Genomic DNA, 55,385 nt, shown 5'->3' with positions numbered 1-55,385 from the left:
CCGCCGCGACACGGTCCCCGGCGCCCTGCGCGGCCGCGCCGCCCGGCTCCTCCTGGACGACGGGCGGCTCGCCGAGGACGAGGCCGCCCGCCTGATGGGCCTCGCCCTGTCCCCCGGCACGGCACCGGCCGAGGCCGCCGCCTGGATCGAGGGGTTCGTCGGCGGGACGGGCGGCCCCGGCCGGGACGGCTCGGGCGGCATGCTCCTCGTCCACGACGAGCGACTGCTCGCCCTGGTCGACGCGTGGCTGACGGCCGTGCCCGCCGAGGCGTTCACGGACGTGCTGCCGCTGCTGCGCCGCACGTTCTCCGCGTACGAGCCGGGGGTGCGCCGCACGCTCGGCGAACTCGTCCGGCGCGGCCCCTCCGGGGGCGGCGGCGCGACGCTGACCGAGGCGGGCGCGCCCGGTTTCGGCCCCGGCCTCGACGAGGCCCGCGCCGACGGGGTGCTGCCCCTGCTGGACCTGCTGCTGGGCCACCGGCGGCCGAACGACGACGAACTCGCGGGGGTGGGCCGATGACCGGCGACGAGGAGCGGCTGCGGCGCTGGCGCATGGTGCTCGGCGGGGGAGCGGCGGACGGCACGGGCTGTGTCCTCACCGGCACGGACGCCGCCATGGACGGCGCGCTGAGCGCCCTGTACGGCGGGGCCCCCGGCGACGCCGGGCGGCAGGGGCGCCGGGACCGGTCGGCGGGGCTCGGCGGGTCGGCGCCGTCCGTGGCGCGCTGGCTCGGCGACATCCGCACGTACTTCCCCAGCTCCGTCGTGCAGGTCATGCAGCGCGACGCGATCGATCGGCTCGGCCTGTCCGCGCTGTTGATGGAGCCGGAGATGCTGGAGGCCGTCGAGGCGGACGTCCACCTCGTCGGCACGCTGCTCTCCCTCAACAAGGCCATGCCCGAGACGACGAAGGAGACGGCGCGGGCCGTCGTCCGCAAGGTCGTCGACGACCTGGAGAAGCGCCTCGCCACGCGCACCCGGGCCACCCTCACCGGAGCCCTCGACCGCAGTGCCCGCATCAGCCGGCCCCGGCACCGGGACATCGACTGGGACCGCACGATCCGCGCCAACCTGAAGAACTACCTGCCCGAGTACCGCACGGTCGTCCCCGAGCGGCTGGTCGGCTACGGACGCGCCTCACAGGCCGTCAAGAAGGAGGTCGTGCTCTGCATCGACCAGTCCGGGTCGATGGCGGCGTCCGTCGTGTACGCCTCGGTGTTCGGCGCGGTCCTGGCGTCGATGCGGTCGATCGCGACCCGGCTCGTCGTCTTCGACACGGCCGTCGTCGACCTGACGGACCAGCTCGACGACCCGGTGGACGTGCTGTTCGGCACGCAACTGGGTGGCGGCACGGACATCAACCGGGCGCTCGCGTACTGCCAGTCGCAGATCTCTCGGCCGGCCGACACGGTCGTGGTGCTGATCAGCGACCTCTACGAGGGCGGCATCCGCAACGAGATGCTGAGGAGGGTCGCGGCGATGAAGGCGGCCGGGGTGCAGTTCGTGACGCTGCTCGCCCTGTCCGACGAGGGCGCCCCCGCGTACGACCGGGAGCACGCCGCCGCGCTGGCGGCGCTGGGGGCGCCGGCGTTCGCGTGCACCCCCGACCTCTTCCCGGAGGTGATGGCGGCGGCCCTGGAGAAGCGCCCGATACCGGTCCCCGAGCGGATGTGACCCACGCGGACGGCCGGGCCCCACGGCGGGGCCGGGCGGTCGACGTGGCCACCGGCAAGGTGCTCGACACCACGCGGAGCTGGGCCCCACGGCGGGGCCGGTCTCACGACGGGGCCGGGCACGTGCCGGGAGCGGACCTGATGGCGGGGCGGGCGTCGCGGCGGGGCGGGCGTCGCGGCGGGGCGAGGGTCGCGGCGGGGCCGGGCCTCATGGCGGGCCGGGCACATGCCGGGGCGGGCCTGATGGCGGGGCGGGCCCTGCGGCGGGGCGGACCGCTGTGGGGGTGCCGGGGACCCGGTGTCGCCGGTCGGGAACGAGCCGGTTGTCGACCGTGAGGCGCGCACCCACCTGGTGGTGCGCTGCGGTGCCGGGACGGCCGGCTCCACGGGCGGCCCGGTCGCCGGTGCCACCGAGGGCGCCCGGCCGCCGACGACGGGCGTGGCGGCTGAGGTGGACCCGTTCGCCCACGGGGGTGACCGGTGCCGTCGCCCGTACCGTGCGGAGGCTCGTGGAGACCTTCGTCGCCCTGGTCGAGCCCGTCGCGACGAGCGTCACCACCAGCGCCACCCTCGCGGACGGCGCCGCGCCGTTCGCCCACGACGGGACCACCGCGACGACGAGCGACGCCCGTCCGCACGCCGGGACCACCCTCCAGGGCGTCCGGACGGCGGACAGCCCCATCGCCCCGGACTGCTCCTGCGGATTCTCCGCCGAGCTTCCGTCGCGTCTCCGTCGAGGCCCCGCCGAGCTTCCGTCGCGTCCCCGTCGAACCCCTGCCGGGTCTCTGCCGAGAGTCCGTCGAGCCGTCCGCCGGGGCTCTGCCGAGCCGCCCACTGAGGCTCCCGCCGAGCTTCTGTCGAGCCCCTGCCGAGTCCTCGTCGAGCCCCTGCCGGGACTCCGTCGAGCCGTCCGCCGGGGCTCGGCCGGGCCTCCACCGGGCCTCCACCGGGGCTCCGTCGGTCCCCGCCGGGGCTCCCAGCGAGCCTCTACCGAGCTCCGCCGAGCTCCCGCCACGCCCCGGCGGGAGCGCCTGCCACGGCCCGGCGGGAGCGTTCGGTCCGTGCGTCTGGTCTGCCACGAAATCCGTAGTCACGGGCGGTCTCACAGCCGGTGGGGCCGCCCGTTTGAGGTTCCTGTCTGTGACAGGTATCACCGTTCGGGTGTGATCTGCGATTTAGGGCGGCACCCCCTCCGGGGATAACCTGCGAGACGGACATGCCGCGTCCACGGACACCGTGTACGCCTCCCTTGTGACAGAGCAGTCACGTTGCCCTCCGCCCGTGTGACGGGCGCGCGGCACGCCCACGCATGACAACGAACCGCGATCACCAGAAAAGGGACGGACGCGCGTGGACCTGTTCGAGTACCAGGCGAGGGACCTCTTCGCCAAGCACGGTGTACCGGTGCTGGCCGGTGAAGTCATCGACACGCCTGAGGCGGCGCGCGAGGCGACGGAGCGGCTGGGCGGCAAGTCGGTCGTCAAGGCGCAGGTCAAGGTCGGCGGCCGTGGCAAGGCCGGCGGCGTCAAGCTGGCCTCGGACCCGCAGGACGCGGTCGAGAAGGCCCAGCAGATCCTCGGCATGGACATCAAGGGCCACACGGTCCACAAGGTCATGATCGCCGAGACGGCCCCGGAGATCGTCGAGGAGTACTACGTCTCGTACCTCCTCGACCGTACGAACCGCACCTTCCTGGCCATGGCGTCCGTCGAGGGCGGCATGGACATCGAGGAGGTCGCGGCCACCAAGCCCGAGGCCCTCGCGAAGGTCCCGGTCGACGCCAACGAGGGCGTCACGATCGAGAAGGCCCGCGAGATCGTCGCGCAGGCGAAGTTCCCGGCCGAGGTCGCCGAGAAGGTCGCCGAGGTCCTCGTGACCCTGTGGAAGACGTTCGTCGCGGAGGACGCCCTCCTCGTCGAGGTGAACCCGCTCGCCAAGGTCGCCTCCGGCGACATCCTGGCCCTCGACGGCAAGGTCTCCCTGGACGCCAACGCCGACTTCCGCCAGCCCGAGCACGAGGCGCTGGAGGACAAGGCCGCCGCCAACCCGCTCGAGGCCGCCGCCAAGGCGAAGGGCCTCAACTACGTCAAGCTCGACGGCGAGGTCGGCATCATCGGCAACGGCGCGGGTCTGGTCATGTCCACCCTGGACGTCGTCGCGTACGCCGGTGAGGCGCACGGCGGCGTGAAGCCGGCCAACTTCCTGGACATCGGCGGCGGCGCCTCCGCCGAGGTCATGGCGAACGGCCTGGAGATCATCCTCGGCGACCCGGACGTCAAGTCCGTGTTCGTCAACGTCTTCGGCGGCATCACCGCCTGCGACGAGGTCGCCAACGGTATCGTCCAGGCCCTGGAGCTCCTCAAGTCCAAGGGCGAGGAAGTCACCAAGCCGCTGGTCGTGCGCCTCGACGGCAACAACGCGGAGCTGGGTCGCAAGATCCTGTCGGACGCCAACCACCCGCTGGTGCAGCGCGTGGACACCATGGACGGCGCGGCCGACAAGGCCGCCGAGCTCGCGGCTGCGAAGTAAAAGGGACGAGGTCACAGACACACCATGGCTATCTTCCTCACCAAGGACAGCAAGGTCATCGTCCAGGGCATGACCGGCGCCACGGGCATGAAGCACACCAAGCTCATGCTCGGTGACGGCACCAACATCGTCGGTGGCGTGAACCCGCGCAAGGCCGGTACGACCGTCGACTTCGACGGCACCGAGGTACCGGTCTTCGGCACGGTCGCCGAGGCGATGGAGAAGACGGGCGCCGACGTCTCCGTCCTCTTCGTGCCGCCGGCCTTCGCGAAGGCCGCCGTCGTCGAGGCCATCGACGCCGAGATCCCCCTCGCGGTCGTCATCACCGAGGGCATCGCCGTCCACGACTCCGCCGCCTTCTGGGCGTACGCGAAGTCGAAGGGCAACAAGACCCGCATCATCGGCCCGAACTGCCCCGGCCTGATCACGCCCGGCCAGTCCAACGCGGGCATCATCCCCGGCGACATCACCAAGCCGGGCAAGATCGGCCTCGTGTCGAAGTCCGGCACGCTGACCTACCAGATGATGTACGAGCTGCGCGACATCGGCTTCTCGTCGTGCGTCGGCATCGGTGGCGACCCGGTCATCGGCACCACCCACATCGACGCGCTCGCGGCCTTCGAGGCCGACCCGGAGACCGAGCTGATCGTCATGATCGGTGAGATCGGCGGTGACGCGGAGGAGCGCGCGGCCGACTTCATCAAGGCGAACGTGACGAAGCCGGTCGTCGGCTACGTCGCGGGCTTCACCGCGCCCGAGGGCAAGACGATGGGCCACGCCGGCGCGATCGTCTCCGGCTCGTCCGGTACGGCGCAGGCGAAGAAGGAGGCCCTTGAGGCCGCCGGCGTCAAGGTCGGCAAGACGCCGACCGAGACGGCCAAGCTGGCTCGCGAGATCCTGAACGCCCAGGCGTGACACCCGTGTGAGCACGCTCCGAAGCGGGCCCGCCCCCGGTACTCCGGGAGGCGGGCCCGCTTCGCGTACGGGGTCTGGTCGCGGGGGCCTAGTACGGTGACGGGACCAGCCGGACCGGGCCCTTCACCGGTTCCCGTTCCAGGTGGGACCGGAGCTCCTCGTCCTGCCGCGTCAGCCGCTCCGGCCCGCTCAGCACCGGCACCCCCGCCACCGCCTCGCCCGGCGCCAGCGGCGGCTCGTACCGGGTGGGCGCCGTCGCCAGCGTGAACGCCGTCGCCGTGACGATCAGCGCCGACAGCGCCGCCGTCCCGCGCGTCCACAGCCACACCCGCCGCTCCCCGCCCGCGCGCACCGTCCTCGGTGTGGCCAGCGTCGTCGCCGCGCCCTGCTCCAGCAGCTCCGCCAGCCGCTCCCGCAGCGCCTCCGGTTCCGCCAGGGCCGGCACCCGCTCCGCGACCGCCTCGCGCGCGTGCAGCAGCCGCTGCGCGGCGGCCGGACTGCTGGCCTCCGTCTCGGCGGCCACCTCCGGAAGGCCCACGCCCAGCCCGTCGTAGAGGAGGAGCGTCCGCCGGTACGGGGCGGGCAGCTCCAGCAGGGCGTCGCGCAGCGCCCGCGTCGTGGCGCCCCCGGCGGGCGGGTCGGGGCGCCGGTGCGCGCGCCGCAGCCGGTGCCAGGGGGAGAGGGCGTAGTCGTGCGCGGCGGCCCGCACCCACCCCCCGGGGTCCCGGTCGACGGCGACCTCGGGCCAGCGGTCCCAGGCCCGGTGGAAGGCGTACTCGACGGCCTCCCGCGCCAGCCCCCGCCGTCCGGTGAGGACGTACGCCTGCCGTACGAGGCCGGGCGCGGCGTACGCGTACAGCGCGTCGAACGCCTCGACGGGGGTCGCGGGCGGCGCGGTCGCCGTCCCCGGTCCGGGCGCGTCCACCCCTCCGGGTGGCGGGTCCGGCGCCGTGGCCGCCCGCGCCCCGCCGATCGTGCCCTGCGTCATCGCCTGCCTCCGCGAACACTCTGCGTAGCGGAAAAGTACATAAACGTATATTGAGCGACACAGCGGATATCCGCCTGTTGCACGGCTACAGCGCGTGTCGTTGGCAGCATGTTCGTGTGACCGCTCCCGTGTCCGATTCCGCTTCGTCCCCCTCCGCCTCCCCCTCCCCTTCTGCCTCGGCCTCTGCCCCCGCCTCCGCGCTCGGCCCCGGGCCCGGGGCGGTGGTCCCCGTCGAGTCGCAGCCCGTCGTGTACGGCGTCCGACCCGCCGCCGTGGCGGGGATGGCCCTCGCGCGCGGGGTGATCGCGGCGGGGCTGGGCCTCGCCGCGTTCGCCGTCCTCGTCACCGCCGCGTGGATCGGCTCCCCGTACCCCGACAGGGGCCCCGACGTGGCCCTGCACGTCGCGGCGGGGCTGTGGCTGCTGGCGCACGGCGTGGAACTGGTCCGCCCGGAGACGCTCTCCGGCACCCCGGCCCCGGTGGGCGTCGTCCCGCTGCTGCCGGCCGTGCTGCCGGTGTGGCTGGCGTACCGGACCGCGCGCGACGCCCTGGAGCCGGGCGGTACGCGGCCGAGGACGACGCCGACCGGGACGGTGTGCGCGGTGACCGCCGGATACACCGTGGTCGCCCTGGGGGCCTTCCTGTACGCGACGGGCGGGCCCCTGGAGGCGGATCCGCTGAGCGCGGCCGGGCACGTTCCGCCAGTCGTGGCGCTGGCGGCGGCGGCCGGGGCGTGGAGCGCGTACGGGCGACCGCTCGGGCCGCTGCCGGAGTGGCTGCCCGTGCGGGTGCGGCGGGCACCGGCGCGGACCCGGTCCCTGGCCGCGGCGCGGGCGGCGGGCGGGGCGCTGCTGGTGCTGCTGGTGGGGGGCGCGCTGCTGGTGGCGGGGTCGCTGGTGGGGCACTGGGGGGCGACCCGCGGTTCGCTGCTCGGCCTGACGGGTGACTGGGGCGGGCGGGCGGCGGTCCTGGCGCTGGCGCTGGCGCTGCTGCCGAACGCGGCGGTGTGGGGCGCGGCGTACGGCCTGGGGCCCGGGTTCGCGCTGGGCACGGGCGCGGTGGTGACGCCGCTGGGGGTGGTGGGGGTGCCGGCCGTCCCGGACTTCCCGCTGCTGGCGGCCGTGCCGGTCGGCACGCGGGGCGGCTGGGTGACGTGGGCGGCGGCCGTGGTGCCGCTGGTGGCCGGGGCGGTCGCGGGGTGGTGTACGGCGGGGGAGGCGGCGCCGCCGCTGGTCCGCCGCGACGAGGCGTGGAGCGCGCGCCGTACGGCGGGGGCCGCGGGGTTGGCGGCGGTGGTGTGCGGCGGGGCGACGGCGGTGCTCGCGGCGGCGGCGTCGGGGCCGCTGGGAAGGGGCCGGCTGTCGGCCTTCGGGCCGGTGTGGTGGCAGGCGGGGGCGGCGGCCCTGGCATGGACGGCGCTGGTGGCCGTACCGACGGCGTTGGCGCTGCGCGCCTGGCGCGTCCGGACGACGGAGGCCCGCCTGGCGGAGGCCCCGCCGCTCTCCCCGCTGTCCCCGTTGCCCCCCTTGCCCCCGCTGTCCCGGGTGTCCCCGCTCCCCCTGCCGGAGGACCCGAGGCAGCGACCGCCGACCGCCGCCCGGCCGGGGCCCGAGGCGCCGCGGGCCGACGGGCCGCAGGCCGAGGGGCCGCGAGCCGTCGAGCCACGGGTCGACGGGCCACAGGTCGACGAGCCGAGGGCCGACGAACCGCGGACCGTCGAGCCGCAGGCCGAGGCGCCGCGAGCCGTCGAACCGCGGGCCGACGGGCCACAGGTCGACAAGCCGGGGGCCGAGGAATCACGGACCGTCGAGCAGCGGGCCGACGAGCCACCGGGCAGGCCGTAGGTCCCGGGGCGCCGGCGCCGGCCCGGCTGGAGCCGACCCGCGCGGCCCGCCCCGGTGAGGCCGCGGATCCGCCCCGGTGAGCCCGCGGACCCGCCCAGGTGAGGCCGGAGGCCCGCCCCGGTGAGCCCGCGGACCCGCCCCGGTGAGGCCGCCATCACGTCCCCGCGGCCCTCCGCGAAACGCGCCCAGCCGCCTTGTGGGGCCGGGCCGCCCACCGACCGCCCCACCCCCGCGTACCGCGCGCGTACGTCCGTTGGTCGCCTCACCGCCCGGGCCCACCCGCGCGCACGCCCACCGGGCGGTCGGCGCCGCCCGCGCGGGGCCCCGGACGGTCGCCGGCGCCCGGACGGTAGGGCTCGCGCCACCGCCGGAGCGGCCGGGCGGAGGCCCCGGTGCGCGAGGACGAAGGGGGGAGGGGGATAGGGGGAAGGGGGGGTAGGGCCGGTCCTACTGCTTGACGCCGACGAGGTCGCGCAGCGGGTCGGGGAGCCGCTCGTTGCAGGAAAGCTGGCCGTCCTTGGTCAGGGCGTCGTCCACGCAGGTGTAGAAGTCCCGGTACACCAGTTGGAAGGTGAACATCGTCGCCACGATGACCAACGCCAGCGCACCCGTGATCAGACCGCTCACCGCCGCCGTCGTCTGCGACTTCACCGCTTGCGACTTCACCGCCGTCGCGGCCGTCTCGCCGCGGTTCCGCTCGCGCAGCGAGCTGATGCCCCAGTACAGGGCCAGCGCGCCCAGCAGCAGGGCCAGCTCCGGGAAGTCGAAGACCGCGAAGAAGAAGCCCCACATGCCCGACAGCAGTGCGTACCGCGCACGCCGCTGCGACGGGTCGGTCGGGTCCCAGCGCAACTGCGGCCCGTCCTGCTGAGGGCGCCCCTGCCGGGACGGCTCGCCGCCGAAGTCGTCCGAGGAGCGGCCCGGCTGGCGCGGGCTCCAGCGGCTGCCCCAGCGCCCCTCGCGGCCGTCCCGGCCTCCTTCGCCGCCCCCGCCCTCCCCGGAGGTGCCGGACCCGTCGCCCCCGTCCGCCGGGCGGCGCGGCTGCCAGGGCTGGTCGGGGCTCCCCTCCGGCGGCGGCGCGAACGGGTTGCTGTCGTCGGTGGACTGGCGGCCTCGGTCCGGCATGTGGTGAACGTCTTCCCCTGTTGTCGTGATCCGTCCGCTCCCCGTCGGCCTGCTCTGTCGGCGGCGCGGGGAACGGTTCCGCACCAGACGCTACCGCTCGTCCCGGCCCCCGTCCCGTGGGGGAGGTGTGGTGTGCCGGTATCGTTGCTGACGGTCGGCGCGTTCGTAGAGTTCCCCGTATCGGAGTACACGACGCGTTCGTACGACCGTACAAAGCCGCACATCGCACGTACTGCTCACGCGAAAAGAGTCCCCCCGTGGCCCCCGCCGCCCCCGCCGCCCGCATCGTCGTCCTGGTCTCCGGCTCCGGAACGAACCTCCAGGCGCTCCTCGACGCGATCGCCGCCGACCCCGAGGGGTACGGCTCCCGGGTCCGCGTCGTCGCCGTCGGCGCCGACCGCACCGGCATCGCGGGCCTGGAGCGGGCGGAGCGCGCCGGGGTGCCGACGTTCGTCCGCCGGGTGAAGGACTACGTGACGCGTGACGAGTGGGACCGCGCGCTGGCCGAGGCCACGGCCGCGTACGAGCCGGACCTCGTCGTCTCGGCCGGCTTCATGAAGATCGTCGGGAAGGAGTTCCTGGCGCGCTTCGGCGGGCGGACCGTCAACACCCACCCCGCGCTGCTGCCCAGTTTCCCCGGTGCCCACGGAGTGCGGGACGCGCTCGCGTACGGCGCGAAGGTCACCGGATGCACCGTCCACTTCGTCGACGACGGCGTCGACACCGGCCCGATCATCGCCCAGGGCGTGGTCGAGGTGCGGGACACGGACGACGAAGCCGCTCTCCACGAGCGCATCAAGGAAGTCGAGCGCACGCTGCTCGTCGAGGTCGTGGGGCGTCTCGCCCGGCACGGCTACCGCATTGAGGGACGAAAGGTTCATGTCGGTGAATAAGCCCATCCGTCGCGCGTTGATCAGTGTCTACGACAAGACGGGGCTGGAGGAGCTGGCCCGCGGTCTGCACGAGGCGGGCGTCGAGCTGGTCTCCACGGGCTCCACGGCCGCGAAGATCGCCGCCGCCGGCGTCCCGGTCACCAAGGTCGAGGAGCTGACCGGCTTCCCCGAGTGCCTGGACGGCCGCGTCAAGACGCTCCACCCGCGCGTGCACGCCGGGATCCTCGCCGACCTGCGCCTCGACGCGCACCGCGAGCAGCTCGCCGAGCTGGGCGTGGAGCCGTTCGACCTGGTCGTCGTGAACCTGTACCCGTTCGAGGCGACCGTCGCGTCCGGCGCCGCCCCCGACGAGTGCGTCGAGCAGATCGACATCGGCGGCCCCTCCATGGTCCGCGCCGCCGCGAAGAACCACCCGTCCGTCGCGGTCGTCACCTCCCCGGCCCGGTACGGCGACGTCCTCGCCGCCGCCGCGGCCGGCGGCTTCGACCTGGCGGCCCGCAAGCGGCTCGCCGCCGAGGCGTTCCAGCACACCGCCGCGTACGACGTGGCCGTCGCCTCCTGGTTCGCGTCCTCGTACGCCCCGGCCGACGAGTCGGCGTTCCCCGACTTCATGGGCGCCACGTACGCCCGCCAGAGCGTCCTGCGGTACGGCGAGAACCCCCACCAGGGCGCCGCGCTCTACGTCGACGGCAAGGGCGGCCTGGCCGAGGCGGAGCAACTGCACGGCAAGGAGATGTCCTACAACAACTACACGGACACCGACGCCGCCCGCCGCGCCGCCTACGACCACGCCGAGCCGTGCGTCGCGATCATCAAGCACGCCAACCCGTGCGGCATCGCCGTCGGCGCGGACGTCGCGGAGGCCCACCGCAAGGCCCACGCCTGCGACCCGCTGTCCGCGTTCGGCGGCGTCATCGCCGTCAACCGCCCGGTGTCCGTCGCCATGGCCGAGCAGGTCGCGGAGATCTTCACCGAGGTCATCGTCGCCCCCGACTACGAGGACGGCGCGGTCGAGGTCCTCGCCCGCAAGAAGAACATCCGCGTCCTGCGCTGCCCGGAGGCGCCGTCCGCGCCCGTCGAGGTCAAGCCGATCGACGGCGGCGCGCTCCTCCAGGTCACCGACCGCCTCCAGGCGGAGGGCGACGACCCGGCCGCGTGGACCCTCGCCACCGGCGAGGCCCTGTCCGAGGCGGAGCTGGCCGAGCTGGCCTTCGCCTGGCGCGCCTGCCGCGCCGTCAAGTCGAACGCGATCCTCCTCGCCAAGGACGGCGCCAGCGTCGGCGTCGGCATGGGCCAGGTCAACCGCGTCGACTCCGCCAAGCTGGCCGTCGAGCGGGCCGGCGAGGAGCGGGCGCGCGGCTCGTACGCCGCGTCCGACGCGTTCTTCCCCTTCCCGGACGGCCTGGAGATCCTCACCGCCGCCGGCGTGAAGGCCGTCGTCCAGCCGGGCGGCTCCGTCCGCGACGAACTGGTCGTGGAGGCCGCGAAGAAGGCGGGCGTGACCATGTACTTCACGGGCACGCGCCACTTCTTCCACTGACCGTCCCGTCACCGACGCACTGGGGCCGCCCGGCACTCACCGGGCGGCCCCGGCCGCGTCGGTACGGCGGCTACGCGAGCGAGTCGACGAACGCGCCCCAGGCGCCGTCCGAGACGACCAGCCCGGGCCGGGCGGGGTCCTTGCTGTCCCGTACGGGAACGAGGCCGGGGAGGCCGAACCCGACCTCCACGCACTCGCCGCCCTGCGCGTTGCTGTGGCTGGACTTGCGCCACTGCACGAAGGCACCCCACGCCCGGTCGGTGACGACGAGGGCGGGGTGGTGCGGCTTCTTGCTGTCGCGTACGGGGACGACGCCGGTGTAGCCGTCAGCGACTTCGACGCAGTTTCCACCCTGGGTGTTGCTGTGGCTGGACTTGCGCCAGGCGGCGGCGTCGAGGTCGGGTCGGGGGTCGTGGGTCATGGTGGTTCTCCTCCCTCGCGGGACGGATGAAGCCGGGCCGTTGGTTACGCGAGCGAGCCGATGAACGCTCCCCAGGCGCCGTCAGAGACGATCAGTCCGGGTCGGGCGGGGTTCTTGCTGTCGCGGACCGGTACGAGCCCGGGGAGGCCGTCAGCGACCTCGATGCAGTCCCCGCCCTGCGTGTTGCTGTAGCTGGACTTGCGCCACTCGATGAACGCCCCCCAGGCGCCGTCAGTGACGACCAGGGCGGGGTGGTGGGGGCTCTTGCTGTCGCGTACGGGAACGACGCCGGTGTAGCCGTCAGCGACCTCGACGCACTCGCCGCCCTGCGTGTTGCTGTAGCTGGACTTGCGCCAGGCGGCGGCGCTGAGATCGGGTCGGGAGACGTGGGTCACGGAAGTCCTCCATTACGGTTCGGATCAGGCGGGCTGAAGCTTGCGGAGACAGCGCCTGAGCCAGCAAGTGATCGAATGCTAGGGCGCATTGAGCTACCTTCCCAGCGTGCTCGATCAGCTCTCCGGAGTGTGAGTTCTCTCGATACGCGACGCCTGATCGGTTGTAGAACGACAACACTGTGAGCGAGCCGCCCAGGACGGGGTGAGCGCCCCGGTCGTAGGGGAGCACTTGCAGCGTAACGTTGGCCAACGCTTCGGATACAGACAGCAGATGGCCAAGCTGCTCTTGCATCACCGCTCTGCCGCCGATGGGACGCCGGATCACGGACTCGTCGAGGATGACCCACAGTACTGGTGCCTCGTCGTGGTACAGCGTGGCCTGACGGTCCAGTCGTGCTTCCAGTAAGTCCTCCAGCCGGTTGCCCACTGACGGTACGGCCGCAGTCAGCAGCGCCCGCGCATAGGCCCGAGTCTGGAGCAAGCCATGCACGCTGTGTGCCGAATACGTCTGGATCTTGTACGCCTGCCGTTCCAGGAGCATGTACTTCCGCGCCCAGTCCGGGATCGGTGTGCGCACCACGTGGAGCCACAGGTCCACGAGGTCGCCGTCCGCGTGCAGGAGGCGGTCCAGGGCCTCGACGACCTGCTGCGTCGGGGTCTCCGTACCCAGTTCGAATCGCGCGATCATGCTGTGGGCGATCGGGATCATCGCCCCGAGCTGCCGCTGCGTCAGGCCGGCGCGCGTGCGCAGTTTTCGCAACCTCGCGCCGAAGAGGGCCGAAAGGGACTCGCTCGGATCGAGTGCTTTGGCTGTGGGCATGCCTGTTCCCCGGTTTCCGCTCACCGCGTCGAAAGTCGTTACCCCTGGTGAACGTAGCGCTACCTGCCGATGCTGAGAGTGCGGAAGAGAGAAGTGAACCGGAAAGGGGCAACACGCATGGGAATCGCCGAACGGGAGGCGTCGGCCGAGCGGGTCAGGGAGGCGGAGGAGGCGTGCGACGAACTGCGCGCCGCACTGTCCGAGGCGGGGATCACGCTGCCGTCGCTGGGCCTGGACTGCGTCTCGCTGGCCGCCGAACCGCCGTACCCGCTCGTGGAGTTGGGGCGGTGCGCGCCGAAGACGGCCCGCCGGCTGGCGGAGGCGCTGTCGGGTGCGGGCCGTACGGCCGCGGGCGGTGGCCGCTGATGCCCGGGCTCATGGTGCGGACCCTGGAGGTCACGGGGGACCAGGTGCGGGTGGGGGACGTGATCACGGTGGGCGGGCTGCCGCACACGGTGAGCGGCGTACGGCAGGTGCGGCCGGACCGGAGGCGGCTGGAGTTCGAGGACGGCAACGCGTACGTGCTGGGGCGGGGCCGGGCGATCCGGGTGGTGCGGACGTACGCGGAGCGGGGACGCTGACGCGGGACCGCGGCAGTACGAGCGGTACGGCGGTACGGCGACAGTACGGGCGGTACAGGCGGCGCGGGGGCACAGCGGTACGGCGGTGCGGGCGGTGCAGCAGTACGGGCGGTACGGCGGCACAGCGATACGGGCAGCACGGCGGCACGGCGAAGGCCGTGGCCCACGCGAGCGGAGCTCGGGGCCACGGCCTTCGTGCGGGACCGGCGGGATCAGTGGCGCGGGCGCTTGAACCAGGCCGCGGTGTCGCCCTTGGCGGCGAACACGATCAGCAGGATCGCGAAGACGATCGTCGCTATGCCGATCGGCATCTGGAAGATGCCGCCGACGATGGCGAACGAACCCCAGACGATCGCGCAGGTGCGGACGGAGCTGCCGCCCTTCGCCCACTTGAGCGCGATGATCAGGCCGAGGGCGGCGAAGATCAGGGCGAAGACGGCGAAGACGGCGACGATGCCCTTGCCGATGTCCGAGGCGATCTCGGTCTCGGTGCTCGACAGGCCCGTGCCGCTCTGGTTCACGGCCTCCTCGACGGCGCCCATCTGGGTGAACGCGTAGACGGCGAAGACGAGCTGGAGGGCGATGACCACCCACACGAAGATGCGGCCCGCCTTGGCGCCGCCGGGCATCTCCATCGGCGGGGCCGGGTAGCCGGCGCCCGCGCCGTACGGCTGGACCGGCGGGGCCTGCGGGTAGCCGTAGCCGGGCTGAGGGGGCTGCTGCTGGCCGTAGGGGTTGTTGGGGTCGCCGAAACTCATGGCGGGGTTCCTCCGTGGGTCGTGCGGGGACGCGCGGTCCGCGCGGAGGAACTGACCGCACCCAAGTACGCGCCGCATCGTCCCCCCGGCACTGCCCGCGGCATTGCGCCGTCATCGTGGTATTGACATCCGCTTCTTGTCCAGTCGATAAGGGAGACCGTTGTGCAGACGCAACCTCTCCCACCTGGGCCGGGGACCCGGAATTGGAAGAGGGCGGGGGTCATCCGCGAGTATGGGCACATGAGCGCCCAGATTCTCGACGGCAAGGCAACGGCCGCAGCGATCAAGTCCGACCTGACCGCCCGGGTGGCGGACCTGAAGGCCAGGGGCATCACGCCGGGGCTCGGAACGCTGCTGGTGGGCGACGACGTCGGCAGCCAGAAGTACGTGGCCGGCAAGCACCGCGACTGCGCCCAGGTGGGCATCGCGTCGATCCAGCGGGAGCTGCCCGCGACGGCGACGCAGGAGGACATCGAGGCGGTGGTCCGCGAGCTGAACGAGGACCCCGCGTGCACCGGCTACATCGTGCAGCTCCCGCTGCCGAAGGGCGTGGACACCAACCGGGTGCTGGAGCTGATGGACCCGGAGAAGGACGCGGACGGCCTGCACCCCATGAACCTGGGGCGGCTGGTGCTCGGCGAGCCCGCGCCGCTGCCCTGCACGCCGGCGGGCATCGTGACGCTGTTGCGGCGGCACGGAGTGGAGATCGCCGGGGCGCACGTGGTGGTCGTGGGGCGCGGCGTGACGATCGGGCGCCCGATGCCGCTGCTGCTGACCCGGCGCTCGGAGAACGCGACGGTGACGCAGTGCCACACGGGTACGCGGGACCTGTCCGCGTACCTGCGGCAGGCCGACATCGTGGTCGCCGCGGCGGGCGTGCCGCACCTGATCAAGCCGGAGGACATCAAGCCGGGCGCGGCCGTGCTGGACGTGGGCGTGAGCCGGGACGAGAGCGGCAGGATCATGGGCGATGTGCACCCGGGCGTGCGCGAGGTGGCCGGCTGGGTCGCCCCGAACCCGGGCGGTGTCGGCCCGATGACGCGCGCGCAGTTGCTGGTGAACGTCGTCGAGGCGGCCGAGCGCGCGGCGCTCTGACACCCGGAGAGGCCCACCCCATGCCGAACGACGGATCCGCCACCGAGGACTCCGCCCCTCCGGGTACGCCCCCTCCCGCCCCGGAGGCGGGCGCCGGGGCGGGCACGGCCGCCGAGCCGGGTGCCGCGGACGCGGCGGCCGAGCCTGCGGCGGCGGTCACCGCTGCCGCGGGCGCCGGTGCCGGGTCCGCCGAGTCCGGTACCGCCGGGTCCGCCGGTACCGGAGCTGAGTCCGCCGGGGCCGGGTCCACCGGTACCGGGGCCGGGTCCGGTGAGGGCGACGGCGTGCCGGCTGCCGCTTCGCGCGAGGTCGATGCCGCCACCGCCGTCGAGGCGCTCGCGACGGCCGGTGCCGCCGTGGCGGGGGCCGTGGCGGTGTCGGGACGTCCGGGGGACGGGCCGGCGAGGGCCAGGGCGTCGTCGGGACGCGGTTCCGCCGAGGGCGGGGCGCCCGGTTCGGTGAACCCCCCTCAGGGAGGCGACGGCGGAGGCGCCGCCCGCAGAAGCACGGCCCGGTCCGGCGCACCCGCCGGCGCAGTGCCGGACACCGGCCCGCAGGACGGCGCGTCCGCGCCGGGCGCCTCGCGGCGTCCGCCCACCGTGACCGAGGGAACCGTCCGGCCCGAAGGGGGCGGGCGGGCCGCCCCCGGCGACGCTCCCGCGCCCGCGCGCCAGTGGCCGCTGCTCACCGTGCTCGGGCTCACCGCGCTCGGGCTGCTGGTCATCGGTACCGACCTGTTCCCGCACGCGCCGCGGATCGGGGCGCTGCTGATCGGCGCCGCGCTGCTGACGGGCGCCGGGCTGCGGCGTGCGCTGCCGTCCGTCGGGATGCTCGCCGTACGGTCCCGGTTCACCGACATGATCACGTACGGGGTGCTGGGCGGCGGCATCGTCCTCTTCGCCCTGATGACCCAGCCCAAACCGTGGCTGGAGATCCCGTTCCTGAAGGAAGTGGTCCGCTTCACCGTGCGGTAGGGGCCGCCGGCCGTCACCGCGTCGGCAGCGGCCTGACCCGCGGTGCCCGGCACGGCGGCCCGGGTGGCGGCACCCGTCCCCTCCCCCGAGTACAGGACGGGCGCCGCACACCAACAGGGTCATGGACGCGCCAAACCCGATCAAGGGGTGCTTTGCCTCTGTGGCACGGAAGTGACCATTCCGGAACTGTGTGAGCACCGGGCCACAACTGGGAAACCGGTTGCCGGAACTGTCATCCTGGGCCCGCGCGTCCCCACGGGCGCGCCGGACGGTCCGGGTGGTCCGGGGCGTTCGGGAACAAGAGGGGGGAGCATGCCTCGCTGGAAGGCGCTGCCGGAGGAACTGGACCCGCGAATAAGGGAGTTCGCCGACACGCTGCGCAGGCTGGTGGACCGGGGCGGGCTGGGGCCCGGCGCGCTCGCGGACCGCACGGGGTACGCCGCGGCCTCGTGGGAGCGGTACCTGGACGGGCGGTCGCCCGCCCCCAAGGGCGCCGTCCTGGCCCTGGCCGAGGCGACCGGCACGGACCCGGTGCACCTGACCACCCTGTGGGAGCTGGCCGAACGCGCCTGGAGCCGCGCGGAGAAGCACCGCGACCGGACCGCGGAGGCCGTCCGCGCCGACCGGACCCGCGCCGTCCCCGGCGCTCCGGCCGCCCCGCGCGCGGCGGCCCCGCACGCCCCCGGCGCTCCGGCCGCCCCGCGCGCGGCGGCCCCGCACGCCCCCGGCGCGAAGGCCGGCGGTCCGCACACCCCCGCGCACGGCGCCCCCGCGCCCGCGCGCACCGACCCCTGGGCCGTCCGCGCCCCCTCGCCCGCGTACGGCGATCCCGCGCCCGCGTACGGCGACCCCAAGCCCGCGCACGGCGATCCCGCGCCCGCGTACGGCGATCCCGGGCCCGTTCGCGCCCCCGTGCCCGCGCACGACACCCCCGCCCGGCGGGCCGGCCGTACCGTCGTCATGTTCTTCGCCGGCGCCCTCGGCACCCTCCTCGTGTTCGCCGCGGCCCTCTTCCTCTCGGGCCTCGGCGAGGAGCGGGTGCCCGAGCCCGCCGCCGGTGCGGCCACCGACCCCGAGCCCGCCGCCACGCCGAGCCTCCCCGTCGGCGTCGGCTGCCACCGCGGGGCCTGCGACGGGCAGGACCCGCACGCCATGGGCTGCGGCGGGTCGTACGGCTCCACCGTCGCGTCCACCATCGTCGGCTCCGCCCTCGTCGAGGTCCGCTACAGCAGCGCGTGCGGCGCCGCCTGGGCCCGCATCAGCCGGGCCGTCCCCGGTGACACCGTCGTGGTCACCGCCGCGGGCGCCACCCGGAGCGCCGCGGCCGACGGCGACGGCGACGCGTACACCCCGATGGTCGTCGTCCCGGCGGGTACCGACGCGGGCGCCTGCGCCACGCTCCGCAGCGGCACGACGGGCTGCACGGCGGTCCCGTGACGGTACGACGGCCACCCGTTCGGGTGAGCTGGACCACAAGGGGGCGGGGGTTCAAGGGGGGCCGGGTCGGATAGCCTGACCGCTGGATATCTCCACGTCGAGAGAGTGCGCGGCGACACCGGGCATCCTCGGCGCGGAAGACGTCCGCCACCCGGGGCAGGGACCCCCACCGCCAGCTGTCTTACGGAGATCGCACATGACCCGCACTCCCGTGAATGTCACCGTCACCGGCGCGGCCGGCCAGATCGGCTACGCGCTGCTGTTCCGCATCGCCTCCGGTCACCTGCTCGGCGCCGACGTGCCGGTCAAGCTGCGCCTCCTGGAGATCCCGCAGGGCCTGAAGGCCGCCGAGGGCACCGCCATGGAGCTCGACGACTGCGCCTTCCCGCTGCTGCGCGGCATCGACATCACCGACGACCCGAACGTCGCCTTCGACGGCGCGAACGTCGCCCTCCTCGTCGGTGCCCGCCCCCGCACCAAGGGCATGGAGCGCGGCGACCTGCTGGAGGCCAACGGCGGCATCTTCAAGCCGCAGGGCAAGGCCATCAACGACCACGCCGCGGACGACATCCGGGTCCTCGTCGTCGGCAACCCGGCCAACACCAACGCCCTCATCGCCCAGGCCGCCGCCCCGGACGTACCGGCCGAGCGCTTCACCGCGATGACCCGCCTCGACCACAACCGCGCGATCTCGCAGCTCGCCGCCAAGACCGGCGCCGCCGTCTCCGACATCAAGCGGCTGACGATCTGGGGCAACCACTCCGCCACGCAGTACCCGGACATCTTCCACGCCACCGTCGGCGGCAAGAACGCCGCCGAGGTCGTCAACGACGAGAAGTGGCTGGCCGACGAGTTCATCCCGACCGTCGCCAAGCGCGGCGCGGCCATCATCGAGGCCCGTGGCGCCTCCTCCGCCGCCTCCGCCGCGAACGCCGCCATCGACCACGTCCACACGTGGGTCAACGGCACCGCCGAGGGCGACTGGACCTCCATGGGCATCCCGTCCGACGGCTCGTACGGCGTGCCGGAGGGTCTGATCTCCTCCTTCCCGGTCACCTGCAAGGACGGCAAGTACGAGATCGTCCAGGGCCTCGACATCAACGAGTTCTCCCGCACCCGCATCGACGCGTCGGTGAAGGAGCTGGAGGAGGAGCGCGACGCCGTGCGCGGCCTCGGCCTCATCTGATCCACCCCGCACCACCCCGTACCACCAGGAAGCCCCCGGACGGCCACGACAGGCCGTCCGGGGGCTTCCTACGTACGGCTTACGAGTTGGTGCGGTTGGAGACGAGGCTGGTGATGGCGCGGTAGGTGTCGGGTAGGCGGTCGCGGCGACGGGTCCAGCGCATCAGTTGTTTCCAGCATTTGTGGTCGGCAAGGGCGTGTTCGACGGTGATGCGGTCCGAGGAGTGCCCGTGGCGGTCGCGTTCCCATTGCTGGACTCTGTCGGGCAGTGCTCCCGGCCTCGGTTTTCTGGGCGGTGTGATCGCTTGCCCGCGGTGGTCGCGGCTCCGACCGAGGTAGCCGTCGTCCAGGAGGATCTCGACGTCGGGGAAGTGCTGGAAGCAGACGGCGATGCCCTCGTTGCGTGCGGCCGTTCCGACATAGGCCGTAGGAGCGGTTCACGTGCTGCACCGGCTTCGATGGCAGCACAGCTGAGCCCGGCCGGGTGCCACCGGCCGGGCTCAGCTGCTGGTACTGCTAGATGAGTCGCCGAGGTGTCAGAGTATCTCCACGATCACCTTGTCGATACTGAAAGTGCAGTCAGGTACGTAGACGCGCACAGTGCCGCTCTTCTGGTTCACGCGCTGCGAAGCCTTGTCCGCTTCGAAGTCGCAGACTGCCAGTGCGCGCCACGTGCCGGAGCCGGTGCACTCTGCCCAGCCTCCTGTACTGCCAGCGCTTGTCTTACATGACAGCGCCAAAGCGCCTGCCTCACTCGCCATTGCTGGGGCTGCCCCCAGCACCAGTGCGGCGCCTGCTAGAACAGCCGTGATACGGCCCTTCATCGTTTCCCCTCTTCGATGGACGCATGCCGTGCGGATGCAATAAGCATCGCGCGACATATGTAAGATCTAGGCCCCCTTGACGGAAGCGTCTAGACCGGGTTAACATCTCGGTATGACGGATGAGTTCGTGAACAGCGGTATGCATCGCGTCCGCGCGAAACGCCAGCGAGATGGATGGGTTCTGCGGATCGCGGGCACCGATGAGGTGTGGACCCGTCGACTCACAGAAGCGGTCGCAGCCGCTCGGAGCTTGATTTCCGCAGCGACCGGCACCCCGGCAGGCGAAATCAACGTCCAGGTTGACGTCGAACTGGAGGAGCCTCTGCAAAGCAGAAAAAGGGAAGCGGTGCAAGCGATTTTGGATGCCCGCCGCGCTCAAGAAAAAGCATCCCAAGCCTACCGAGAGGTGGCCAGAAGCCTCCAGGAATCCGGAGTATCAGGAGCAGAGATTGCTTTGATCCTCAACGTGTCTCGGCAGCGCGTTTCACAGCTACTGTCCGAAAAGTAGGGTTCACTGGAGGCTCGGACCGTGAACTACTTCATTTCCACCTGAACGCGGTCAATATCGAACGAGCAGTCCACCGCGTACCGTCGCATCGTGCCACCGCTCTGCGTGGCCCAGGTCGTGTACTTGTCGATCCCAGGGCTACAGATGGAGACTACGCGCCACGTGCCGGAGCCAGTGCATTCGGCCCATCCCCCGGTGTTGCCGACGCTGGTTTTGCAGGACAGGGCCTGTGGTGCAGCCGTGGCAGTCGGAACGGTAAGCCCGAAAAGGGCTGTCGCACCGATAACGGCTGCAGCGATACCTCGTCTGTTCATTTTTTCCTCCCCTGTGTGTACCGCGGGAGCGCGGTACGGCCACAGCCTGCATGACAGCCATTCGACACTCAACGGCTTATCGAAAAAATGGCCAAGAACTACACGACTATCAGGCACCTGTATCCGGACTTCACTACCGCTTGGCCAACATCAATCAGCCGAATATTTGGCCGACATCCCGGCGAGTGCGAAGATCCAAGACTCCTCTTACCGGGTCAAAACTGGACAAAAGTGCGACCCGTAACGTAATCAATACCGCAAATATCAAAAATTGGACAAGGTCGACTCTGTGGACTTTTCGAGGTTGCTGCTTTTTGCGCCAACGTTTCCAACTCGGTTGATCGTCGGCGCTGCCGTGATGCAGGCTGTGGCCGTGCCGCGTTCCCGCGGTACACACAGGGGAGGAAAAAATGAACAGACGAGGCATCGCTGCAGCCGTTATCGGTGCGACAGCCCTTTTCGGGCTTACCGTTCCGACTGCCACGGCTGCACCACAGGCCCTGTCCTGCATAACCAGCGTTGGTGACACCGGGGGATGGGCCGAATGCACCGGCACGGGGACGTGGAGGGTCCGCTCTGTGTGCAGCTTCGCCGACTATGACCGGTACACCCAATGGGTAACCACGAACAGAAAGACCCGGGTATATGCATCGGACTGCACCTTCAGCATCGTCGATGTCGTGGTGCAGATGAAGTAAAGCTGCGGATGAGCATGTCGAGCTATCTAGATAGCCTGCGCGACGGTCGTAATGCTGACTGCGCGCGACGGTGTCACCGTCGGAAGCCGCTTCTGGTCGACTAACCAGATTTCGAGGCGTGAGGCGGAACTTGGCACGAGCATACGCTCGGCACATTGCTTAAGCGCAGGCGTGAGCCCCGAACAGGAGTGTGAGTACCGGTCCGGGGCTCACCCTCATGCGATAGCGCTTCGTCGAGGCCGGCGAAACCGTTGGATGGGTTCAGATGCCGGAAAGTTTGCCAGCGCCGCACCAAGGTGCACGGCTTTTTGATGCAATGGTGACATCGCACCGGCCCAATGTGGACATGGTGCGCTCAGCTAATACCCTCCGGGGCTCTTCTGGATTTAGCTGCTATTTGACTCGTAATGAACCCAATAGGGCTCAAAGGTGGTTGCGGCAGTCGAGACCACCCTTGCCGCCTGCAAGACTGCGGTCCGCGACGAACATGAATGCCGTGCGGCATGCAAAGTGAGTGAAGGATTTAATGAAGGTGTCGTCACAACTGCTCGAAAATAGGCGACATGCAGACTCCGTGCATGCTGACGGAAACCAAAGCCGCATGAAGCGGTACGCAACACCACTGTCGACAGTGCTGATCTTCGCCTCTATAAAAGCAGTTGGTTTGGCGGTCCTGGCGTTCTGGTCTCATGCCCAGGAGAAAAGCGCTCTGCACTTACTCGGCCGACGATGGGACTCGCTGTGGTACGCGCGAGTCGCCGAGCACGGTTATGACTTCACCCTGACAGCTCCGGACGGCCGAGAACTGTCGAGCATGGCCTTCTTCCCACTCTTGCCCTGGCTGGAGAGAGCGGTAAGCGTCACCGGCCTTACTCTCAATCAAGCAGGACTTTTCATCAGTGCGATGGCGTCGGTCGTCGCAGCTCTCGGACTGTTCCACCTGGGCCGACACGTCCACAGTCCAGAAGTCGGAACTCTCCTCGTCTGCCTGTGGGCCTCACTGCCCGTCGCCATCGTCCAATCCATGGCGTACAGCGAGTCCCTCTTCGTCGCACTCGCTGCATGGAGTCTCTACTTCCTTCTGCAGGATCGATGGGGCGTCGCCGCGTTGCTGGCCTGCGCCGCTGGCTTGACGAGGCCCGTCGGGGTCGCCATAGGCATAGCCATGTGCACCCACGCGCTCACCCGCCTGCGCCGTGCGGACAACAGGGCTCGGATCCTCGCATCGTGCGCCCTCTCCCTGTCGGGAACCGCTGCCTACGTACTGTGGGTAGGAGCCCAACGAGGTAACTTCTTCGGATATCTGGGCGTACAAGCGGCCTGGGGAAATGGATTCGACGGTGGATACTCATTCGCCCGCTTCCTCGGTGAATTCATCTCACCATCGCCAATCCTCACCGCAGTCCTACTGATCGCCATCATCGCCCTCTCCGTAACCCCACACGTCATGATGCGTCTGCGCGGATATCCTCCTGCCTTGATTGCCTACTCAACGGTGGTCACTGCCATGGCCATGGGAGCGTCCGGGTACTTCGGATCTAAGCCTCGACTCCTCGTACCCGCATTCCCGCTGCTTCTGCTCGTCGCGATCGCTCTGCAGCGCTCCGCAAAGCCCTACCTCTGCATCGCGTCCCTGGTGATGGCAAGCGCCCTCTATGGCGCCTTCTGGCTCAACGGTTCGGGACCGCCTTAGAACTCCTAATGAAATGATCTTCGGGGTGGTTGGATCGCTCCGGGACCGTTGATCCGGGGGTGCAAGGTGGTTCGACCGAAGCCGTGGGATGACGATGACGAACTGTGGGCGTTGATTGAACCGCTGCTGCCGAAGGTCGAGCGTCGGACTCGGCATCCTGGGCGGAAGCGGTATCCGGACCGGTTGGTGTTCAGGGGTATCCTTTTCGTGCTCCACACGGGGATCGCGTGGGAATACCTGCCGCAGGAGCTCGGCCTCGGCTCGGGCATGACCTGCTGGCGCCGCTTGGCCGAGTGGACCGAGGCTGGCGTGTGGCCCCGGCTGCACCAGGAGTTGCTGGCGAAGCTGCGCGGCGCGAACGTTCTGGACTTCTCCAGGGCGGCGGTCGACGGCTCTTACTTTCGGGTGCTAAAGGGGGCCCCAAGACGGGACGAAGTCCTGTTGACCGGGGCAGGACGGGCAGCAAGCACCATCTGATCACCGACGCCACCGGCATCCCGCTCGCCCTCACCCTGACCGGCGGTAATCGCAACGACGTCACCTAGCTCATTCCGCTGCTCGAAGCCGTTCCACCGGTGCGGGGCAAGCGCGGCCGACCCCGGCGCCGCCCGGGCATCGTGCTCGGTGACCGCGGCTACGACCACGACAAGTACCGCCGCCTCGTCTGGGCCCTCGGCGTGAAGCCGGTGATCGCCCAACGCGGCACCGAGCATGGCTCCGGACTGGGCACCCAACGCTGGGTCGTGGAGCGTGCGTTCGCCCACCTGTACTGGTTCCGCCGCCTGTGGATCCGCTGGGAGATCCGCGACGACATCCACGAAGCCTTCCTGACCCTCGGATGCGCCCTCATCTGCTGGCGGCGACTTGTCTCCCTACCCTGCCAGCATCGGGACCCAGTGATCCATCACCTGGCGCAGACGCTGGAGGTGGTCAGCAATCCAGTCGTCCGGCGGGACGAGCGGGACGCGCACGGTGACCATGGACCCGGACTCGTCCTCCACGACGACCTCCGGGCAGTCACGCTCGCCCGTGAGCTGGATGAAGATGGACGGCCCGCTGCACATTTCCATCCAGGCCACGTCGTCGCCGGCGTCAAGCCGGTCCAGTGCGTCGGCCCAGCTCTCCAACCTCGCAACGTACAGCGCCAGGTCGATACGGCCGGACACGAAGGGCGTCTTGACGACGATCTCCGCGTCGAGCCCCGCGGTCCACCTGGGGCTACGTCCCAGAACGTTGACCGAGACGCTGTTGCCCTCGTCATCAGCGAGCGAGATGAGCTCCCACGGGGGACTGTCGCCCATAGCTGCCCTTTCGTCGGCGAGTACCGAGTGATCCTCGCCCGACCTGAGGCCATCCTTCATCTCATTTTGTTAGGAGTTCTTAGAGCGCCTAACACAATGAGGTGGTGTCACCAGCAGGCGACGCAGTGGGTGAGGTCTTCCGACAGGAAGATCGTGAAACGTCTTTGTGATCCGGTGACCGTCGCCATGTAGACCCGGGCTGCTCCTGCGGCTTCGAGTCCGGCGATGACCTCGGCAAGTCCGGGCCGGGGTGTGACGCCCGTGTCGAGCATGACTTGGTGCCGCCAGGACCAGGTGGCCCAGAGCTGTCGTGCAGAAGCCGTTTGGTTCAGGAAGACCTGGAAGTCCGCGCCTGCCTCCAGTTCGGCCAGGGCTGCGCGTGCTGAGACGCTGTCGTCCTGGGTCAGTGCGGATTGCAGGGCGTCTCGGTTCATGCGATCAGTTTGCCGGGCCGGCCGATCGGCATGGGGACGAGTGCCGGTCAGGTCAAGGACAGCACCTGGCGGTGGGTTATCAGACAGCAGGCGAGCTTGAGGAAGGCTTCGTGGATGCCGGCTCGGCGTTCCCAGCGGACGCGGAGTCGTTTGAAGCCGTGAAGTCAGGTGAAGGCGCGCTCGACCACCCACCGGTAGGTACCCAGGCCGCTGCCGTGGGGCGTGCCGCGTCGGGCGATGACGGGGAGGATTCGGGGGCCCGGACCTGATCTCGGTAGACATCGTGGGCATAGCCGCGGTCAGCGAAAACCGATTCGGGCTTGCGGCGTGGCCGCCCGGGCCTGCTTCGGACTGGTGGGATGGCGTCGAGCAGGGGCACGGACCGGGTGACGTCGTTATCCCCTTGACGGATTCAAGGTATTCCATGGCCCGGAATACGTCCGCGCGGTGGTCGAGACCGGCGGATGTGACAATGATGTGCACGGCGGTGTTTCGGGGGCCGAAATGGGCGCCCCCGCGGCGGTGCACGTCCTGGTCGGCGGTGAAGCCGTCCAGCGTTTCGAGGGCCGCACGACAGCCGACGCTCTCCTGTCCCCCTTGCCGCTTCACGGCGGCCTGGCGGGCGACGATCGGTAGCCGAACAACGAGCCCCCGCGCCTTCCCAGGCGTAGGGGCCTTCCTGTGTTTACACAACTCCGTGGGTTGGGGGTGTCACTGCTGCCGCTTTCGAACCATGACCGTGAGCGCGGGTGACTGGGGGGAAGGCTGGCTGTTTCCGATGCTGCGGTAACCCCACCGTTCGTAGAGGCGGTGGACCTTCCCACCCCCTGCCTCCGGGTTCACCATGAGCGTCACATGGGTTTCCGTGCGGCCGAAGAGGAGAGTGTCGTGCAGCCTCAGAGCCGCGCCGGTACCGCGCCAAGGAACGCGAACGCCGATCTCTTTCAAGGCCAGGGCGGGGCGTTCGGTATACCCCTTGGAGGGCGGCGGAAACACACGTTGCCACCACCTGTCTCCGTCGAGGATCGTGTTTCCGTATGCGTACCCGATCGGTTCCCCGGCGTCGTAGCCGAGTACCGCTTCCCACCCCGCTTCGCCGGCGTGCCGGTCGAGCCGTTCGGCGAAGGCGTCAACGGCGTAGTTCGGGAGATGCAACAACGGGGCGCGAACGTCGGCGTACACGTCGAGGAGCGTGGTCCGCACGTCTCCTATCCGGTCGTAGCGCTGGAAGACGATCTTCGCGTTCATGCTCGGCCCTTCAGGGTGTCGTCGGCGTACTCCTGCCAGGTCTTCGCTGCCGTACTGGCGGGGGCACTCGCACACAGCCGCTCCCCGAGCCGGCGGAGCATGCCACCGACCCGCGGGTGCTGAAGCACGGCTTCGGCGGGGATGCGCATTGCAGTGTGGACGGCGGGTTCTAGGCCGCCGTGCCGTTCACCGCGTTCGCCGTGTACCGGCCGGTGCCGCCGCGGCGTGGGGCTGCGCGACGCGGACGACCCCGCACACGTGACGCCCACCACTTTCGCGCATGCTTCTCCCCGCCCCGGGCAGGGGGCCCGGTCGCCGGTCAGGGACGGTCCTGACCACATAGGGCAGGGAAGGCAGCACGCGAAGTGCCGGAGCACCAACAGAAGAGCATCCACGTGGCGGGGGAGCGGCGAGGAGCCGCTTCCGGAGCCACCCGTGAGGTCCTCGACCCCGCCGACGCCACGGTCCTCGCGGTCGTGGCGGGAGGCGGGGGCGCCGACGCCGAGACCGCCGCCGCAGGCGGGGCGTTCGACCGCGGCCGGGGTCCGTGGCCGGCCACTCCGGCCGTCGTACGGGCCGTGAGGGTGCGCGGGCTGGACGGGCTGCGCGTCGCCGACGCGTCCGTCTTCCCGACCATGACCGCCGTCAACCCGATGGTGGCGGTGCTCATGGTCGGGGAGAAGGCCGCCGAGCTGCTGGGCGGTGACGCCCGGTGAACACTTCCACCACGACACCCGTCTTCGGCGTCCGCGGCCTGTGGAAGGTCTACGGACCGAAGGCCGACCGCGTCCCCCGCGACCCCGAACTGGCCGGCCTGTCCCCGGCCGACCTGCGTGCCCGCACCGGCTGCACCGCCGCCGTCCGGGACGTGTCCTTCGACGTCCACCAGGGCGAGGTCTTCGTCGTCATGGGCCTGTCCGGCTCCGGCAAGTCCACCCTCGTCCGCTGCCTGACCCGGCTCGTCGAACCGACCTCCGGCACGCTGGAGATCGACGGCGACGACGTGCTCGCCATGGACGGCGGCCGGCTGCGCGAGCTGCGCCGTCGCCGCGCCGCCATGGTCTTCCAGCACTTCGGCCTGCTCCCGCACCGCTCCGTCCTCGACAACGTCGCGTACGGGTTGGAGATCCAGGGCGTCGGCCGCGCCGAACGGCGCGCCAGGGCCGCCGAGTTCGTCGCCAAGGTCGGTCTCGCCGGACTGGAGCACCGCAGGCCCGGTCAGTTGTCCGGCGGTCAGCAGCAGCGCGTCGGGCTCGCCCGCGCCCTCGCCGTCGACCCCCAGGTGCTGCTGTTCGACGAGCCGTTCAGCGCGCTCGACCCGCTGATCCGCCGCGACATGCAGGAGGAGGTCGTCCGGCTCCACCGCGAGGAGGGCCGCACGATGGTCTTCATCACCCACGACCTCGGCGAGGCGCTGCGCGTCGGCGACCGGATCGCCCTCATGCGCGACGGGCGGATCGTCCAGGTGGGCACACCGGAGGAGATCGTCGGCGCCCCCGCCGACGACTACGTACGGGACTTCGTCCGCGACGTGCCGCGCGAACAGGTCGTGACCGTCCGCACGGCCATGCGCCCGGTGCGCGCGGACGACGCGGGGAGCGGGCCGGCGCTGCCGCCCGCCGCGACCGTCTCCGAGGCCATCACGGCCGCCGCCCGCGGCGGTGGCGCCCCGGTCCGCGTCGTCGAGAACGGCCGCTGCCTGGGCGTCGTCGACCCCCAGACCCTGCTGGGCGTCGTCGCGGGGGTCACGCTCCCGGCCGGAAGGGCGGCCGCATGACCTCCACCGCCACCCCGAAACAGGGCCCGGGGAAGAAGCGCCCCACCACCCCCCGCATCCCCCACCCCACCGGCACCGCGACCCCGGGGGAAACCCCCGCCACCCCGGGTGGGACGTCCGCGCCCCTGCGGGAGACCCCCGCCGCCCTGCGGTCGGCGCCCCCGGCGCCCCCGGCCCGCGCGGTCGCCACCGCCGGGACGACGAACGACGGGCCCCCCACGACCGTCGTCCGTCCCCGGGCGCCGCACGGCACCGCCACCCCGCCGCCCATGCCGGGCGGCGGCACCGCGGCGGCCACGCCGGGCGGGGCGGCGCTGACGACCGCCCCGTCCGCATCGCGCTCCGGCCTCCCCGCGTCGGACGCCGCCGCCCCACCGCCCCCGCCGGACGCCGCCACCCCGTCGGACGGCGGCACCGCGGCGGCCGGGGGGCGCCGGGTTCCGCGGCGGACGGTGCGGACGCTCGGCGGGGTCGCGCTGGTCGCCGTGCTCGGGATCGCCGGAACCCTGGTGCTCGGGGGCGGCGGGTGGCCGGCGGGGCTGACCGTGGACCTCTCCGCGCCGCTCGACGGGGCCGGCCGGTGGGTCCTCGACAACCGGGACACCCACCCCCTCTTCCTGTACTTCCTCCTCCACCTCTCCAACACCGCCACCGACGCCGTCGACGCCGTGTACCAGGTGCTCGCCGCCATGGGCTGGCCCGGCGTCCTCGCCGCCGGGGTGCTGCTCGCCTGGCGCGCCGCCGGGTCCGGCCGGCGCGGCGCGCGGGTCGCCTGCGTGGCGTTCGGGGCGTTCGCCGCGTGCGGGCTGCTCGGCATGTGGGACGCCACGCTGCTCACCCTCGCCCTGATGGCCGTCGCCGTGGCCGTCGCCGCGCTGCTCGGTGCGCTCATCGGCCTCGCCGCCGGGCTGTCGGACCGCGTGGACCGCGTGGTGCGGCCGGTCCTCGACACGATGCAGGTGCTGCCCGCCTTCGCGTACCTGCTGCCCTTCGTGCTCGTCTTCGGCACGGGCACGCCCGCCGCGCTGTTCTGCACCGTCATCTACGCCGCCCCGCCCATGGCCCGGCTCACCGCGCTCGGCCTGCGCTCCGCCGACCAGGGCGTCCTGGAGGCGGCCGTGTCGCTCGGCGCGAACGGCCGCCAGCGGCTGTGGACCGCGCGACTGCCCCTGGCCCGCCGCCAGATGCTCCTCGGCCTCAACCAGACGATCATGATGGCGCTGTCCATGGTGGTCGTCGCCGCCCTCGTCGGCGCGGGCGGCCTCGGCGAGGAGGTCTACTCGGCGCTGTCCACCGTCGACGTGGGCAAGGCCCTCGCCGCGGGCGTCCCGATCGTGCTGATCGCCGTCTGGCTGGACCGCACGACCGCCGCCGCGGGCGACCACCTGGACGACGCCGCGCAGCGCCGCGGCCTCCTGCACGGCCGGTCCGCGTGGGCGCTCGCCGCCGGAGGCGTCCTGGCCGCCGTGCTCGTCGGCCGCGCGCTCGGCGGCGCCGCCTGGCCGCGCGGCTGGACGTACGACATCTCCACCCCGGTCAACCGGGCACAGGACTGGGTCGTCGACCACCTCTCCACCGGCGTGCCCCTCGTCGGCGGCACCCAGGTCTGGTCGGACGCGTTCACGCTGGGACTGCTCAACCCGCTGCGCGACGGCCTCCAGTGGCTCCCCTGGTGGGCGCTGCTGCTGGCCGTCGCCGTCCTGGCCCGGCTGGTCGGCACGTGGGCGACGGCGCTGACCGCGACGGCCGCGCTCGCCGCGACCGGTGTGCTCGGCGTGTGGACGAAGTCCCTCGACACGCTCTCCCAGGTCGTCGCCGCCCTCGCCGTCACCCTCGTCGTCGGCGTGCTCACCGGCGTGGCGTGCGCCCGGCTGCGGTGGGTCGAGCGCTGGCTGCGGCCGGTGCTGGACACGCTCCAGACGATGCCGCAGTTCGTGTACCTGATCCCGGTCGTCGCCCTGTTCGGCGTCAGCCGCGCGGCGGCGATCACCGCGGCGGTCGTGTACGCGCTGCCCGCCGTCGTCCGCATCACCGCGCAGGGCGTGCGCGAGGTCGACCCGGCGGCGCTGGAGGCAGCCCGTTCGATGGGCGCCTCCACCCGGCAGCAGCTCTTCCAGGTGCAGCTCCCGCTGGCCCGCCCGGCGCTCGGGCTCGCCGTCAACCAGGGCGTCGTGCTGGTCCTCGCCGTGGTCGTCGTCGGCGGCCTCGTCGGTGGCGGAGCGCTCGGCTACGACGTGGTGAAGGGCCTGTCACAGGGCGACATGGGCACCGGTGTGACCGCCGGTCTCGCGATCGTCTGCCTCGGCCTGGTCCTCGACCGGATCACGCAGCCCGCCGCGCGCGAGCCCCGGCCCTGACCGCCGCCCGCCTCCCCGCACCCCCCACCAGGAGCACCCCCATGCCCACCGCCGACCCCGCGCACCACACCCGCCCCGCCCGTACTGCCCGTGCCGTCCGTACTGCCGGACCCGCCCGCCCCGCCCGCGCCCGCCGTGCCGTCCGTACCGCGACCGCGGTCGCCGCCGCCCTCGGCGTCCTCGCGCTCAGCGCGTGCGGCGCCGCCGAGACCGGCAAGTCCCAGCGGGCGGGCACCACCGACAGGACCGTCGTCCTGACCGTCCCCTCCTGGGTCGGCGCCCAGGCCAACACGGCCGTCGCCGAGTACCTCCTGGAGAACGAGCTCGGCTACGACGTCAAGACGCAGCAACTGGGCGGGATCCTCGCCTGGGACGCCCTGTCCAGGGGCGACATCGACGCGGTCCTGGAGGACTGGGGCCACCCCGAGGAGGAGAAGCGGTACGTCGAGGAGAAGAAGACCGTCGCCAGGGGCGGAGACCTCGGCGTGACCGGGCACATCGGCTGGTACGTCCCGAAGTACTTCGCCGACGCCCACCCGGACGTGACGGACTGGAAGAACCTCGACGAGTACGCCGAGGAGCTCGCGACCGCCGAGAGCGGCGGCAAGGGCCAGATCCTGGAGGGCTCGCCCGACTACGTCACCCACGACGAGGCGATCATCAGGAACCTGGGGCTGGACCTCAAGCCCACCTACGCGGGCTCCGAGGCGGCGCAGATCACCGCCATCAGGAAGTACGCCGAGGAGAAGAAGCCGTTCCTCACCTACTGGTGGACCCCGCAGTGGCTGAACGAGCAGGTCGACCTCGTCGAGGTGAAGCTGCCCCCGCACGAGGAGGGCTGCGACGCCGACCCGGAGGAGGTCGCCTGCGGCTACCCGCGGACGCCGCTGCGGAAGTTCCTCAACGCCGACTTCGCGAAGAACGGCGGTGAGGCCGCCGAGTTCCTGAAGAACTTCACGTGGACCACCGAGCAGCAGAACGAGGTCGCCCAGATGATCGCCGACCGGAAGCTGACCCCGGAGGCGGCGGCCGAGAAGTGGGTCCGGGCCAACGAGGCCACCTGGAGGACCTGGCTCCCCGGGTGACCCGCGGGGCGGCCCCGGCGTCAGGCCGCCCACTCCTCCGCGAGCAGGCCGAGGACCACCTCGTCGACGAAGCGGCCGTGCACCCAGGCGGAGCGTCGCAGGGTCCCCTCGACGGTGAACCCGGCCCGCTTCGCGGCCGCGATCATCGGGACGTTGTCGGCGAGGGCCTCGATCTGGAGCCGCCACATCCCGCGCACGGCGAACCCGTACGTGCACAGCACGCGGACCGCGTCCGTCGCCAGCCCGCGGCCCCGGAAGGCGGGGCGGAGCGAGATCCCCAGGTGGGCGAGCCGGTTGTGGGGGTCGATGCCCCACAGCAGGGCCTCGCCCGCCAGCTCGCCCGACGCCAGCTCCACCACCGAGAAGGGCACCCGGGTCTCCCCGGTCCCCGGGCCCGCGTACGGGGAGTCCGCCGAGCCCACCGGGATCGGCACCCAGGGCTTGGAGCTGGCGCCGGACCGGGTCACCACGTCGTCGTACAACTCCGCGTGGAGCACCGGCCCGTCGTCGTCGTGCCGGGCCCGCAGCCCGGCCTTCTCGCCTCGCAGCACCCTCCCTTGCTACCCCACCCGGCCGCCCGCCCAACCGGTTTCGGCCCACAGGGCTCCGGCGATGCCGCGCAGGGCCGCCGCCGCGCGGTGCTGGAGGACCGGGCCGTACGTGATCCGGGCGGCGCCCAGCCGGCCCAGTTCGGCGGCCGACGGGCCGTCGGGTGCGGCGAACGCGTTGACCGGGACGTCCACCTCCGCGCGCAGCACCGGCAGCAGGTCCGGCGGCGCCAGCAGCGGGTACACGCCGTCCGCGCCCGCCTCCACGTACAGCCGCGCCCGCCGGACCGTCTCCTCCGGGTCCGGCACGCCCCGCACGTACGTGTCCACGCGGGCGTTGAGGAACACGGCGTCGCCCACGGCCGCGCGGAACTCCGCCAGCCAGTCGGCGTGAGCGGCCGGGTCCTTCAGCCCGCCGTCCCCGCCGTCCTCCAGGTTCACGCCCACCGCGCCCGTGTCGAGGACCCGCGCCGCCAGCTCCTTCGCCGGCAGCCCGTATCCGCCCTCCAGGTCGGCCGAGACGGGGACGTCCACGGCGCGGACGATCCGGGCCACCGCCGCGAACATCTCGTCCGCGGGCGTGTGCCCGTCCTCGTACCCGAGCGACGCCGCCACCCCCGCGGACGGCGTCGCGAGCGCGGGGAACCCCGCCTCGGCGAAGACCCGCGCGCTCACCGCGTCCCACGGGCCCGGGAGGACCAGCGGGTCCTCCGGGGCCCGGCCGCGGTGCAGGGCCCGGAACGCCTGCGCGAGCCCCGCCCCGCGCGGTCGCGTCACGCGCTGTGGCCCTTGTGCTGGCCGGGCGTGTAGCGGCCCGGCACCGAGCGGCACGTCACGGCGATCCGGTTCCACGCGTTGATCACGATGATCGACGCGATCAGGTGGGACAGCTCCACCTCGTCGAAGTGCTCGGCCGCCCGCTCGTACACCTCGTCCGGGACGAAACCCTCCGTCAGGAGGGTGATCGCCTCGGTCAGCTCGAGCGCGGCCAGCTCCTTCTCCGTGTAGAAGTGCCGCGACTCCCGCCAGGCGCTGAGCTGCACGATCCGCCCGACGCTCTCACCGGCCGCCAGCGCGTCCTTGTGGTGCATGTCCAGGCAGAACGCGCAGTGGTTGAGCTGCGAGGCGCGGATCTTGACCAGCTCGACCAGCACCGGGTCGAGCCCCTTGTGGGCGGCGGCGTCCAGCCGGACCATCGCCTTGTACACCTCCGGGGCGTGCTCCGGGAGGACCAGGCGGGCCGGGTGTTCGGCGGCGTACCCGCCGCCGGCCGGGAGGGCGTCGGCGTGGCTGTCGGCCGGGGTGCCGGCGGGGGCGTCGTTCTGCTGCGTGTTCGTCGTCATGCCTCGACCGTACGTCCCCGTTGGCGTCCCGGTATGGTCCATTTCCATGACGGAATCACGGGCCATTTCCGCGGCCTTCGGAGCCGACCTCCACCTGGAGATCCAGGGCCCCGGCCTGCGCGCCGGCCTCATGGAGGCCCTCCGCGACGCCGTCAGGAGCGGTCGCCTCGCCCCGGGCACCCGGCTGCCGTCGTCCCGCTCCCTCGCCGCCGACCTCGGCATCGCCCGCAACACCGTCGCCGACGCCTACGCCGAACTGGTCGCCGAGGGCTGGCTCACCGCCCGCCAGGGCTCCGGCACCCGCGTCGCCCGCCGCGCCGCCGCCGCCCCGCCCTCCCGGCGGGCACCGGCCGCCGCGCCGCTGCCGTGGCAGCGCGGCGGCCCCCGCTCCGGCCGTCCCCTCCACACGCTCCACCCCGGCACGCCCGACCTCGCCTCCTTCCCCCGCGCCGAGTGGCTCAAGGCCGCCCGCCGCGCCCTGACGAACGCCCCGCACGAGGCGTTCGGCTACGCCGACCCGCGTGGCCGCCCCGAACTGCGCGCCGCCCTCGCCGAGTACCTGGCCCGCTCGCGCGGCGTGCGCGCCACCCCCGACCGGATCGTCGTCTGCTCCGGCTTCGCCCAGGGGCTGATGCTGCTCGCCGCCGTCCTGCGGCGCCGCCGCGTCCGGGACGTGGCCGTCGAGTCGTACGGCCTCGACGTGCACTGGGGCGCCCTCGCCGACGCCGGGCTGCGCACCCCGGCGCTGCCGCTCGACGGGCTCGGCACCCGCACCGAGGCCCTGACCGAGGACGGCGGGCTCCGGCCCGGCGCCGTCCTGATCACGCCCGCCCACCAGTTCCCGCTCGGCGGCGCCCTCGCGCCGGACCGGCGGGCCGCGCTCGTCGACTGGGCACGGGCCTTTGGCGGGCTGGTGCTGGAGGACGACTACGACGGCGAGTTCCGGTACGACAGGCAGCCCGTCGGCGCCCTCCAGGGCCTCGACCCGGAGCGGGTCGTCTACCTGGGCACCGCCAGCAAGTCCCTGGCGCCCGGGCTGCGCCTCGGCTGGATGGCGCTGCCCCGGCAGCTCGTTGACGAGGTGCTGGAGGCGAAGGGCTCCATCGAGTGGGCGTCGAGCACGCTCGACCAGCTCACCCTGGCCGAGTTCCTCTCCTCCGGCGCGTACGACCGGCACGTGCGCGGCATGCGGCTGCGGTACCGGCGCCGCCGCGACCAGCTCGTGGCGGCGCTCGCCGAGCGGGCGCCCGGCATCCGCGTCACCGGCATCGCCGCCGGGCTGCACGCCGTCCTGGAACTGCCGCCGGGCAGCGAGCGGGCCGTGCTGCACGCCGCCGCCCACCAGGGCCTCGCCCTCCAGGGCCTGGACGCCTTCCGCCACCCGGACGCGGCCCCCGGCCGCGACGCGCTCGTCGTCGGCTACGCCACCCCCACCGACAGCGCCTGGCCCGGCGCCCTCGACGCCCTGTGCAGGGTCCTGCCGTAGCACGCGTGAACGACGCCCTCTAGTCTGTGCGGCGTTCCACGCGACAACGGGGGAGAACCACACCACATGCGCAGACTGCGATCGAGTCACGTCGTGCTCGGGGGGATGGGCGCCCTCGCGCTGACCCTCACGTCCTGCGGGAGCTCCGAGCCCGACAAGCGGTGCGTCGACCCGCTCACCCGCGAGGTCCTGCCCGACTACAAGTGCCGCGACGGCAGCGGCAGCAGTGGCAACGGTGGCGGCAGCGGCTCGTACTACTACGGCGGGTCCGCCAAGAACGGCAGGGTCGACGGCGGCAGCTTCGACAAGTCCGCCGTCCAGCGCGGCGGCTTCGGCTGCTCGGGCAGCGGCGGCGGCTGACCCCGGAGCCGTACGGACCATGGAACGCCACACGATCGAGCCCCGCCCCGACTGGCAGCGCATCGTCGAGGAGCAGGGCTGCATCTACCCGCTCACCCGCCACCCCGACGGCTCGCTGCGCCCCTACTGGGACGAGAGCGCCTACTACTCCTTCACCCTCCCCGAGGTGGAGGCACTGGAGGAGGTCGTCGAGGAGCTGCACGGCATGTGCCTGGCCGCCGCCGCGCACATCGTCGAGCAGGACCGCTTCGCCGACCTCGGCATCACCGACGGGCGGCTCGCCGCACTGGTCGCCGAGTCCTGGCGGCGCCGCGCCGAGCTGCCCTCCGTGTACGGCCGGTTCGACCTGCGCTACGACGGCCGGGGCCCGGCCAAGCTGCTGGAGTACAACGCGGACACGCCCACCTCGCTCGTCGAGGCGGCCAGCCCGCAGTGGTTCTGGATGGAGGACCGCTTCCCCGGCGCCGACCAGTGGAACTCGCTCCACGAGCGGCTCGTCGACGCGTGGCGGCGCCAGGCCCGCCTCCTGCCGCCCGGCCCGCTGCACTTCGTCCACTCCGAGGGCGACGAGATCGGCGAGGACCTGATGACGGTCGCGTACCTGCGCGAGACCGCCGAACAGGCCGGGATCGCCACCGAGGCCCTGTCCGTGGAGCAGATCGGCTGGGACCGGCTGTCGGGCCGCTTCGTCGACGACCGGCTGCGCTTCATCCGCAGCTGCTTCAAGCTCTACCCCTGGGAGTGGCTGGTCACCGACGAGTTCGGCCCGTACGTCCTCGACACCCTCGACAACGGCGGCGGCACCGGCAGCACCTGCTGGATCGAACCGGCGTGGAAGATGCTCCTCTCCAACAAGGCGCTCCTCGCCGTCCTGTGGGAGCTGTACCCGGGCCACCCCCACCTGCTGCCCGCCTACCTGGACGGTCCGCGCGAGCTGGCCGCCGAGGGCGGGTACGTCGCCAAGCCGCTGCTGGGCCGCGAGGGCGCCGGGGTCACCGTCCACGAGCCGGGCGCCCCGCCCGCCGTGCGCCCCGAACCGTGCTGCTACCAGGCCCTCGCCCCGCTGCCCGACTTCGACGGCAACCGGGTCGTGCTCGGCGCGTGGGTCGTCGAGGACGAGGCGGCCGGGCTCGGCATCCGCGAGTCGTCGGGCCTGGTCACCGACGGGTACGCGCGCTTCCTGCCGCACGTCATCCGGTGACGCCGCCCCCGGGCCGCCGGGACACCCCGGCGGCCCGCGCTGCCCCGGGCTCAGCCCGTGCTCTCCCGGCGCTCCCCCGGGCTCACCCCGCTCACCCCGCGAGGACCTCCCGCAGCCGCTCCAGGCCCCAGTCCAGGTCCTCCTTGGAGATCGTCAGCGGCGGGGCGAGCCGGATCGTCGACCCGTGGGTCTCCTTCACCAGCACGCCCCGCTCCAGCAGCCGCTCCGACACCTGCCGGCCCGTGCCCCTCGACGGGTCGACGTCCACCCCGGCCCACAGACCGCGCCCGCGCACCTCGCGCACCGCCCCGCCGTCGACCAGCAGCCCCAGCTCCCGGTGGAGGTGGTCGCCCAGCTCCGCGGCCCGCTGCTGGTACTCGCCGGTCCGCAGCATCGCCAGCACCTCCAGCGCCACCGCGCACGCCAGCGGGTTCCCGCCGAACGTCGACCCGTGCTCGCCCGGCCGGTGCACGCCCAGCACCGCCGCGCTCGACACGACCGCCGACACCGGCACGATCCCGCCGCCGAGCGCCTTGCCCAGCACGTACACGTCGGGGACGACGCCCTCGTGCTCGCACGCGAACGTCCTCCCCGTCCGCCCCAGGCCCGACTGGATCTCGTCCGCGACGAACAGCACGTCCCGCTCGCGGGTCAGCCGCCGGACGCCCGCCAGGTAGCCCGGCGGCGGCACCAGCACGCCCGCCTCGCCCTGGATGGGCTCCAGCAGCACGGCCACCGCGTTGTCGGACAGCGCCGCGCCGAGTGCCGTCAGGTCCCCGTACGGGACGATCTCGAAGCCCGGCGTGTAGGGGCCGTGGTCGGCGCGGGCCTCCGGGTCGGTCGAGAAGCTGACGATCGTCGTCGTCCGGCCGTGGAAGTTGCCCGCCGCCACGACGATCTTCGCGGTGCCCTCCGGGACGCCCTTGACCCGGTAGCCCCACTTCCGGACGGTCTTCACGGCGGTCTCCACCGCCTCCGCCCCGGTGTTCATCGGCAGCACCGACTCCATGCCGCAGAACTCCGCGAGCCGCGCGCAGAACTCCGCGAACCGGTCGTGGTGGAAGGCGCGCGACGTCAGCGTCACCCGTTCCAGCTGCGCCTTGGCGGCGTCGATCAGACGGCGGTTGCCGTGCCCGAAGTTCAGCGCCGAGTAGCCGGCGAGCATGTCGAGGTAGCGGCGCCCCTCGACGTCGGTCATCCACGCGCCCTCCGCCGTCGCGACGACGACGGGCAGCGGGTGGTAGTTGTGCGCGCTGTGCGCCTCGGCGGCGGCGATCGCGTCCTGCGTTGTCGACACGGGGTCTCCGTTCGTCGTCGTACGGCCGGTCGTCCCCATCGTCACTCGCGACGGCCGCGCGCGACGCGGACCGGGAGGCCCGGCGCGGCGCGGCGACCGGGTGATCCGTACGCGCGGTGGCCGGCGCACGGGGGACCGGCCCCGGGGAAACCGCGCACCACGGACCGCCGTCCGTCCGGCCCCCCGTCCGTCCGGGCCCCGTCCGCCGTCCGTCCGTCCCCGGGGCGACTCTGGCGCCGCCCGCCCCGGAGGCCGCGGTGACCGGCCCCCGCCACCCGCCCCGCCGCCGCGGCCCCGGTACGGAGCACACGGCCGCCGTCGCGGAGCGGACCGGCCGGGGCGCCGCCGCCGCGCGCCGGGACGGCGACGCCCCGGCCGGTCCGCGCGGAGGCCGTGGACCCCGCGGTACGGCATCCGGCCGCCCGGCGTTCCGGCCCGGCGCGAAGACCCGCCTGCGGTCGGCTGGTTGTCCACAGGCAGTCCCGAGCTGCCCGCCGGACCTGAGAGAATGAGGGACATGGCCTCTGCTGACCCTCGTGTGCTTTCCGGAATCCAGCCCACCGCAGGCTCTTTCCACCTCGGCAACTACCTCGGCGCGGTCCGTCAGTGGGTCGCGCTGCAGGAGTCCCACGACGCCTTCTACATGGTCGTCGACCTGCACGCGATCACCGTGCCGCAGGACCCGGCCGAGCTCCGCGCCAACACCCGCCTGGCCGCCGCCCAGCTTCTCGCCGCCGGTCTCGACCCGGAGCGGTGCACCCTCTTCGTCCAGAGCCACGTCCCGGAGCACGCGCAGCTCGCGTGGGTCATGAACTGCCTCACCGGCTTCGGCGAGGCGTCCCGGATGACGCAGTTCAAGGACAAGTCCGCCAAGCAGGGCGCCGACCGCGCCACGGTCGGCCTGTTCACGTACCCGGTCCTCCAGGTCGCGGACATCCTGCTCTACCAGGCCAACGAGGTCCCGGTCGGCGAGGACCAGCGGCAGCACATCGAGCTGACCCGCGACCTCGCGGAGCGGTTCAACACGCGCTTCGGCGACACGTTCACCGTCCCCGCGCCGTACATCCTCAAGGAGACGGCGAAGATCTACGACCTCCAGGACCCGACGGCGAAGATGTCGAAGTCGGCGGCGAACCCCAAGGGCCTGATCAACCTCCTGGACGACCCGAAGACGACCGCGAAGAAGGTCAAGAGCGCCGTCACGGACACGGACACGGTGATCCGCTTCGACCCGGAGGGCAAGCCCGGCGTCAGCAACCTCCTCACGATCATGTCGACGCTCACCGGCACCCCGGTCGACGACCTGGTCGAGGGGTACGAGGGCAAGATGTACGGCGCCCTGAAGACGGACCTCGCGGAGATCGTCGTGGACTTCGTCACGCCGTTCCGGACGCGCACGCAGGAATATCTGGACGACCCGGAGACGCTGGACTCGATCCTGGCCAAGGGCGCCGAGAAGGCCCGGGCCGTCGCGGCGGAGACCCTCGCCCAGACCTACGAGAAGGTGGGCTTCCTGCCCGCCAAGCACTGAGCCGGACGGATCTGGCCACGGGACCGGCCGAAGCGCCACACTGGCGAGCGACTCGCGGGCGCGCCCGCACGGACACGACCGAAGGATGAGGAGAACGACGTGGGGACCGTAACGCTCGGCGTTTCGATCGCGGTCCCGGAGCCCTACGGCAGCCTGCTCCAGGAGCGGCGCGCGGGCTTCGGCGACGCCGCGGCCCACGGCATCCCCACGCACGTCACGCTCCTCCCGCCGACGGAGGTGGACGCCGGGCGGCTGCCGGAGATCCGGGCCCACCTGGCCTCGGTCGCCGCGGCCGGGCGCCCCTTCCCGATGCGGCTGAGCGGCACGGGCACGTTCCGGCCGCTCTCCCCGGTCGTCTACGTGCGGGTCGTCGAGGGCGGCGAGGCGTGCGCCCGGCTCCAGCAGCACATCCGCGACGCGTCGGGGCCGCTGGCCCGGGAGCTCCAGTTCCCGTACCACCCGCACGTCACGGTCGCGCACGGCATCCCCGACGAGGCGATGGACCGCGCCTTCTCGGAGCTCGCCGGTTTCGAGGCGGCGTGGACGGTGTGCTCCTTCGCCCTGTACGAGCAGGGCGCCGACGCGGTGTGGCGCAAGCTGCGCACGTACGACTTCGGCGGCTGCGGCCCCGCCAGGACGGTCCCCGCCCAGGGCTCACCGGTCGACGAGCCGGCCACCGCCCCGCAGGGCGGCTGACCCCCGCCCGTCCTCCGCCCGGCGCGTCCGGTCGGCGCCCTCCGCCCGGCGCGTCGGGCTGCTGTTCCCCGTCCGGCGCGTTCGGCCGCCGCCTTCCGTCCGGTGCGCCCGGTTGCCGTTCTGCGTCCGGCCGCCGCCTCCCTCCCGGGGCGTTCGGCCGCCGTCCTCCGCCCGGCGCGCCCGGCCGGTCGCCGCGTCGCGTGGCGGCCGGTGGGCGAGCCGGGGCGGTGCGCGGGCCGTCCGGTGGTAGGCGTACCGCCATGGACTGGCTGACCAAGCTCCCCGTCATCGGCCCCTGGGCCGCCCGGCTCATGCGCACCCACGCCTGGTACGCCTACGAGACACTGGACCGGGCCCACTGGACGCGGCTCGCCGCCGCGATCACGTTCATCAGCTTCCTGTCCCTCTTCCCGCTGATCACCCTGGGTGCCGTCGTCGGCGCCGCCCTCCTCGGCGACGAGCGTCTGCGCACCGCCCAGGACACGCTCAGCGAGCAGGTGCCGGGCATCTCCGACCAGCTCGACCTGGGCGCCTTCGTCGACAACGCCGGCACGGTCGGCCTCGTCGCCGGCGGTGTGCTGCTGTTCACGGGCATCGGCTGGGTCGGCTCCCTGCGCGACTGCCTGCGCGCCGTGTGGGCCCTGGACGACACCGACGAGGGCAACCCGATCGTCCGCAAGGGCAAGGACGCCCTGCTCCTGCTGGGACTCGGCGGCACGGCGCTCGTCTCGCTCGCCGCGTCCACCCTGGGTGCCACCGCCGTCGGCTGGGCCGCCGACCGGCTGGGCATCCCCGAAGGCGGCGCCGGCGGCGTCCTGCTCCACACGGCCGCGCTCGCCATCGCCGTCCTTGCGGACTTCCTGCTCCTGCTGTACCTGCTGACGCTGCTGCCCGGCGTGGAGCCGCCGCGCCGCGACCTGGTCACCGCCGCCCTGATCGGCGCGGTCGGCTTCGAACTGCTGAAGCTGCTCCTCGGCGGCTACATCCGGGGGGTGGCGGCGAAGTCGATGTACGGGGCGTTCGGCGTGCCCGTCGCCCTGCTGCTGTGGATCAGCTTCACCGCCCGGCTGCTGCTGTTCTGCGCCGCCTGGTCCGCCACGGGAGGCCGCCGGAAGGACGCTACCGGCCCTTCTGCGCCGGCCACCGCCGGTTGATCACGAACGCCGCGCCCGCCAGCGTCGCCAGCACCCCGCCGGCGACGGCGAGGGCGACCCCGGCCCCGTCCGACCCGGCCTTCCCCGGCCCGGCCACGGCGGCCTCGGCCGCGTCCCCGACGACCTCGGTCCGGACGTCGTCCGGCCCGTCGGGGGAGGCGCTGGGGGCCGCGGTCCCGGTCTTCGCGGACCTCGGCGGCACCAGCTCGCCGACCGGCCGCGCCTTCCCCGCCGCCGCGAAGCCCCAGTCGAGGAGGCGCGCGGCCTCCTTGTAGACGGCGTGGGGCTCCTTCGACGACGGGTTCATCACGGTCACCAGCAGCACCCGGCCGTTGCGCTCGGCGACCCCGGTGAAGGTCGACCCGGCGTGCGTCGTCGTCCCGTTCTTCACACCGGCGATGCCCTTGTACGGCATGACCCCGTCGGCGCCGGTCAGCAGCCGGTTGGTGTTCTGGATCTCGAACGTCGTGCGCTTCCCGCCGGGCTCCTGCTCGCCGGGGAACTGCGTCCGCACGGTCGAGCAGTACTCGCGGAAGTCCTTGTTCTGCATGCCGCTGCGGGCGATCAGCGTCAGGTCGTACGCCGACGACACCTGGCCCTCGGCGTCGTAGCCGTCCGGGGAGACCACCTCGGTGTCGAGCGCCTGGAGCTCGTCGGCGCGCGCGTTCATCTCCCGCACCGTCTTCGCTATGCCGCCGTTCATCTCCGCCAGCGCGTGGACGGCGTCGTTGCCGGAGCGGAGGAACACCCCGAGCCACAGGTCGTGGACGGTGTAGGTGTGCTTCTCCTTTATCCCCACGAGGCTGGACCCGTCGCCCAGCCGCGACAGCTCACCGACCCCGACGAGGTGCTTCTGCGTCTTCGGGAACTTCGGCAGCAGCGTGTCGGCGAACAGCATCTTCATCGTGGACGCGGGGGCGAGCCGCCAGTGGGCGTTGTGCGCGGCGAGCACGGCGCCGCTCTCCGCGTCCGCCACGATCCAGGACCGGCCGCTCAGCTCCTTCGGCAGGACCGGCGCCCCGTTCGCGAGGTCCACCTGCGTGCCCGGCTTGCCGAGCCGCGCGCCGCCGACCGTCGACATGACGGCGGGGGGCTTGGGCTGCGGGGACGGCGCGGCGAGCGCGGGACCGGCGGCGGCGAGGGGGAGCAGCGCGGCGGCGGCCACGACGGAGGCGGCCTTCGTGAGAGGAAGCACGTTCGAGAACGTACAGCCACCCGGCGCGCCTGCCGACACCGGTGCACCGGATACTGGACCCATGAGACTCAGCCGCTCCGCTTCCTGGTTCCTGCTCGCGTTCGGGGTCTGGAGCTGGTTCATCTGGATCACCTTCGTCAAGAACCTCTGGAACGACGCGAGCGGCCTCGCCTTCGACGACGCGGGTGACCCCACCGGATACTTCTGGGTTCATCTTCTGCTGGCCGTCACGTCCTTTCTCCTGGGGACGGCCATTGGCGTGATCGGGTTGCGCGGAGTGCGGGCCCTGAAGCGCGAACGCGACGAGAAGTAGGAGGGGCCCGTGCTGGTCCTGCTGGTCATCCCGCTGGTACTGGCCCTGCTGGGCCTCGCGCACTGGTACGTGTGGCGCCGCCTGGTGCGCGACGTCACCCGCCCCGGCAGCGGGCCGCGCCGCGCGGGGACGGCGGCGGCGTTCGTCCTGCCGCTGCTGGCGCTCGGCGCGCTGACGGCGGGACGCGCGGGGTTCCCGTTCCGGTTGCAGCAGGTCGTGTCGTGGCCGGGCTTCCTGTGGCTGGCGACGTTGCTGTACCTGGTGCTGGCACTGCTGGTGACCGAGGCCCTGCGCCCGGTCCTCCTCCGCCTGCCCGCGAGGGCCGGACGCCGCCCCGCCCCGGCCGGGCCCGCCGCCCCGGCCGAGTTCTCCGCCCCGGCCGAGCCGGTCGCCGCGGGCGCGCGTCCCGCCGGGGCCCACGGGGGCTCCCTCCGGCCGCGCGGAGCCGAGGCCCCGGGGGAGCCCACCCCCGGCGGACCTGCCGGGAGCCCGGCGGCGGACGCCGCGCCCCGGGGCGGTGCGGCCCCGAGCAGTGCGCCCCAGGGCGGTACGGCCCTCGCGACGGCTCCCGCCGAGGACCCCCCGGCGGTGGTGCGGGAGGAGGAGCCGCGGACCGGGGAGGACGCCGGTCCGGGCATGCCCCGGCGCCTGTTCGTGTCGAGGGTCCTCGCGGTGACCGCCACGGCCGCCGCCGTGGGCACCGTCGCCCACGGCGCCCACACGGTCCTGCGCGGCCCCGCCGTCAAGCGGGTGACCGTCCCCCTCGCCAAGCTGCCGCGCTCCGCCCACGGCTACCGCATAGCCGTCGTCAGCGACATCCACCTCGGTCCCACCCTCGGCCGCGCCCACGCCCAGCGCATCGTCGACGCGGTCAACTCCACGCAGCCGGACCTGATCGCCGTCGTGGGCGACCTCGTCGACGGCTCCGTCGAGAACCTGGGCCCGGCGGCCGAGCCGCTGGCGCGGCTGCGCGCCCGCCACGGCAGCTTCTTCGTCACCGGCAACCACGAGTACTTCTCCGGCGCCGAGGAGTGGGTGGAGGAGGTCCGCGACCTCGGTCTGCGCCCGCTGCGCAACGAGCGCGTCGAGATCGCCGCCGGCTTCGACCTGGCCGGCGTCAACGACGTGGCCGGCGAGAACTACGGCGACGGCCCCGACTTCGTCCGCGCCCTCGGCGACCGCGACCGGGCCCGTACCGCCGTGCTCCTCGCGCACCAGCCGGTGATGATCCACGACGCGGTGCGGCACGGGGTGGACCTCCAACTGTCCGGCCACACCCACGGCGGCCAGCTGTGGCCCGGCAACCTCCTCGCGGAGCTGGCCAACCCGACCGTCGCGGGCCTGGAGCAGTACGGGGACACGCAGCTGTACGTGTCGCGCGGCGCGGGCGCCTGGGGCCCGCCGGTCCGCGTCGGCGCCCCCTCCGACATCACGGTCGTGGAACTGGCCTCCCGCCACGCCTGACCGCCCGCCGGCCCCCGCGGCTTCACCCCTCGACTCTCGCCCCCGCCCCCGCCCCTGTTCCGCAGGTCGCGGGGGCGATGTGATGAGGAAGTGAAGGTTCACCCTTCCCTAAGTGAACGGTGCGTGGTTGAGTTTGCGCCATCGCTCAGGGGAGGGCGTGAAAGGAATCGCGGCTATGCGATCGATCCATGTCCGGATCATCACGATATGTGTTCTTCTGGTGGCGGCCGGGGTGGGGGCCTGGCAGCTACTGCCGACGGACGAGGGGAAGAACCGGCCAATCTCCGTCGGCACGACCGACGACGTCTCGTCACTGGACCCGGCCGGCGCGTACGACGCCGGTTCCTGGGCCGTCTACGGCAACGTCTACCAGTCGCTGCTGACCTTCGAGCCGGGTTCCACGAACCCGGTGCCCGACGCGGCCGACACCTGCGGCTTCACCGGTACCTCGCTCACGACGTACACGTGCACGCTGCGGGAGGGGCTGGTCTTCTCCAACGGCCGCGAGGTGACCGCGCGGGACGTGGAGTACTCGTTCGACCGGATGCTCGGCATCGCCGCCGACGTCGGCCCGGCGGCGCTGTTCCCGACGCTGGAGAGCGTCACCGCCCGGGGCCGCGAGGTCGTCTTCGAGCTGAGCGCGCGGGACGCGACGTTCCCGCTGAAGCTCGCCACGGGCGCGGGCGCGATCGTCGACAGCACCCGCTACCCCGAGGACAGGCTGCGCGAGGACACCGCCGTCGACGGCTCCGGCCCGTACGTGCTCGCCGAGTACCAGCCCGGCGTCCGCGCCCTGCTGGAGCCCAACCCGCACTACCGGGGCGCCATGGCGCGGCCCGGCACGCCGGTCGAGGTGCGGTACTTCGCCGAGGGCGAGCAGCTCGCCGCCGCCTGGCGCAGCGGCGACATCGACGTGACCCACCGCCAGCTCCCGCCGCAGATGATCTCCACGTTCGACCCGAGCGAGGAGGGCGTCCAGATGACGGAGGCCACCACGGCGGAGATCCGCAGCGTCGTCTTCGACGTCCGCGAGGACTCCCCGATGGCGGAGAAGGCGGTACGGCGGGCCGTGGCCACGCTGATCGACCGCCACAGGATCGCCGACGGTCCGCACCACTCGACGGTGGAGCCGCTGTACTCGCTGATCCCGCGCGGCTTCGTCGGCCACAGCACGCCCTTCTTCGACCTCTACCCCGACGGCGACCGGGCCGTGGAGCAGGCGCGGAAGCTGCTGCGCGACGCGGGCGTCGACACGCCCGTCAGCTTCACCTACGCCCACCGCGCGGGGGAGACGTGGGCGGCGGAGGCGGTCGAGCTGCGCCGCCAACTGGAGACGAGCGGACTGTTCCGGGTGAAGATCGTCTCCGCGGAGTGGAAGGAGTTCCAGAAGGGCTACGCCAACGGCGCGTACGACGCGTACGGGCTCGGCTGGCTCCCGGACTTCCCCGACTCGGACAGCTTCACGCAGCCCCTCGTCGGCCGGGACAACGCCCTGCAGAACGCCTACGCCGACAGCCGCGTCGACCGGCTCATCGCCGCCACCCAGCAGTACGGCGACCGGTCCAGGGCCGTGGACGACTTCAAGGAGATCCAGGCGCGGGTCGCCGAGGACGTGCCGCTCGTGCCGCTGTGGCAGAAGAAGGACTACGTGCTGAGCAGCCCGGACGTCACGGGCTCCCAGTACCTGTCCGACGGCACGGGCATCTGGCGCCTCTGGCGGCTCAGCTGGCTGTAGCCCGCCCCCGGGCGGCGCCTTGTGCCGGTCCGTTCCCGCCGGGCGCCCGAGACGCGCCGTCCGCGACCGCGTCCTTCTCCAGCGCCTCCCCGGCGCCCGGCATGAACTCCGCGATGACGTCGTGGGCCTGCCGCACCAGCGGCCGCAGCACCCGGAACCGGGAGAGCGCGATGGCCCGCGCGGCCAGCGGGGCCGTCCGCTCCACGAGCCGGCGGCTCCGCTCGGCGCCCTCGCTCCGGTCGTACACCCAGAACAGCACCAGCCCCATGTGCATCAGCCACAGCATCGGGGGGAGCAGACCGGCCAGTTCGGGCGCGGCTTTGGTGTCGGAGCCGTGCAGCACCCGCTCGTGGATGGAGATCACGGCCCGGCGCGCCTCGGCCGACTCGGGCGAGAACGGGCTGAGCGGGCTCTCCGGATCGGCGGCGTTCTTGAAGAACTGCGCCGCGAACCGGTGGTACGGCTCCGCCACGTCCAGCCAGGTCAGCAGCGCCCCCCGGATGCGCGCCGCGAGGTCCGGGTCGCCGGCCAGCACCGGCTGGACCGCCGCCTCGTGCTCGGCGGCGATCCGGTCGTAGAAGCCCTGGACCAGGTGTTCCTTGGAGGCGTAGTAGTAGTAGGCGTTGCCTACGGACACGCCCGCCTCCTGGGCGATGGCCCGCATCGTCGTCCTGTCGTAGCCGCGCTCCTGGAACAGCCGGAGCGCGGTCTCCAGGATGAGGGCGCGCGTCTGCTCGCTTTTCGGCACCTTGGCGGGCGCCTTCCGGTCCTTCACAGCACCCGAGCCTAACGGGACGGGCCCGACCCCCCCGCACCCGCCGCCGTGACGGCCCGGCTCCCGTACCAGCGGTCGTGGCAGGCCGCTCCCGTACCGGCGGTCGTGGCGGCCCGCCCCCCGCATCCGGCGTCGTGACGGCCCGGTCCGGTCGACGCCGCCCGCCACCGGGGGGCGGGCGGGAGCCGCGCCCGCGGCGGGACGGGCGGTCGCCCGCGCTCCGGGGCGCGGCGGGGGCGGATCCGGTCGAGGGTGAAGACGCCGCCCGGGCACGCCGCGCCGGGTGCCCGGGTGGGGACCCCCGGCCTCCGCCGACGGCCCCTCGGCGGCTCCGGCCGGCTTCCCGGCCCCGTCAGGATTCGGTGACCGCGATGGCGCGGACCGGGCAGGCGCGGGCCGCCTCCTTCACCATCGGGGCGTCCGGGTCGTGCCCGGGGAGCAGGGCGCCGTAGCCGTCGTCGTCCTGGACGAACACGTCGGGGGCCGTGAGGGCGCACTGGCCCGCCCCGATGCAGCGGTGGGGATCGATGGAGATACGCATGGACCCAGCCTTCTCACCCGACCACCGGCAACTCCACCACCCCTGGAGCGTGTCGCCGGATTCGACGGGAATCTCCCCCGCCGGGACCGCCGGGACCGCCGGGACCGCCGGGTCCGCCGGGACCGCCGGGTCCACCGTCCACCGCACCCGGTCGGCCCGCGCGGACCGGCCGGAAACCGCGAACGGCCCGCATCCGTACACCAGTACGGATGCGGGCCGTTCGCCGGAACGTCAGTAGCGGCGCGTGATCAGCGCGCGCTTGACCTCGGCGATCGCCTTGGTGACCTCGATACCGCGCGGGCAGGCGTCCGTGCAGTTGAACGTGGTGCGGCAGCGCCACACGCCGTCCTTGTCGTTGAGGATCTCCAGCCGCTGCTCCGCCGCCTCGTCACGCGAGTCGAAGATGAAGCGGTGGGCGTTGACGATCGCGGCCGGGCCGAAGTACTGGCCGTCGTTCCAGAACACCGGGCAGGACGAGGTGCAGGCGGCGCACAGGATGCACTTCGTCGTGTCGTCGAAGCGCTCCCGGTCCTCCGCGGACTGCAGGCGCTCCCGCGTCGGCTCGTTCCCGGACGTGATCAGGAACGGCATCACGTCCCGGTACGCCTGGAAGAACGGCTCCATGTCGACCACGAGGTCCTTGAGGACCGTCAGGCCCTTTATGGGCTCGACCGTGATCGGCTTCTCCGGGTTGATGTCCTTGATCAGCGTCTTGCAGGCCAGCCGGTTCTTGCCGTTGATCCGCATCGCGTCGGAGCCGCAGATGCCGTGCGCGCAGGAGCGGCGGAAGGTCAGCGAGCCGTCCATGTCCCACTTGATCTTGTGGAGACCGTCGAGCACGCGCTCCTTCGGGTCGATCTCGACCTGGAAGTCCTGCCACTGCGCCTCGTCCGACACCTCGGGGTTGAAGCGGCGGACCCGGAACGTGACCGTGATGTAGGGGGAGACGTCGGACTTGGCGGCCGTCTTCTCCAGGGTCGGGGTAGCCATCAGTACTTACGCTCCATCGGCTGGTAGCGGGTCTGGACGACCGGCTTGTAGTCGAGGCGGACGGTCTCGGTGCCGTCGTCGCCGACCTCGCGGTACGCCATGGTGTGACGCATGAAGTTGACGTCGTCGCGGTTGGGGTAGTCCTCGCGGTAGTGACCGCCGCGGGACTCCTTGCGGGCCAGCGCCGAGACGGCCATGACCTCGGCCAGGTCGAGCAGGTTGCCCAGCTCGATGGCCTCCAGCAGGTCGGTGTTGAACCGCTTGCCCTTGTCCTGGATGGCGACGTTCCGGTAGCGCTCGCGCAGCTCGCCGATCTTCTCGACCGCGGTCTTGATCGTCTGCTCGGTGCGGAACACCATGACGTTGGCGTCCATGGTCTCCTGAAGCTCGCGGCGGAGCTCGGCGACCCGCTCGGTGCCCGTGGAGTTGCGCAGGCGCTCGACCTGCTCCTCCACGAAGGACGCCGGGTTCTCCGGCAGCTCGACGTAGTCGGCCTTCGCGGCGTACGCGGCGGCGGCGATGCCGGCGCGGCGTCCGAAGACGTTGATGTCGAGCAGCGAGTTCGTGCCCAGGCGGTTGGCGCCGTGCACGGACACGCAGGCGACCTCGCCGGCCGCGTACAGGCCCGGGACGACGGTGGTGTTGTCCGCCAGGACCTCGCCCTCGACGTTCGTCGGGATGCCGCCCATCGCGTAGTGCGCGGTCGGCTGGATCGGGATCGGGTCCGTGTACGGCTCGATGCCCAGGTACGTACGGGCGAACTCGGTGATGTCCGGGAGCTTGGCGTCCAGCTGCTCCGGCGGCAGGTGCGTCAGGTCCAGGAAGACGTGGTCGCCCTCGGGGCCGCAGCCGCGGCCCTCGCGGATCTCCGTGTAGATGGAGCGGGAGACGACGTCGCGGGAGGCGAGGTCCTTCATGACCGGCGCGTACTTCTCCATGAAGCGCTCGCCGTCCTTGTTGCGGAGGATGCCGCCCTCACCGCGGGCGCCCTCCGTCAGCAGGATGCCCATGCGCCAGATGCCCGTCGGGTGGAACTGGAAGAACTCCATGTCCTCCAGCGGCAGCCCGCGCCGGTACACGGCCGCCTGGCCGTCGCCGGTCAGGGTGTGCGCGTTCGACGTCACCTTGAAGAACTTGCCGCAGCCGCCGGAGGCGTAGATGACGGCCTTCGCCTGGAAGATGTGGATCTCGCCGGTGGCCAGCTCGTACGCGACCACGCCGGCCGACTTCTTGACGCCGTCGACCTCGGTGATGAGCTGGTCGAGGACGTAGAACTCGTTGAAGAACTCCACGCCCTCCTTGACGCAGTTCTGGTACAGCGTCTGGAGGATCATGTGACCGGTGCGGTCCGCGGCGTAGCAGGACCGGCGGACCGGGGCCTCGCCGTGGTTGCGGGAGTGGCCGCCGAAGCGGCGCTGGTCGATGGTGCCGTCCGGGGTCCGGTTGAACGGCAGGCCCATCTTCTCCAGGTCGAGGACGGCGTCGATGGCCTCCTTCGCCAGGATCTCGGCGGCGTCCTGGTCGACCAGGTAGTCACCGCCCTTGACCGTGTCGAAGGTGTGCCACTCCCAGTTGTCCTCCTCCACGTTCGCCAGCGCGGCGGCCATGCCGCCCTGCGCGGCGCCCGTGTGGGAGCGGGTGGGGTAGAGCTTCGTGAGCACGGCGGTGCGGCTGCGCTTCGTCGCCTCGATGGCGGCGCGCATGCCCGCGCCGCCGGCGCCGACGATGACGGTGTCGTACTTGTGGATCTTCATGGTGTGGATTACCTCAGCCCGTGCCTAGCGGATGTTCGGGTCGAAGGTGAAGATCACCAGCGTGCCCAGAAGGATGGTGAACACCGTCGCGGTGTACAGCAGGCCCTTGAGCCACAGGCGCGTGCTCGGGCGCTCGGCGTAGTCGTTGATGACGGTACGCAGGCCGTTCGCGCCGTGCAGCATCGCGAGCCACAGCATCAGCAGGTCCCAGACCTGCCAGAACGGGGACGCCCAGCGGCCCGCCACGAAGGCGAAGCCGATCTTGGAGACGCCGCCGTCCAGCACGAGCTGGATCAGCAGGTGGCCGATGACGAGGACGACGAGGACCACGCCGGACAGGCGCATGAACAGCCACGCGGCGAGCTCGAAGTTGCCCCGCGTCGACTTCGGGCTCCGCTTGGTCCGCTTGCGGGGCGCCTCGATCAGCGGGGCGGGGTTGTCGACGTCGTAGAGGCTCACGCCCTCGACGGGACCGACGGCGGGGGTGGTGTCAGCAGACATGTCTGGCGTCAGCTCCCGAACAGTTCACGTGCGGCGTGGCCGAGGACGGGGTAGACGGCGCCCGCCATCAGCACGATCCAGATGCCCATGACGGTCCAGAGCATCTGCTTCTGGTAGCGGGGGCCCTTGGCCCAGAAGTCCACGGCGATGACGCGCAGACCGTTGAGCGCGTGGAAGAGGATGGCGGCCACCAGGCCGTACTCCAGCAGCGCGACGATCGGCGTCTTGTACGTCGCCACGACTTCGTCGTAGGCCTCGGGCGAGACGCGGACGAGAGCGGTGTCCAGTACGTGTACGAACAGGAAGAAGAAGATGAGGACGCCGGTGACTCGATGAGCCACCCACGACCACATCCCTTCCCGGCCGCGGTACAGCGTTCCAGCCGGCACGGAAAAACCCTCCGGGAGCGGGGATCAGGGTCGGCCGGCTTCTCTGTCGGTCAGACCCGGCCGGGTACGGTCCACCGGCCCCGGTCATGGTAGCGACGACTTGTCGGTTCCCTCACGCGGGGTCCATAGGTGTGATCAAACAGGCAATCAAACAGGCTCGGACGGCCCATTGTATCCGCTTCAATCATCACTTCAGGTGACAAGGCGGACAAGCCGGGCCCGGGTCAGGCGGCGGAGCTCCTCGACGACGACGGCCCGCTCCTTCTCCGGCGTGTTGCCGAGCCGCGCCCGGATCCCGTCCAGGATCAGGTTCGAGTGCTCATCGGACCGGTCGTCGTCGATGCAGGCGACGAAGACGTGGCCGAAACGCGCCACGTACACGTCGTGCGCCGCGCGCAGCGCCGTGCAGGCCACCGGGCACGTGCCCGGCGGGAAGACGGGCGCGACCTCGTCGGCCAGCGCCTCGTCGAGGTCGGCGCCGGACAGGTCGTACGCGGCCTCGTCGGCGGCGGCGAGCAGTGCCTCGACGGTCGGGTACGGGCGGTGGCGGGTCAGGCGGCGCGCCCAGCGGCGGCTCCCGCAGCAGGCCAGCAGGGACGCCTCCGCGGCGGAGACGGGCGCGGTGTTGAACAGGGAGAGGCGATCGGTGGGGCGCGGGGCGTGGGGCTGGGCCACCACGGCCGCGGTGGCGCAGGGGGCCTGCGGGACGCCGGAGAGGGATTCGCGGGACAGCGTGGGCTCCTTGGACGGAACGGCGAGCGGGGGGAGTAGAGCGGAATGTGTGAAGAGAGTGACGCAACGTTACCGAGAGTGAGCGACTGCGGTTCGAAGCCTTTCCGTTTTTCACTCGGAAGGCAGAGTTTCGATGTGAGGAATGGACGCACTCGGCGCGTCGGTACCGGGGCCCAGTGGCCTCGGGGAGGAGGCAAGCGCGTGACTGCCCGTAACGAACCCGCAGGTAAGGGACCGATACCGGACACCGTCAGGTCTTTTGTTACGCCCTTTGGCCGGTCCACCGCTTCCCCTGGCCGCATCAATCACCCGAACGGCCCCGCGCCCGGCGCACGCGACGGCGCTCTGGAGGCGCCTGCCGCCCCCGTGCGGGACGCGCCCGCGCACCCCGGGGCGCGGGCCGGGCGCGGACGGGACGGCGGTTCCGGGTGGGGCGCCGGCTCCGGGTGGGGTAGCGGCTCCGGGTGGGGCGGTGGTGCGGCCGGGGGCCGCCCCCGGCGGCGCGGCGGGCCTCCCGCGCGTTCCGGGCGGCGGGGGAGGGCGCCCCGGTGGGCGGCCGGCCCCCTGGCCCTCGCGCTGCTCCTGGGACTCGGCGGGTGCGGGGGCGGCGGGGACGGCGGCGCCCCCAGCCCCGGTGCGGCGACCGCCTCGCCCCGTACCGCCTCCGCCTCCCCCACGCCCAGCCCCGCGCGGACCTACCCGCTCTCCACCGCGCCGCGCACCATCCCCGCCGTGCGGGAGCACGTGGCCGCGCGGGGGCCCGGGTGGCGGCCCGGCGCGGGAAGCGGCGTGGTCGTCGCGCGCGGCAGCGGCGCGCTGGCCGACGAGGCGCGGCTCCTCGCCCGGGAGCTGGGCATCGCGGACCGGGGCGAGCGGCCCGCCCGCGCCGGGGACATCGAACTGGCCCTCGACGGCGGCGGGGCGTCCGGCGCCCCCGAGTCGTACGCGCTGACGGTCCGCGAGGGCCGCGTCCGCGTCACCGGGCCCGACGAGGCGGGCGTCTTCTACGGGACGCGGACCGTCAAGCAGGCCCTCCGCTCCGGCGGCGCCGTGCCGGAGGGCGTCATCCGGGACCGGCCCGACCGCCCGCAGCGCGGACTGATGATCGACATCGCCCGCAAGCACTTCACCGCCGCCTGGCTGGAGGCCCGTGTCCGCGAGATGGCCGACCTGAAGCTGAACCAGCTCGGGCTGCACTTCTCCGACGACCAGGCGTTCCGCATCGAGTCGGACAGCCACCCCGAGGTCGTGTCGCGGCAGCACCTCACCAAGGCGGAGGTCCGCCGGATCGTCGCCCTCGCGACGAGCCTGCACATCACCGTGATCCCCGAGGTCGACTCGCCGGGCCACCTCGGCGCCGTCCTCGCCGCCCACCCCTCCCTCCGCCTGCGGAACGCGCAGGGCACCGTCGCGCGCGGGGCGATCGACATCGCGCGGCCCGAGTCGGCGCGGATCGTCGACGACCTGCTGCGCGAGTACGCGCGGCTGTTCCCCGGCCGGTACTTCCACATCGGCGCCGACGAGTACCGGGCGCTCACGGCGTCCGACCCGGAGGCGTCGTACCCGGCGCTGGCCGCGGAGGCCCGCCGCCGGCACGGCTCCGGGGCGCGGATCCAGGACCTGGCGACGGGCTGGCTCAACGACCGGGCGGCGGTCGTGCGGGCGGCCGGCAAGCAGCCGAAGGCGTGGAACGACGGGTTCTTCCGCGGCGGGGTGGTCGCCGCCGACAAGCGCGTCGAGGTCGAGTACTGGACGGGCCGCGAGATCGGCGCGCGCCCCCCGGTGGAGTACCTGCGCGAGGGCCGCAAGGTCGTCAACGCCAACGACCGGTACCTCTACTACGTCCTGGGCGAGCCGAACCAGTTCACGTACCCGACGGGCCGGGAGATCTACGCGTCGTGGACGCCGCTGGTGCTGCGCGGCACGCAGGCGGTGCCGGCGCGGTACTCCGGGCAGATCCTGGGCGGCCGGTTCGCCGTGTGGTGCGACCTCGCGAACGCCCAGACGCAGGACCAGGTCGCCGCCGGGATCAGGATGCCGCTGCGGGCGCTGGCGCAGAAGGTGTGGGACCCGCGCGAACCGGCCCTCTCCTGGTCCGAGTTCTCGGCGCTCGCCGGGCGGCTGTGACGCGGCGCGGGCCCGCCCGGGGGCGCGGGGGTCGCGCCGCGGGTCCGGCGCGGGCAGGGGCGGCCGATCCGTGCCCGCACCGGGGCGGGGCCGCGCCCCCGACACCGAAGTGAGGTTTCGCGCCACGGCCGGTGACGCTTTTTCGCCATCCGACGCAGTAAGGGGAAGTACCGCGTTCGCGACGGGAGACGTCATGAGTCCGAGCACGAGCACGACCCCGCCCCTGGTGGAACTGATCGCGCGGGCCGGTGAGCGGGGACTGGCCGCCGCCGCGCTGGCCTGCCTCGACCGCTGCCTGCCGCTGCTCGTCCCGGAGGCCACCGACCAGCTCCGCCCCCTGTGGCTGGGCGTCGCGCGCCAGGGGGCCGACTGGCCCGACCGCGTCGCGGAGGCGAGGGCCGCGGTCGAGGCCGCCGGTGCCGCCCCGGCGGACGCCGAGGAGGCCGCGCTCGTACGGCGGATGCTGGACGCCGCGCCCGGCGCGTGGGCGCGGGAGCCGCTCCGAGAGTGGGCCGACACGTGCTCCCTCGCCGCCCTGGAGCTGCACCACCGGCTGTGCGCCGCCCCGTCGCCGGGGCTCGCGGAGGTCCTGGACCGCTGCCGCACGGGCGGGCCGGAGGGCGTGGGACCGCTGGTGGAGGGGGAACTGCGCCGTCAGGTGCGGGTCCTGGAGGTCCTCGGGGACGGCGGGGCGGGCGGGCTGCGCCGGGCCCTGGACCTGTCCGCCGAGGGCCGCCGCGTCCTCGGGGCGGTCCTGTCGCGCCGGGCCCGCACGGCGTAGGGGCGCGGCGACCCGCGCGGGGCGGCAGCGGGTCCGGAGCGGCGGCGTGTCCGGGGCGGTGGGGCCCGGGAGGCGGGCCGGTGGGTCAGTCGGGGCGGCGGGGTTCGGGACGGCGGCGTGTCCGGGGCCGCGGGGTTCGGGAGGCGGGTCGGCCGGGGCGGCGGGGTGACCGAGGCGGCGGGGCCGGGCGGCCGGGGCGGCGACACCGCTCAGAACAGCAGCAGCACCGCCGCCCCCCACACCGCCGACACGACCGCGACGAGCGGCCCCACCGGCATGCCCTGCTGCCCCGGCGCGGCCTCCTCCAGGGGCCGCAGCCCGGGCCTCCGCAGCAGCGCGTGGGCCTCCTCGGCGGCGCGCGGCCCGTACGGTTCGCGGCCCAGCCGCCGCTCCAGCCACGCCCAGCCGATGGGCGAGAGGATCACCTCGGTGTCCTCCTCCCGCGCGACGACGAGGTCGCCGCCGTGGTTGTGGCGCACGGTCAGCACGTCGTCCCACAGGACGCGCCGCACCCGCCACGGCCCGGCGACCCACAGCCCGTCGCGGTCGGCGGTGAGCCGCCAGTTGAGCGCCGTCGACGCGGACGTGACGACGAAGAACAGACCGACCAGCGGGAACACCGACAACCACGACACCTCGTCGTCGAGCAGCGCCCACACCCCGCCGCCCTGCACCAGCAGCAGGAACACGCCGACGGCGCGCGACACGCCGTGCGCGCCCCACGTCCGGGGCGCGACGGACGGCCCCAGCGCCGCGGCGACCTCGTCGACCGGCCGCCGTCCGCCGCCGGAGCCCCCGGGCCGCCCCGGCGCGGGGACGGGATCCGGCAGGCCGCCGCCGAAGAGGCCCGCCACGGCCGGTTTCACGGCGGTGACGCTGCACTCCACGGACACTTCGGTGCGGTCCCCGTCGTCGGGGGCGACGAAGGCGAGTTCGGTACCGGTGAACGGCAGGCCGTACAGGACGGCCTCGCGCAGCGGGGGCGGCGGGTCCTCGCCCTTCAGGACGGCGCCGACCCTGCGCAGCCCCTCGGCGAGCTCGTCGCCGTCGTCCGCGCCGT

Annotated in this window: 51 protein-coding genes and 4 pseudogenes (2 of these 55 running past the window's edge); 31 read left to right on the top strand and 24 right to left on the bottom strand. The window is 72.7% G+C overall.

Annotated elements, in window-relative coordinates; genetic code table 11:
- From RND61_RS14525 to sucD, 4 genes are all read left to right on the top strand, one after another.
- On the top strand, positions 1-520 hold the 3' end of the coding sequence (locus RND61_RS14525; protein WP_315878345.1) for a DUF5682 family protein. 1,829 nt of this gene lie to the left of the window's left edge; the window shows 520 of its 2,349 coding nt (coding positions 1,830-2,349); the start codon falls outside the window, past its left edge; it ends in the stop codon at positions 518-520.
- Positions 517-1,674, top strand: a complete 1,158-nt coding sequence (locus RND61_RS14520; RefSeq protein ID WP_315878344.1) for a VWA domain-containing protein — start codon at positions 517-519, stop codon at positions 1,672-1,674. The genes RND61_RS14525 and RND61_RS14520 overlap by 4 nt, the downstream gene beginning before the upstream one ends.
- A gap of 1,349 nt (positions 1,675-3,023) precedes the next feature.
- Positions 3,024-4,202, top strand: coding sequence for an ADP-forming succinate--CoA ligase subunit beta (sucC, locus tag RND61_RS14515; RefSeq protein ID WP_010470782.1), 1,179 nt, complete (start codon positions 3,024-3,026; stop codon positions 4,200-4,202).
- Between the two features lie 24 nt (positions 4,203-4,226).
- Positions 4,227-5,117 (top strand): succinate--CoA ligase subunit alpha, encoded by an 891-nt coding sequence (gene sucD / locus RND61_RS14510; protein WP_315878343.1) that lies wholly within the window; start codon positions 4,227-4,229, stop codon positions 5,115-5,117.
- A gap of 88 nt (positions 5,118-5,205) precedes the next feature.
- Here sucD and RND61_RS14505 read toward each other — a convergent pair whose 3' ends face one another.
- Positions 5,206-6,105 carry an RNA polymerase sigma factor gene (locus tag RND61_RS14505; RefSeq protein ID WP_315878342.1) on the bottom strand — a complete coding sequence of 300 codons (900 nt, stop codon included), beginning with the start codon at positions 6,103-6,105 and terminating at the stop codon, positions 5,206-5,208.
- A gap of 281 nt (positions 6,106-6,386) precedes the next feature.
- On the opposite strand from RND61_RS14505, the gene RND61_RS14500 reads away from it, so the two are divergent.
- Positions 6,387-7,949, top strand: coding sequence for a cell division protein PerM (locus RND61_RS14500; protein ID WP_315878341.1), 1,563 nt, complete (start codon positions 6,387-6,389; stop codon positions 7,947-7,949).
- 447 nt (positions 7,950-8,396) lie between these two features.
- On the opposite strand, the gene RND61_RS14495 is transcribed toward RND61_RS14500, so the two are convergent.
- Positions 8,397-9,074 (bottom strand): hypothetical protein, encoded by a 678-nt coding sequence (locus RND61_RS14495; protein WP_315878340.1) that lies wholly within the window; start codon positions 9,072-9,074, stop codon positions 8,397-8,399.
- 257 nt (positions 9,075-9,331) lie between these two features.
- Here RND61_RS14495 and purN point away from each other — a divergent pair, with 257 nt between their 5' ends.
- Both purN and purH read left to right on the top strand, forming a co-directional pair.
- Positions 9,332-9,967 carry a phosphoribosylglycinamide formyltransferase gene (purN, locus tag RND61_RS14490; RefSeq protein WP_315878339.1) on the top strand — a complete coding sequence of 212 codons (636 nt, stop codon included), beginning with the start codon at positions 9,332-9,334 and terminating at the stop codon, positions 9,965-9,967.
- Complete coding sequence (gene purH, locus RND61_RS14485) at positions 9,954-11,507, top strand: bifunctional phosphoribosylaminoimidazolecarboxamide formyltransferase/IMP cyclohydrolase (protein ID WP_315878338.1); 1,554 nt, start codon at positions 9,954-9,956, stop codon at positions 11,505-11,507. The genes purN and purH overlap by 14 nt, the downstream gene beginning before the upstream one ends.
- A gap of 70 nt (positions 11,508-11,577) precedes the next feature.
- Here purH and RND61_RS14480 read toward each other — a convergent pair whose 3' ends face one another.
- From RND61_RS14480 to RND61_RS14470, 3 genes are read right to left on the bottom strand one after another with little or no spacing between them, the layout of a single operon-like run.
- A complete protein-coding gene (locus RND61_RS14480) occupies positions 11,578-11,928 on the bottom strand; it encodes a DUF397 domain-containing protein (RefSeq protein WP_315878337.1) in 351 nt (116 codons plus the stop codon).
- Between the two features lie 44 nt (positions 11,929-11,972).
- Positions 11,973-12,323: a DUF397 domain-containing protein gene (locus tag RND61_RS14475; protein WP_315878336.1), complete on the bottom strand. Its 351-nt coding sequence runs from the start codon at positions 12,321-12,323 to the stop codon at positions 11,973-11,975.
- Positions 12,229-13,143 (bottom strand): helix-turn-helix domain-containing protein, encoded by a 915-nt coding sequence (locus RND61_RS14470; RefSeq protein ID WP_315878335.1) that lies wholly within the window; start codon positions 13,141-13,143, stop codon positions 12,229-12,231. The genes RND61_RS14475 and RND61_RS14470 overlap by 95 nt, the downstream gene beginning before the upstream one ends.
- Before the next feature lie 117 nt (positions 13,144-13,260).
- On the opposite strand from RND61_RS14470, the gene RND61_RS14465 reads away from it, so the two are divergent.
- Positions 13,261-13,509 (top strand): hypothetical protein, encoded by a 249-nt coding sequence (locus RND61_RS14465; protein WP_315878334.1) that lies wholly within the window; start codon positions 13,261-13,263, stop codon positions 13,507-13,509.
- Positions 13,509-13,724 carry a hypothetical protein gene (locus RND61_RS14460; RefSeq protein WP_315878333.1) on the top strand — a complete coding sequence of 72 codons (216 nt, stop codon included), beginning with the start codon at positions 13,509-13,511 and terminating at the stop codon, positions 13,722-13,724. The genes RND61_RS14465 and RND61_RS14460 overlap by 1 nt, the downstream gene beginning before the upstream one ends.
- 212 nt (positions 13,725-13,936) lie before the next feature.
- On the opposite strand, the gene RND61_RS14455 is transcribed toward RND61_RS14460, so the two are convergent.
- Positions 13,937-14,482, bottom strand: coding sequence for a hypothetical protein (locus RND61_RS14455; protein ID WP_315878332.1), 546 nt, complete (start codon positions 14,480-14,482; stop codon positions 13,937-13,939).
- Between the two features lie 240 nt (positions 14,483-14,722).
- Here RND61_RS14455 and RND61_RS14450 point away from each other — a divergent pair, with 240 nt between their 5' ends.
- The 4 genes from RND61_RS14450 to RND61_RS14435 all read left to right on the top strand — a co-directional run bounded on the left by RND61_RS14450 (position 14,723) and on the right by RND61_RS14435 (position 19,174).
- The gene (locus tag RND61_RS14450; RefSeq protein ID WP_315878331.1) at positions 14,723-15,577 is read left to right on the top strand and encodes a bifunctional methylenetetrahydrofolate dehydrogenase/methenyltetrahydrofolate cyclohydrolase; all 855 of its coding nucleotides are present in this window, start codon (positions 14,723-14,725) and stop codon (positions 15,575-15,577) included.
- A 599-nt stretch (positions 15,578-16,176) separates the two neighbouring features.
- Positions 16,177-16,551 (top strand): DUF3017 domain-containing protein, encoded by a 375-nt coding sequence (locus RND61_RS14445; protein ID WP_315878330.1) that lies wholly within the window; start codon positions 16,177-16,179, stop codon positions 16,549-16,551.
- A gap of 312 nt (positions 16,552-16,863) precedes the next feature.
- A complete protein-coding gene (locus RND61_RS14440) occupies positions 16,864-17,988 on the top strand; it encodes a DUF2690 domain-containing protein (protein WP_315878329.1) in 1,125 nt (374 codons plus the stop codon).
- Between the two features lie 196 nt (positions 17,989-18,184).
- Positions 18,185-19,174 (top strand): malate dehydrogenase, encoded by a 990-nt coding sequence (locus tag RND61_RS14435; RefSeq protein ID WP_315878328.1) that lies wholly within the window; start codon positions 18,185-18,187, stop codon positions 19,172-19,174.
- A gap of 79 nt (positions 19,175-19,253) precedes the next feature.
- Here the strand turns inward: RND61_RS14435 and RND61_RS14430 are convergent.
- A pseudogene (locus RND61_RS14430) lies at positions 19,254-19,586 on the bottom strand (hypothetical protein); the annotation flags it as partial.
- A gap of 523 nt (positions 19,587-20,109) precedes the next feature.
- Between RND61_RS14430 and RND61_RS14425 the strand changes: the two are divergent.
- The 3 genes and pseudogenes from RND61_RS14425 to RND61_RS14415 form a co-directional block, all read left to right on the top strand.
- A complete protein-coding gene (locus RND61_RS14425) occupies positions 20,110-20,505 on the top strand; it encodes a hypothetical protein (protein ID WP_315878327.1) in 396 nt (131 codons plus the stop codon).
- Positions 20,506-22,118: 1,613 nt separating this feature from the next.
- Positions 22,119-23,210 carry a hypothetical protein gene (locus RND61_RS14420; RefSeq protein WP_315878326.1) on the top strand — a complete coding sequence of 364 codons (1,092 nt, stop codon included), beginning with the start codon at positions 22,119-22,121 and terminating at the stop codon, positions 23,208-23,210.
- 66 nt (positions 23,211-23,276) lie between these two features.
- Positions 23,277-24,070, top strand: a pseudogene (locus RND61_RS14415) (IS5 family transposase); the annotation flags it as partial.
- A gap of 12 nt (positions 24,071-24,082) precedes the next feature.
- Here the strand turns inward: RND61_RS14415 and RND61_RS14410 are convergent.
- The 4 genes and pseudogenes from RND61_RS14410 to RND61_RS14395 all read right to left on the bottom strand — a co-directional run bounded on the left by RND61_RS14410 (position 24,083) and on the right by RND61_RS14395 (position 26,193).
- Entirely contained in the window at positions 24,083-24,571 is a 489-nt protein-coding gene (locus tag RND61_RS14410; protein ID WP_315878325.1) for a DUF5959 family protein, read from the bottom strand.
- Positions 24,572-24,618: 47 nt separating this feature from the next.
- Positions 24,619-24,945, bottom strand: coding sequence for a hypothetical protein (locus RND61_RS14405; protein WP_315878324.1), 327 nt, complete (start codon positions 24,943-24,945; stop codon positions 24,619-24,621).
- 47 nt (positions 24,946-24,992) lie between these two features.
- A pseudogene (locus tag RND61_RS14400) lies at positions 24,993-25,342 on the bottom strand (transposase); the annotation flags it as partial.
- A 314-nt stretch (positions 25,343-25,656) separates the two neighbouring features.
- Positions 25,657-26,193, bottom strand: coding sequence for a GNAT family N-acetyltransferase (locus RND61_RS14395; protein ID WP_315878323.1), 537 nt, complete (start codon positions 26,191-26,193; stop codon positions 25,657-25,659).
- A 500-nt stretch (positions 26,194-26,693) separates the two neighbouring features.
- Here RND61_RS14395 and RND61_RS32700 point away from each other — a divergent pair.
- The 4 genes and pseudogenes from RND61_RS32700 to RND61_RS14375 all read left to right on the top strand — a co-directional run.
- A pseudogene (locus tag RND61_RS32700) lies at positions 26,694-26,909 on the top strand (GMC oxidoreductase); the annotation flags it as partial.
- On the top strand, positions 26,906-27,970 hold the full coding sequence (locus RND61_RS14385; RefSeq protein WP_315878321.1) for a quaternary amine ABC transporter ATP-binding protein: 1,065 nt from the start codon (positions 26,906-26,908) through the stop codon (positions 27,968-27,970). The pseudogene RND61_RS32700 and the gene RND61_RS14385, both read left to right, overlap by 4 nt.
- Positions 27,971-28,239: 269 nt before the next feature.
- A complete protein-coding gene (locus RND61_RS14380) occupies positions 28,240-30,327 on the top strand; it encodes an ABC transporter permease (RefSeq protein WP_315878370.1) in 2,088 nt (695 codons plus the stop codon).
- Between the two features lie 41 nt (positions 30,328-30,368).
- Positions 30,369-31,412, top strand: coding sequence for an ABC transporter substrate-binding protein (locus RND61_RS14375; protein WP_315878320.1), 1,044 nt, complete (start codon positions 30,369-30,371; stop codon positions 31,410-31,412).
- Positions 31,413-31,432: 20 nt separating this feature from the next.
- Here the strand turns inward: RND61_RS14375 and RND61_RS14370 are convergent, their stop codons facing one another.
- From RND61_RS14370 to RND61_RS14360, 3 genes are read right to left on the bottom strand one after another with little or no spacing between them, the layout of a single operon-like run.
- Positions 31,433-31,963 carry a GNAT family N-acetyltransferase gene (locus tag RND61_RS14370; protein WP_315878319.1) on the bottom strand — a complete coding sequence of 177 codons (531 nt, stop codon included), beginning with the start codon at positions 31,961-31,963 and terminating at the stop codon, positions 31,433-31,435.
- Positions 31,964-31,972: 9 nt separating this feature from the next.
- The gene (locus tag RND61_RS14365) at positions 31,973-32,737 is read right to left on the bottom strand and encodes an isocitrate lyase/PEP mutase family protein (protein ID WP_315878318.1); all 765 of its coding nucleotides are present in this window, start codon (positions 32,735-32,737) and stop codon (positions 31,973-31,975) included.
- Complete coding sequence (locus RND61_RS14360; protein ID WP_315878317.1) at positions 32,734-33,303, bottom strand: carboxymuconolactone decarboxylase family protein; 570 nt, start codon at positions 33,301-33,303, stop codon at positions 32,734-32,736. The genes RND61_RS14365 and RND61_RS14360 overlap by 4 nt, the downstream gene beginning before the upstream one ends.
- A gap of 46 nt (positions 33,304-33,349) precedes the next feature.
- On the opposite strand from RND61_RS14360, the gene pdxR reads away from it, so the two are divergent.
- From pdxR to RND61_RS14345, 3 genes are all read left to right on the top strand, one after another.
- Entirely contained in the window at positions 33,350-34,789 is a 1,440-nt protein-coding gene (gene pdxR, locus RND61_RS14355) for a MocR-like pyridoxine biosynthesis transcription factor PdxR (RefSeq protein WP_315878316.1), read from the top strand.
- A gap of 66 nt (positions 34,790-34,855) precedes the next feature.
- Positions 34,856-35,149, top strand: a complete 294-nt coding sequence (locus tag RND61_RS14350; protein ID WP_315878315.1) for a hypothetical protein — start codon at positions 34,856-34,858, stop codon at positions 35,147-35,149.
- 19 nt (positions 35,150-35,168) lie between these two features.
- The gene (locus RND61_RS14345) at positions 35,169-36,350 is read left to right on the top strand and encodes a glutathionylspermidine synthase family protein (RefSeq protein WP_315878314.1); all 1,182 of its coding nucleotides are present in this window, start codon (positions 35,169-35,171) and stop codon (positions 36,348-36,350) included.
- A gap of 91 nt (positions 36,351-36,441) precedes the next feature.
- Here RND61_RS14345 and rocD read toward each other — a convergent pair whose 3' ends face one another.
- On the bottom strand, positions 36,442-37,647 hold the full coding sequence (gene rocD, locus RND61_RS14340) for an ornithine--oxo-acid transaminase (protein ID WP_315878313.1): 1,206 nt from the start codon (positions 37,645-37,647) through the stop codon (positions 36,442-36,444).
- Positions 37,648-38,164: 517 nt separating this feature from the next.
- Here rocD and trpS point away from each other — a divergent pair.
- The 3 genes from trpS to RND61_RS14325 all read left to right on the top strand — a co-directional run bounded on the left by trpS (position 38,165) and on the right by RND61_RS14325 (position 41,028).
- Entirely contained in the window at positions 38,165-39,178 is a 1,014-nt protein-coding gene (trpS, locus tag RND61_RS14335; protein ID WP_315878312.1) for a tryptophan--tRNA ligase, read from the top strand.
- A 99-nt stretch (positions 39,179-39,277) separates the two neighbouring features.
- A complete protein-coding gene (locus RND61_RS14330) occupies positions 39,278-39,874 on the top strand; it encodes a 2'-5' RNA ligase family protein (protein ID WP_315878311.1) in 597 nt (198 codons plus the stop codon).
- A 260-nt stretch (positions 39,875-40,134) separates the two neighbouring features.
- Positions 40,135-41,028, top strand: coding sequence for a YihY/virulence factor BrkB family protein (locus tag RND61_RS14325; RefSeq protein ID WP_315878310.1), 894 nt, complete (start codon positions 40,135-40,137; stop codon positions 41,026-41,028).
- Here RND61_RS14325 and RND61_RS14320 read toward each other — a convergent pair.
- Positions 40,994-42,346, bottom strand: coding sequence for a D-alanyl-D-alanine carboxypeptidase family protein (locus tag RND61_RS14320; protein WP_315878309.1), 1,353 nt, complete (start codon positions 42,344-42,346; stop codon positions 40,994-40,996). The genes RND61_RS14325 and RND61_RS14320 overlap by 35 nt on opposite strands.
- Between RND61_RS14320 and RND61_RS14315 the strand changes: the two genes are divergently transcribed.
- The 3 genes from RND61_RS14315 (at position 42,285) to RND61_RS14305 (ending at position 45,735) form a co-directional block, all read left to right on the top strand.
- Positions 42,285-42,536, top strand: coding sequence for an SCO4848 family membrane protein (locus tag RND61_RS14315; RefSeq protein WP_315878308.1), 252 nt, complete (start codon positions 42,285-42,287; stop codon positions 42,534-42,536). The genes RND61_RS14320 and RND61_RS14315 overlap by 62 nt on opposite strands.
- Positions 42,537-42,548: 12 nt before the next feature.
- Positions 42,549-44,000, top strand: coding sequence for a metallophosphoesterase (locus RND61_RS14310; RefSeq protein WP_391653470.1), 1,452 nt, complete (start codon positions 42,549-42,551; stop codon positions 43,998-44,000).
- Between the two features lie 175 nt (positions 44,001-44,175).
- The gene (locus tag RND61_RS14305; RefSeq protein ID WP_315878306.1) at positions 44,176-45,735 is read left to right on the top strand and encodes an ABC transporter substrate-binding protein; all 1,560 of its coding nucleotides are present in this window, start codon (positions 44,176-44,178) and stop codon (positions 45,733-45,735) included.
- Here RND61_RS14305 and RND61_RS14300 read toward each other — a convergent pair.
- From RND61_RS14300 to RND61_RS14270, 7 genes are all read right to left on the bottom strand, one after another.
- Positions 45,722-46,510, bottom strand: coding sequence for a TetR/AcrR family transcriptional regulator (locus tag RND61_RS14300; RefSeq protein WP_315878305.1), 789 nt, complete (start codon positions 46,508-46,510; stop codon positions 45,722-45,724). The genes RND61_RS14305 and RND61_RS14300 overlap by 14 nt on opposite strands.
- Before the next feature lie 352 nt (positions 46,511-46,862).
- Positions 46,863-47,051: a ferredoxin gene (locus tag RND61_RS14295; protein WP_315878304.1), complete on the bottom strand. Its 189-nt coding sequence runs from the start codon at positions 47,049-47,051 to the stop codon at positions 46,863-46,865.
- Positions 47,052-47,282: 231 nt separating this feature from the next.
- On the bottom strand, positions 47,283-48,041 hold the full coding sequence (locus RND61_RS14290; RefSeq protein ID WP_315878303.1) for a succinate dehydrogenase iron-sulfur subunit: 759 nt from the start codon (positions 48,039-48,041) through the stop codon (positions 47,283-47,285).
- Positions 48,041-49,795 carry a succinate dehydrogenase flavoprotein subunit gene (sdhA, locus tag RND61_RS14285; protein ID WP_315878302.1) on the bottom strand — a complete coding sequence of 585 codons (1,755 nt, stop codon included), beginning with the start codon at positions 49,793-49,795 and terminating at the stop codon, positions 48,041-48,043. The genes RND61_RS14290 and sdhA overlap by 1 nt, the downstream gene beginning before the upstream one ends.
- A gap of 24 nt (positions 49,796-49,819) precedes the next feature.
- The gene (locus tag RND61_RS14280; protein ID WP_315878301.1) at positions 49,820-50,296 is read right to left on the bottom strand and encodes a succinate dehydrogenase hydrophobic membrane anchor subunit; all 477 of its coding nucleotides are present in this window, start codon (positions 50,294-50,296) and stop codon (positions 49,820-49,822) included.
- An 8-nt stretch (positions 50,297-50,304) separates the two neighbouring features.
- Positions 50,305-50,685 carry a succinate dehydrogenase, cytochrome b556 subunit gene (gene sdhC / locus RND61_RS14275; RefSeq protein WP_315878300.1) on the bottom strand — a complete coding sequence of 127 codons (381 nt, stop codon included), beginning with the start codon at positions 50,683-50,685 and terminating at the stop codon, positions 50,305-50,307.
- A 192-nt stretch (positions 50,686-50,877) separates the two neighbouring features.
- A complete protein-coding gene (locus tag RND61_RS14270; RefSeq protein WP_315878299.1) occupies positions 50,878-51,360 on the bottom strand; it encodes a 2-oxo-4-hydroxy-4-carboxy-5-ureidoimidazoline decarboxylase in 483 nt (160 codons plus the stop codon).
- Positions 51,361-51,981: 621 nt separating this feature from the next.
- Here RND61_RS14270 and RND61_RS14265 point away from each other — a divergent pair.
- Both RND61_RS14265 and RND61_RS14260 read left to right on the top strand, forming a co-directional pair.
- Complete coding sequence (locus RND61_RS14265) at positions 51,982-53,544, top strand: beta-N-acetylhexosaminidase (protein ID WP_391653468.1); 1,563 nt, start codon at positions 51,982-51,984, stop codon at positions 53,542-53,544.
- 193 nt (positions 53,545-53,737) lie between these two features.
- Positions 53,738-54,325, top strand: coding sequence for a hypothetical protein (locus RND61_RS14260; protein WP_315878298.1), 588 nt, complete (start codon positions 53,738-53,740; stop codon positions 54,323-54,325).
- 209 nt (positions 54,326-54,534) lie between these two features.
- Here the strand turns inward: RND61_RS14260 and RND61_RS14255 are convergent, their stop codons facing one another.
- Positions 54,535-55,385, bottom strand: partial view of a hypothetical protein gene (locus tag RND61_RS14255; RefSeq protein ID WP_315878297.1) — the 3' portion only. The gene runs 1,099 nt beyond the window's last position; only the last 851 of its 1,950 coding nucleotides appear in the window; its start codon lies off the right edge, out of view; its stop codon occupies positions 54,535-54,537.

It is taken from the genome of Streptomyces tamarix, from assembly GCF_032423885.1.
Taxonomy (GTDB): Bacteria; Actinomycetota; Actinomycetes; order Streptomycetales; family Streptomycetaceae; genus Streptomyces; species Streptomyces tamarix.
This window is presented reverse-complemented; position numbering and strand designations above follow the sequence as displayed.

What these genes read in the sequence shown, in the direction of transcription:
- RND61_RS14315 (WP_315878308.1), top strand. Translation starts at nt 42,285, where the DNA reads ATGAGACTCAGCCGCTCCGCTTCCTGGTTCCTGCTCGCGTTCGGGGTC.
- RND61_RS14375 (WP_315878320.1), top strand. Translation starts at nt 30,369, where the DNA reads ATGCCCACCGCCGACCCCGCGCACCACACCCGCCCCGCCCGTACTGCC.
- RND61_RS14435 (WP_315878328.1), top strand. Translation starts at nt 18,185, where the DNA reads ATGACCCGCACTCCCGTGAATGTCACCGTCACCGGCGCGGCCGGCCAG.
- RND61_RS14440 (WP_315878329.1), top strand. Translation starts at nt 16,864, where the DNA reads ATGCCTCGCTGGAAGGCGCTGCCGGAGGAACTGGACCCGCGAATAAGG.
- sucD (WP_315878343.1), top strand. Translation starts at nt 4,227, where the DNA reads ATGGCTATCTTCCTCACCAAGGACAGCAAGGTCATCGTCCAGGGCATG.
- RND61_RS14360 (WP_315878317.1), bottom strand. Translation starts at nt 33,303, where the DNA reads ATGACGACGAACACGCAGCAGAACGACGCCCCCGCCGGCACCCCGGCC.
- RND61_RS14520 (WP_315878344.1), top strand. Translation starts at nt 517, where the DNA reads ATGACCGGCGACGAGGAGCGGCTGCGGCGCTGGCGCATGGTGCTCGGC.
- RND61_RS14420 (WP_315878326.1), top strand. Translation starts at nt 22,119, where the DNA reads ATGAAGCGGTACGCAACACCACTGTCGACAGTGCTGATCTTCGCCTCT.
- RND61_RS14295 (WP_315878304.1), bottom strand. Translation starts at nt 47,051, where the DNA reads ATGCGTATCTCCATCGATCCCCACCGCTGCATCGGGGCGGGCCAGTGC.
- RND61_RS14460 (WP_315878333.1), top strand. Translation starts at nt 13,509, where the DNA reads ATGCCCGGGCTCATGGTGCGGACCCTGGAGGTCACGGGGGACCAGGTG.
- RND61_RS14395 (WP_315878323.1), bottom strand. Translation starts at nt 26,193, where the DNA reads ATGAACGCGAAGATCGTCTTCCAGCGCTACGACCGGATAGGAGACGTG.
- sdhA (WP_315878302.1), bottom strand. Translation starts at nt 49,795, where the DNA reads ATGAAGATCCACAAGTACGACACCGTCATCGTCGGCGCCGGCGGCGCG.
- RND61_RS14465 (WP_315878334.1), top strand. Translation starts at nt 13,261, where the DNA reads ATGGGAATCGCCGAACGGGAGGCGTCGGCCGAGCGGGTCAGGGAGGCG.
- trpS (WP_315878312.1), top strand. Translation starts at nt 38,165, where the DNA reads ATGGCCTCTGCTGACCCTCGTGTGCTTTCCGGAATCCAGCCCACCGCA.
- RND61_RS14470 (WP_315878335.1), bottom strand. Translation starts at nt 13,143, where the DNA reads ATGCCCACAGCCAAAGCACTCGATCCGAGCGAGTCCCTTTCGGCCCTC.
- pdxR (WP_315878316.1), top strand. Translation starts at nt 33,350, where the DNA reads ATGACGGAATCACGGGCCATTTCCGCGGCCTTCGGAGCCGACCTCCAC.
- RND61_RS14425 (WP_315878327.1), top strand. Translation starts at nt 20,110, where the DNA reads ATGACGGATGAGTTCGTGAACAGCGGTATGCATCGCGTCCGCGCGAAA.
- RND61_RS14350 (WP_315878315.1), top strand. Translation starts at nt 34,856, where the DNA reads ATGCGCAGACTGCGATCGAGTCACGTCGTGCTCGGGGGGATGGGCGCC.
- RND61_RS14405 (WP_315878324.1), bottom strand. Translation starts at nt 24,945, where the DNA reads ATGAACCGAGACGCCCTGCAATCCGCACTGACCCAGGACGACAGCGTC.
- RND61_RS14480 (WP_315878337.1), bottom strand. Translation starts at nt 11,928, where the DNA reads ATGACCCACGACCCCCGACCCGACCTCGACGCCGCCGCCTGGCGCAAG.
- RND61_RS14325 (WP_315878310.1), top strand. Translation starts at nt 40,135, where the DNA reads ATGGACTGGCTGACCAAGCTCCCCGTCATCGGCCCCTGGGCCGCCCGG.
- RND61_RS14410 (WP_315878325.1), bottom strand. Translation starts at nt 24,571, where the DNA reads ATGAAGGATGGCCTCAGGTCGGGCGAGGATCACTCGGTACTCGCCGAC.
- RND61_RS14505 (WP_315878342.1), bottom strand. Translation starts at nt 6,105, where the DNA reads ATGACGCAGGGCACGATCGGCGGGGCGCGGGCGGCCACGGCGCCGGAC.
- RND61_RS14305 (WP_315878306.1), top strand. Translation starts at nt 44,176, where the DNA reads ATGCGATCGATCCATGTCCGGATCATCACGATATGTGTTCTTCTGGTG.
- RND61_RS14450 (WP_315878331.1), top strand. Translation starts at nt 14,723, where the DNA reads ATGAGCGCCCAGATTCTCGACGGCAAGGCAACGGCCGCAGCGATCAAG.
- purH (WP_315878338.1), top strand. Translation starts at nt 9,954, where the DNA reads ATGTCGGTGAATAAGCCCATCCGTCGCGCGTTGATCAGTGTCTACGAC.
- RND61_RS14320 (WP_315878309.1), bottom strand. Translation starts at nt 42,346, where the DNA reads ATGAACCAGCTCCAGACCCCGAACGCGAGCAGGAACCAGGAAGCGGAG.
- RND61_RS14455 (WP_315878332.1), bottom strand. Translation starts at nt 14,482, where the DNA reads ATGAGTTTCGGCGACCCCAACAACCCCTACGGCCAGCAGCAGCCCCCT.
- RND61_RS14280 (WP_315878301.1), bottom strand. Translation starts at nt 50,296, where the DNA reads ATGTCTGCTGACACCACCCCCGCCGTCGGTCCCGTCGAGGGCGTGAGC.
- RND61_RS14380 (WP_315878370.1), top strand. Translation starts at nt 28,240, where the DNA reads ATGCCGGGCGGCGGCACCGCGGCGGCCACGCCGGGCGGGGCGGCGCTG.
- RND61_RS14290 (WP_315878303.1), bottom strand. Translation starts at nt 48,041, where the DNA reads ATGGCTACCCCGACCCTGGAGAAGACGGCCGCCAAGTCCGACGTCTCC.
- RND61_RS14345 (WP_315878314.1), top strand. Translation starts at nt 35,169, where the DNA reads ATGGAACGCCACACGATCGAGCCCCGCCCCGACTGGCAGCGCATCGTC.
- RND61_RS14500 (WP_315878341.1), top strand. Translation starts at nt 6,387, where the DNA reads ATGGCCCTCGCGCGCGGGGTGATCGCGGCGGGGCTGGGCCTCGCCGCG.
- RND61_RS14260 (WP_315878298.1), top strand. Translation starts at nt 53,738, where the DNA reads ATGAGTCCGAGCACGAGCACGACCCCGCCCCTGGTGGAACTGATCGCG.
- RND61_RS14495 (WP_315878340.1), bottom strand. Translation starts at nt 9,074, where the DNA reads ATGCCGGACCGAGGCCGCCAGTCCACCGACGACAGCAACCCGTTCGCG.